Below are 57,671 nucleotides of genomic sequence, written 5' to 3' on the forward strand. Positions count from 1 at the left end.
TCGCCGACCGCATAGGCGCTCTCCGGGCCCTGCATCAGCGCGCTGACAATGTGCTGCTTGGCAGCGATCCCGCCGAAATGGTCCTTCTTGGCGGCCATCTCCGTCTCGTCGTTGAAGATCGGCGGATGGCAGGGATGAGTGACGAAATAGGTCAGGTCGGGGCGATCGGGAAGATGACCGGCAAAAGGCGCGGCAGCGTCGAGCACGACCACCATGGTGCCGGGCTTGAGCTTGTCGGCAATGCCGGCGGCAACCTTGCCGATCAGCGTATCGGGAACGGCGAGAATGACGACGTCGGCTCCGTCCAGAGCCGCATCCGGCGCGACGCTATCGAGGCCAAGGCCGGTCTTGAGGCGTTCCTGGCCGGCCGCACTCACCTCGACATGCCGGACCTCGAAACTCGACGTCTTGAGGTTGCTGGCCAGCCGGTAGCCCATCTTTCCGCCGGCGCCAAAGAGCGCGATCGTCGTCATCCAGATCTCCTCTCAAATTCGAGCGGCTTATAGACCTACTGGTATGATGAGTCAATCATCACTTGTGATGTGACGTGCTTTTGATTCATCTCCGACGTGACGCGTCCGATGAACAGAAAGCTGGAGCTATCCGCGAACGACAACCTCGCGCGGCCAGGGGCATACGCACGAGAAAGGAATTTTTTGTATACTCAATATTTTATGGTGATATTTGAATTTCTCACTTCAGTCCCGAGAGCGAGCGAGGTGGTGGATCGACTCACCCTGTCTCGCCAGCCGAAAAAGCGGGAGCGTCCAAGCGGGTCCACAGGCCGGCTTCTTCTCCTCGGCCGGTTCAGTGCGCCCTACCTTCCCGAGGCTCCAGCAATGCCCGGGCTGCCGCGACCATCTCCTGCGTGGACGGGAATTTCCCCAGCCCTGCCAATCCCTCGCTGCATTCGATATGGGTCCAGCGTACGAACCCATCGCTGTCGATGAGAAATTGGCCCTTGAGCTGAGGCCATTGCCGTTCCATGTCGGCATGGTCGATCGAATTCTCGACATAACCGTCGAGCCGCGCCAGCGTGTCGGCCGCCTGCCGCACAGGCAGAGGTTCGGGCAACTCTCCGGTGGGATTGACATGGAGCTCCGCCAAGGCGGCCATCAGATCCGGCGTGGGCATCGGCTTGGGAACGCCATAGGCGCGATGCGTCGAAAGTTCCGGATCGGTGGCAATGCGCAGACGGCTCGGGCGAAACTTGAAATAAAGGCGCGCATTTTCGAGTTCGGTGGCAACGATGCCGAGCGTCTCGACCCCCAATGCCTGCAATTGCGGGCCCGCGGCCGCCATCTGAGCGATCGACCTGCGGCAGAAGGGACACCAGAGCCCGACGAACAACGCAAGGAAGAGCGAGCTCTTGCCGCGATAATCGGCGAGCGACACCGTGCCCGATCCATCGAGAGCGGGCAGCGAAAAATCCGGCGCGCGTTCACCCGGGGCGATCGGCACCAGTATCGGCTGCATGCTCATGCGAAACCCCTTTCATCTCGAGGCAAAACCCATTGTCACGAAATGATTTTCGGCCTTCGCTCTTCATCTCGGTCCGGCCTGCCAATTCGAGGTGGTCCCGATCCAATCGCAAAACACGTCAGCACAGAAACGGCAAAACCATCAGGGCGTCGGGTTCGAGGCCGGCTTGCTGACAGACCTCCTCCGACTTGGCCAAGTATAGCGCCGCTTGGCCCTGGTTCCCAGCATCGAGATGGAGCGTGCCCAGACCGTCATAACAGGGAAACAGGAATTGCGGTTCACCCATCTGCTCGGCCAGGCGCAAGGCCTCCTCGTAGGACGCGAAGGCGAGCGCATGCTCGCCCCGGCACTGATAGATCTGGCCAAGGATGATCAGTGGCGCCGCCAGATGGTCGAGCAGGCCCAGCCGCCGGTCGAGATCGACCGCCATCTGCGCCGCCTTGACGCCTTCCGCCTCGCACCGATCCGTCAGGGCGCAATAGGCGACGGCGAGATTGGCATAGATGCGGGACTGGAAGCCCAGATCTCCCACCTTCTTTGCGGTTTCCAGGCCGCGCAGACAGGTCGCGATGCTGCGCTCGGGATCGAGGGTGCTGTAGAGCACGCCGAGATTGGTATAGCCGCGGCAGGCGGCCTGCAGCAGATGATGGTCCTCGGCCAACCGGACGCTGCGTTCGATCTGCTCTACGGCGACCGCCGACCGGCCGGTGCGTGCCAGCGCCACGCCCATCGTGTTGTAGGCCTGGGCGCGTATCGCCGCGAGGTCACGCATATGATCCGGTTCGGGATCGGCCTTGGTATCGCGATCGGCCTCGGCCAGCGCCCGTTCCGCCCAGGCGATCGCCCCGTCATTGTCGCCGGCGCGGAAGGCAAGCCGGCCGACCTCCTGGTACAACTGCGCGCGCTCGGGCAAATAGCCCTCCTCGCCGAGCAAAGCGAGGCCCCGCATGAAGCAGGCCCTGGCCCCGTCGCGATCGCCGGCCTCCCAATGCAGGCCGCCGATCTTGCGCTGGAGCCGGGCTGCCCCGGCCCGGTCGCCCGCGGCCTCGAGCGCCTCGCACACCGTCTCGTAGTGAACCGCCGCCTCGGTTCGCCGCTCGGTCAGCGCCAGGAGATCCGCCAGCCGTTCCCGCGTGGAACGGATGTCGCTCTCACCGCCCGGACAATCGGCCAGAGTACGAAGAGCCCGCTCATAGTGCCGGATCGCATCTTCGTTGGCATAGACGGCGCGGGCCCGGTCGCCGGCCGCCATGAGATAGTGTGCGCCCCTGGCCTTGTCGAAACTCAGGCTCCAGTGATGACCCAGCGCCTCGAGATCGCTCAAACGCTCGGGCCGGCTGCCGACCGCATGTTCGAGCGCGCGGCCGGCCCGTTCATGCAGCTCGGTCCGGCTGGACAGGAGCAGATTGTGATAGACGGCTTCGTGGACAAGGGCATGGGCAAAGCGGTGGCTCCCGCCCTCGCCGACCCGGCAGAGGAAACCGGCTTCGGCCAGACGGCGAAGCGCCGCGTCGACCGCAGCCGGCTCCGCGGCAATTTGGGTGAGAAGGTCCTGTTCGAACGCCATGCCGAGCACGGCCGCCGCATACAGCACGCGCCGCTCGGCGACGGCCAGCCCGTCGACACGCGAGAGCAGCAGCCCCTGCAGGGTCGGCGGCACATCCTCGGCGTCGAGCGGCGCCGTGCAGGCCCATTGACCGCCTTCCTTTTTCAGAATGCCCCTGGCCACGAGGCTTCGAACGATCTCTTCGACGAAGAGAGGATTGCCGCCCGCCCGCCCGGTGACGAAGGCCTGGATATCCGCGAGGGCGTCGCCATCGGCCTCACCGAAAAGAGAACCGAGGAAGGTCCGCGTCTCATCGGCGGAGAGCGGGGTGAGATGAAGGCTCGATTGCGAGGCGCAGGCGGGGCGCAACGACGGCCCGCCGGGGCGATGCGACAGCACGATCATCAAGCGCCGGTCGGCAAGATGATCGGCCACGTCGCACAGAAGATCCACCGAGGCCATGTCGGCCCAATGGAGGTCTTCGACGACGATGAGCAGATGCCCCTGATCGAGGCGCCGGGCGATCAGCATGCGCGCGGCAAGCGCGATCTGGCGCTTCACCTGTTCCGGCGCGAGGTCTCCCGACGGCACGCCCTCCACACCCAGCATGTAGTTCAGGACCGGTGCAACCGCATCCGCCACGTCGGCCTCGGCGCCGAGCGCCACGAGGCCTGCAGCCAGCTTCCGACTTGCCGTTTCGAGCGTATCGTCCCGGTGCACCCGATAGGCTTCGCGAAACAAGGCGGCGAAGAGACCATAGGCGGGTTCCCCGAGGGACGAGCAAACGGCCTGGCGGACGGCGCCGCCGGCAAGCTTTCCCTGCGTTTCGAGCATGCCGAGGAATTCGGCGATCAGCCGCGACTTGCCGGCGCCCGCTTCCCCCACGAGATCGACGACCTGCGCCGATCCGGTCTGCGCCCGGTCGAAGAGCGCGACGAGCCGCGCCAGTTCCTCGTCGCGGCCGACCATCCGGCTTTCCAAGCCGTGCGCGGCCAGCCCTCGTCCGGAAGCCGGCATGGCCAGCCGTCCGATCAGCCGATAGGCCGCGACCGGTGCCGCCTTGCCTCGCAAGATGAGGTCGGGCACGGGCTCGAAAGCGAAACGGTGGCGGGTCAACGCCTGGGTTGCCTCGGAGACCAGGATGGCACCCGAGGCCGCCGCCAGCAGGCGGGCCGTCGTATTGACGGTGTCGCCGGTCACCGCATAGCTGGCCCCCGCGGCCTGGCCGAGATGACCGGCCACGACCAGACCGGTATGGATGCCGATATGAAGGCTCACCGGCTGGCCAAGGCGCCCGGCCCAGTGCTCGTCGAGCCGGTTCGCCTCGGCCGTCATGTCCAGCGCCGCGCCGAGAGCCCGCTCCGGGTCGTCCTCATGGGCCAGCGGCGCGCCGAACACGGCCAGCACGGCATCGCCGATAAACTTCTCCACGAAACCCTGATAATGCGCCACCACATTTGCCAGCGTTTCGAACAGGGCGTTCTGGAAGGCTCGGACGTCCTCCGGGTCGAGGCGCTCGGAAAGAGCGGTGAAGCTGGAGACATCGGCGAAAAGCACCGTTACCTGCCGCCGGTCCGCCTCGGGACGATCGGGCGTCCCAGCCGATGCGATGCCATCGGCAAGCGATGCGGCGTCGGGCTCGGCGGCAGGCAGGCCGGGCGGGCGCGCCGTTCCGCAGCGCGGGCAGAAGGCAAAACCGGGCGCGCAGGCAAATCCGCATTTCGCACAAGGCGTCGGTTGCGCCCGCCCGCAATGCGGACAGAACGCGAAATCCGATGCCAATTCCAGACCGCAACCCGCACACGCCATGGAACGATCCGCCACCGGTGAAACGAGCTCCCCTGCCTTGATCCGAGAGGGCCCCTCGGGGGTCCGGCCGCAGATCCGGTGGATCGAGCGTCGTCAGGCGGAAGACAATGCGTCTTCCTGCTCCAAGGACAGGATTTTACTCACTTTTTTAGCTTTGGGCAGCCGGTATCATAGCCGCCCGCTAGGCTCTTTCTGCCCGACGACCATGCTTCCCATCGGAGCGAGCAGGCCCGGACGGCGAGGTTGGGACAAAGGCTGCCACTTCGTTCGGAAGAGGTAGGCTCATTTTTTTACGGATGCGCTATAAATTTGAGATGCTTCAATTCATGAGATAAATTCAATGTAATTGTTCTTTTACTTGAATTTGGACTTCGGACGGCGGCTAGAAAGCCTTGATCGAGTTATGTGCGCTGTCGGTACGAGGCCCCCGGTGAAGCGAGCATTCATGGCGAACACACCGCCCGGCAGGCCGGCCCGGAAATCCGCCGAAGCGGCAGCGGCCGGCAAAGGGCTGCCACCCCTGTTTTCCTACATCTGGCAGAACAGTCGTCGGCAGCAGGTCGTCATACTCATAGTCGTGCTTGCTTCCCTGCCCTTCTACTTTCTGTCGCTCGACCTGCCGCGCAGCATCGTCAATGACGCCATCCAGGGACGCGCCTTTCAGCACGGCGCCGCCGAAGCACCGCTTTTCGCCTTCAACCTCGCCTTGCCGTCCTTCCTGGGAGGCGGAACCCTGCACTATCCCGGCATGGAACTGTCCCGCATCGCCTATCTGATGGTGCTGAGTTCGGCGTTCATGCTGCTGGTGCTGGTCAACGGCGCCTTTCGCTATGTCATCAATATGCAGAAGGGCAAGCTGGGCGAAGGCCTGCTGCGCCGCCTGCGTCTCGATCTCTTCAACCTGCTGCTGCGCTTCCGGCCCGAGGCAGTCCGCAATGTCCGCTCGGCGGAAGTCGCCACCATCATCCGCGACGAGGTCGAACCCATCGGCGGCTTCGTCGGCGATGCCTATATCCAGCCCGCCTTCCTCGGCAGCCAGGCGCTCACCGCCCTCGCCTTCATCCTGCTGCAAAGCCCCCTTCTCGGCCTTCTCGCCGCGGCGATGGTGTTGGTGCAGGGCGCGGTCATCCCGCGTCTTCGGCGCGAGCAGCTCAGGCTCGGCCGCCAGCGCCAGGCGCGTTCACGCTCGCTGGCCGGCCATATCGGCGAGATTGTCGACGGGATAGGCGAGGTGAGCAATCACGGCACAGCCGCCTATGAACGCCAGAAGATCACCGGCATCCTCGATGACCTGTTCTGGATCCGCTATCGGCTCTACGGCCGGAAGTTCATGGTGAAATTCATCAATTCCGTGCTGGCGCAGGTGACGCCCTTTCTGTTCTACGCGCTGGGCGGCTATTTCGCGCTGCGTGGCTCGCTCGACATCGGCCAGCTCGTCGCGGTGATCGCCGCCTATCGCGACCTGCCGCCTCCCATCAAGGAACTGATCGACTGGGATCAGCAGCGCCAGGACGTCGAAGTCAAATATGAGCAGATCCTGGAACAGTTCTCTCTGGCGGAACTTCCCGAACCCGCCGGCGAAACGCCCCAACTGGCGGCCGGCGGCACCATCGCGATCGAGGCGCTCAGGGTGCGCGCCCCGAGCGGCGACGTCCTGCTCGACAATGCCAATCTGGTCCTGCCTCTCGGCGCGCACGTCATGCTCACCGGATCCCGGGGTGAAGGCTTCATCACCCTGGCCCAGGTGCTCGCGCGCCGCCTGACCGAATTCGACGGCACGGTCCGCCTTGCCGGCCAGGATATCGCCGCCTTTTCCCCGGGCTGGATCGGAGAGAACCTTGGATATCTCGGTCCCGATTTCATCATTTTCGGGCGCTCCATACGCGAGAACATCGTCTACAGCCTGCGCGGCCCGCGCGCCGGGCAGGGTTTGCCGTCCCCTGCCGATCCAGGCGGCGGCCGACCCGACCAGGCAATCCGCTCCGGCGGGGAAGCGGAAGCTGCAACCTCTTCCATCGACCTGCGCAGGGCCGGCGCAGCCCATGCTGGCGAACTCGACGACATCATCGTCGCCCTGCTGGGCGAGATTGGCCTGGCCGATGCCGTTTATGGCTTCGGCCTGTCTCGCACATTCAATGTGGAACCCGACCGGGATCTCGCCGAGCGCCTCGTCGACTGCCGCCGACGCCTCGTCCAGGAGCTCGAGGCAACTCATCTCGCCGATCTGATCGAACCATTCGATCCGGCCCGCTTCAACCGCTACGCCACCATCGGCGAGAATCTGTTCTTCGGTGTGCCGGTTGCCGAAGGTGCCATCGAGACGCTGATCGAGGACGCGGAAATTGCCGCGCTGCTCGCAGAAGGAGGGCTCGGAGACAGCCTGGTTGCCCTGGGGCTGAAAGTCGCCGCAACCATGGTGGAGATCTTTTCGCAGATCGCCAGCGATCACGCCGTGTTCGAGCGCTTCTCCTTCATCTCATCGAGTGACCTGCCGCGCTTTGCCGAGATAGCCTCTCGCGCCGGCAGCCGCGGCACCAGCGCACTCACCTATCCGGAACGCCGTTCCCTGCTGCTGCTGGCGCTCCACTATGTCGAAACCCGCCATCGGCTCGGGCTGCTCACCGCCCCCCTTGCCAATGAGGTCGTGCGGACGCGCGGGCGGATCATGGCGCTCGATCCGGCCCGGTTCGCCCGGCTGCTGGAGTTCTATGCTCCCGATCGGCTCTGCCCCGTCGCGCCGCTGCGCGACAATCTCCTGTTCGGGCGTATCGACCATGCCATGGCGCATGCCGAGGAACGGATCATGGTCGCATTGCGCAAGGTCGTGCGTGATTGCGGCCTCGAGCGGATCATCTACCAACTCGGCCTGGACCAGGAGGCCGGGCCCGGCGGGCGGCTGCTGCCGGCAACCCATCGATGTGCCCTCGCCCTCGCCCGCTGCCTGATCAAGCGCCCCAGAATTCTCATCCTCGACCAGCTCGACCTGATGTTTGCCGAAGGCCAGCGTGCCACCATCCTGGAGGTGGTGCGCCGGCACATGGCGGGACGCACCCTTGTCGTCGCCATGCGCGATACCACCTCCCGAGACCTGTTCGATATCGTGGTGACCACCCGCGGCAACCGCATTGAATCGGTGTCGAAACCCTCCGCGCCTTCGGACGCACAGGAAGCGGCAGCGCAGACGCCGGTCGAGGAACTGGCCGAGATCCAGGCCCTGCGCGACGTGCCGATGTTCGCGGCCCTCGATACCCCGCGGCTGAAATTGATCGCCTTCACCTGCGAACGCATCTCTTTCGAACAGGACGAGATCCTGTTCCGTCAGGGGGACATCGCCGATGCAGCCTATGTCATTCTCTCGGGGACCGCCGATGCCTTCATGGAACTCCCCGGCGAGAGACTGCATCTTTCGACCACCGGACGCCATTCCATCATCGGGGAGATGGGCCTGATCAGCGGAGCGCCGCGCTCGGCCACCGTCGTGGCCACCACCGACGTCACGGTTCTGAAGATTGCGAAGGACATCTTCCTCAATCTCATCGCCGAATTGCCCGCGGTTGCGCTCGTGGTGATGCGTGACCAGGTAAAACGGCTGAGCCTTGCCGAAGAACGTCTGACCCGTATGCTGCAAGGCCAGTCGACGCCGTCCTGAATGACTCCTGAGAACGCCGACGTCCTTGTCGACAGGCGCGAACTTTGCAGGTTTATAGCGCGCTTCCGGTGGGGCGATCTCCGGATCGATCGTCTTGGAACACGGGATCTGCCCGCAGGAAGATGCCGATCTAGAGAACGGCACATCATGTTTCGCGCGCGTCTCGCCTCAAGTGCGTGCCGGGCTACTCCATACAGTTCCGCGACCCACATCAAACAGCGCGGCAGACCGGTGAGCTGCGGATTTGCTTCAGCTGTTTTTCGGTCAGCGCCAAGGGCGTCGGCCCGTTGCTCGATGTTGCGAACATCAGGTTGCGCGTGCTGCCCGAATGCACCGGCGAGAAGGAGCTGGTCAACATCACGTGGCCGATCTCGTGGGCCGGATCCCAGCGCGAGCAATCATGCGTGACCGCGCAGGCCGGCTTGCCGGTTGCATGGCCGCCGCAGCCCAGCACGTTGTTCTCCTGGAACCTGTTGACGAAGAACAGCTTCACATCGTTGTTGGGGACGGGTGTTCCAAGCGCGTGGAGTTCCGCGAACTCACCTGAATCCATCTGCCAGGTGCAGTTCTGCCCCACGACGTTGAAGCGGTTTTCTTCCTCCTGCGTCAGGCCGAGCGACTCGCCGGAGGCGAAGAAGATCTCGATGCCATATTGGGCATAAACGGCCTGGGCGCTGGAGAGGATGCGCTCGAACGGTACGTCGCTTAGGGCCAGCGAACGGAAATGCACCCGCACGCGATGCTTGAACCCGCCGATCTGCTTGTCGATCTCCCGGATCGTCGCCTGGCCCAGCTTGCCATCCTCGACGAGGGGTGGGTTGCGCCGCTGGAACGCCTTCACCACCGACTCCGTTTCGATGCCGTAGACACCATCGGGGCTGTAATCCTGGCTCTGGGTCGAGATCGGCATGGCAAAGCCGAGATCGACGAGGGCCATCTGCAGGAGATGGACATGGCGACCTGACATGCCGCGCAGCAGGACATCGTTGCCGGCCTCGATGCGCTGCAAAGAGGGCTCATTCTTGAAACGAACAGATGTCAAAGCCATGATGGCTCTCCTTCTCGCAGTCCTCGGGCGGATGTTGTCGAATAATTCCAGGTACTATCCAGATCTTCGGCATGGAAGATCAGGACCATCCGTGCGGCTCTTCCTCGCTCGGACGCCTGAAAATGTATCTGAACGTGTCGACCGGTTTCACGTTGCTTCTGGCTGCCCAGCCGATGCCATACGCTTTTTCCGGTCCCTGAACGATCGAATAGGCCTTCGGCTCCTTCGAATAGTGGACTTCCTCGCCGCCATACCAGCCCCATTCGACCAGCTGGATATTCGCGGTCGAACCGCTGACGGTGCAGGAATCGATCAGAGCGATATGCTCATAGGGTGCAGCTGTACAATGGGTGACGACCACATCGCCCTGCTGGATGTCTTCGATCCTGGTCCGGCGCCGGGCGGTCGAGGCATAGGCATCGATGGAGGCCGAGGGATTGCCGCCATAATAGTTGCCGACCAGCCCGTTGCAGTCGAGCGTGATGAAATCCGTTGCATAGGCCTGGGCCGTCGCCCGGGCGCAAGGCTGTCCCGCGAGGTCCTTGCCCGTGCCGATGCGGCCGATCGCATAAGCCAGCCGGAGCGTGTCGATGATCTCGTCGGGGCTGCCCTTGCCGACGAAGGCCTGGATGAAGGTGGTGGCGTAGAAGTCCTCGGTCGGCTGGATCAGGCCGAGCGGCTGCTGGTCGAAGAAGAACTTGGCCCCGCATGGCGTATTGGCATTGCCGTGATGGGCCATCCGAAGCGCCGCTGTGAAGGCCGCATGCTCACGCTGCATCACCTGGCCGGTTCCGGCCTTGCCGTTTCGGAAATCCCAGCCCGAGCCATACATGGTGATGCCGGCTGAGATGAGCTCATTGTTGAGCGGACTGTAGAACTTCAGATAGGTGTATCGATCCAGATACTCTTTCGGCGTCACGATCCCCTCCATTTCGCACAGCCCATTGAAGAATACGGCATATCCGAGCCGTCCTGGTTACGCTCCCCCGTCGATATTTGTTATTCTATACTCAAGCTGTTGACGGGATATCCCTCAAAGACGGGAGGCAACACACCCAGTCGACAGGATTTCGTCTTATCCTTCAGCAAAGGCGACAAACGCCGGACTCGTGCACGAAATCGCGCGAAGCATGGCGCTCATTCAGGGAGGCGTGGGCAATGGCGGCCCGACCGAGATCTGATAGCTTGGGCGATAAGGCAGCTCTTGCTGGGCGATGATATTGAGCTCGGCACCATTAGGCCCCTCGTCGGGATATTTCTCACCTTCCAGGAAGAGATAGAAGAAGCTCTTGGGCGGCTTGCCGGGATCGGTCACCACATCCTCGTTGGACGCCACGCGCTTGGTGTAAGCTCGCACCACGACACCCCAGTCATTGGCGATCTTCTTGAGGAAGTCGCTGGCATTACCGACCCGGCAGGTGAGCAGGACCATCCTGTATGGTTTGATGGCTTTGAAATGCGCGCCGATCTCCTGATAGATCTTCCAACGTGCCAGGCGGTCGGAGCTTGGATTGTTGGCGATGTCGTAATCCATGTCGGATTTCTGGCCGGCAAAGCGAGGACGGTCATAGAACACGTTGACGGTGTGGGGGCTTTCCGCACCGTTGAGGCCGACCAGTTTGAACGTGCCGCCGGGAGCGATCTCGCACATGCCGTCGACCGTGCTGCCATCCAGGGCCGTGCCATGTCCGACGCTGATGATGACCGTGCCATCCGCGCCCGCCTTGCTGATCGCACTCTTGAGGATGTCCCGCGTCTGCGCCATGGACTGGCCTGCCGTCATCTTCACGAGGGCACGAGCCTGCGGTTGGTGTGCGACATAGGATTTTGCCCAGCCGAACCAGGGATTTTCCGTGGTGGTGACGATGACGTCCATGATGATGATGCCAGCAAAGGGAAGGATGGGGATCTCGCCGCAGAGGCGAGTGCGTCAAAGCATCGAAGGCGTGGGAAAGTTCTGCCGGGCCAGCATTTCAGTATCGAGGCTCTTGATCGTCATCTTGCCGACGATATTGTCCGGACTGCTTTGATAGGCTCGGTTGATGATCTGCCGCGATGTCTTGTAGCGTAACACGGCGGCAGCCGTGGAAGCGCCATAGACGCCGTCGATGTAGTCCCTGCCGTCGATCTGGTTGAAGCCGAGCTTGACCAGCGCCTCCTGCACAAGCCGGACGTGGTGGCCGGTCGTGCCGGCGGTGAGATGCGCCTGATCATTGACGAGGCAAGCCTCCAGCTCCGGTACGCCCGCAAAAAGCCGACAATGCAACGCCATTAAAATCCTCCATTGCTGACGTGAACGCCTGATCCGTGCATGCTCGCCGCGTGATCAGGCCACATCGTACGCAAACTCCCCGTTTTCCACCCCAACCTTCGCCTCCCCGATCTGCTCCCCGGCGATCGCTTTCGCCAGGATGCGCTGAGACAGCGCCGGCAGCAGCGTGTTGGTGACGATGTTGTCGACCATGCGCCCGCCGGAATCGGGGTCGTTGCACTGGGACACGATCTTCTCGACCACCGCATCGTCATAGCTGAAGCGGGCGCCATGATTGTCGCGGATGCGCTTGCCGATGCGATCGAGCTGGAGGCGCACGATGGCGCCCAGCATCTCGCCGGACAGCGGATAATAAGGGATGGTGACGATGCGTCCGAGCAGGGCCGGCGGAAAGACATCGAGCAGATGCGGCTTGAGATCCACCGCCAGCGCTTCCGGATCGGGCTTCTGCGAGCCGTTCCCTGCGGCGGCCATGATCATGTCGGTGCCGGCATTGGTGGTGAGGATGATCAGCGTATTCCTGAAATCGATGCGCCGACCCGAGCCGTCCTCCATCACGCCCTTGTCGAAGACCTGGAAGAAGATCTCGTGCACGTCGGGATGGGCTTTCTCCACCTCGTCGAGCAGGACGACGGAATAGGGCCGCCGGCGCACGGCCTCGGTGAGCCGGCCGCCTTCGCCATAGCCGACATAGCCGGGAGGCGCCCCTTTCAGGGTGGAGACCGTATGCGCCTCCTGGAATTCCGACATGTTGATGGTGATCATGTTCTGCTCACCGCCATAGAGCGCCTCGGCGAGCGCCAGCGCCGTCTCCGTCTTGCCGACGCCGGAGGGGCCGGCGAGCATGAAGACGCCGATGGGCTTGTCGGGATTGTCGAGCTTGGCCCGGTTGGTCTGGATGCGCCGGGCGATCATCTTCAGGCCGTGATCCTGGCCGACCACGCGCCTGGCCAGGATGTCGCCGAGATTGAGGATGGTCTCGACCTCGTCCTTGACCATGCGCCCAACCGGAATACCGGTCCAGTCCGAGACCACCGAGGCCACGGGCTGCTCGTCGACATAGGGATAGACCATGCGCTTTTCGGGATCGATGGCGGCAAGGTCGGCCATGATCCGGGTGAGCTTTTCGCGGGCGGCTTCGGCCCCCTCGCCCCCTTCGGCGATGTCCCGGCGCGCGGCCATCAGTTCGGCCACGATGGCCTTCTCTTCGCCCCAGGCCTTCTCCAGCGCCGCCAGCTTGTCCCTGGCTGCCGCGATGGTTTCCGTCACCTCGCCAATGCGCTTCTCGTCGGCATTGCCGACATCGCGTTCACGCTCCAGGGCCTTCAGCTCACGCTCGCTCGCCTCGATCGCGACGCGCACATCCTCGACCGCGGCGGGCGTGGCGTTCTGCGACACCGCCACGCGGGCGGCGGCGGTGTCGAGCAGGCTGACCGCCTTGTCCGGCAGCTGGCGCGAAGGGATGTAGCGGCTCGACAGCTTGACGGCGGCGACCACGGCGGCTTCCGAAATATGGACGTTGTGGTGTTTCTCCATCGGCCCAAGCAGGCCGCGCATCATGTTGCAGCACTGCTCGATGCCGGGTTCGCCGACGTTGATCGGCTGGAAGCGGCGGGTCAGCGCCGGGTCCTTCTCGATATGCTGGCGATATTCCGACCAGGTCGTGGCGGCGATCGTCCTGAGCGTGCCCCGGGCCAGAGCGGGCTTGAGCAGATTGGCGGCGTCCCCGGTGCCGGCCGCGCCGCCGGCGCCGATCAGCGTGTGCGCCTCGTCGATGAACAGGATGATCGGCGTCACCGAGGCCTGGACCTGGTCGATCACCGAGCGCAGGCGCTGCTCGAACTCGCCTTTCATCGAGGCGCCGGCCTGCATCAGGCCGATGTCGAGCGCGTAGAGCTTGTTGCCCTTGAGTGGCGGCGGCACGTCACCGGCCGCGATGCGCTGCGCAAAGCCTTCGACCACCGCCGTCTTGCCGACGCCGGCCTCGCCGGTGAGGATGGGATTGTTCTGGCGCCGGCGCATCAGCACGTCGACGACCTGGCGGATCTCCTCGTCGCGGCCGACGATGGGATCCATCGTGCCGCTGGCGGCGCGCTCGGTGAGGTCGACGGCGTAGCGGTCGAGCGCGCTGGTGCCCTTGGCGGCGGTGCCCGCATCGCCGCCCGCGCCCTTGGCGACCGGACCGGAGCCATCCATCGGGCGCATGTTCTCTTCGGCCGACTGCTGCCAGATCTTGCGATGCTCGTTGGTGAGCCGCTCGACGTCGATCAGGCGGAACTGCTTGGAGAGGCCATTGAGCGTGCGCGCCAGACGCGGTTCCTTCAGGATCGCGGTGAGCACATGGCCGGTGCGCACCTGCGTTTCGCCGAACATCAGCGTGGCGTAGTTCCAGCCCTGGCTGAGGGCATCGAAAATGTCGTCGGAGAAACCCGGCAGCTCGGTCTTGTTCATGGCAAAGCCGGCCGTGACGGCGCTGAGATCGGCCAAGAGCCGGCCGGCGTCGAGCTTGAAATGGGCCACCGTCAAGGCGAGATCGCTGCGGTCGGCCTGCAGCACCGCCTGCAGCCAATGGGCCAGTTCCAGGTTGCGGTTGCCCGCGCCCTGCGCCAGGCGGAAGGCCTGCATGAAGCTGTCATAGCCGAGCGGATTGAGCTTGCCGGTGAGGACTTCGAGGCTGACATCGGCCATGGCAACTACCCTTTGCTCGGTTTGCGGCGCCGCTCAGCGCGGATCTCGGCGGGATGGAAATGGCAGTCCCAGCGCATGCGATCGACCGTGGCGTCGGCCGCACCCTTCCTGCCCATCCAGCAGGTCCATCCCAGGCGGCCGAAACCGCCGAGCTGGGCCGGCTTGGTCTTGCTTTCCGCCAGGCCGAATTCGACGTCGTAGATGAAGGTCTCGCCGAGATAGAAGCGGATGATGTCGGCCAGCGGTTCGAAATGAACGCCGTCGGGCAGGAAGGTCTCCAGCTCGTCGAGATCGGCGACTTCGAGCCTGATGCGGAACTTGTCCTTCAGGCTGTAGGCCGAGCGGCCGATGATGCTGTCGACGCCGAGCGCACAGCTGCCCGCCGCCAGCACCGCCTGTTCGCGCTCCTCCAGCGGCAGCCAGACACCGACGAATTCCTGTACCTCGACCTTGACGTCGAACAGCCAGCCGAGCATGCCCTCGATGCGCGAAGCGCTCTTGACCGCCGGCGCCATCAGGCCGGCCAGGGCAAGCTTAGAGAAATCGTGAAGCTGGCCGCGCCCGCGCATGGCCGGCGTGCCGATGCCGATCATGGCGCCGAGATAGGTGAGAAACTGGTTTTCGTTCGGCCGGTCGGCCTGTACGGCCGGCCGGGCATTGGCCCAGGCCCGGAAGAACAGTTGCTGGAAGCGGTTGTTGAAGATGTCGAGAAAACGCGCGAAGGCCACGTCGCGCATATTGGCCCAATGGGTCGCTTCATAGCTGGTGTGCAGCGGCAGGGCGCCCTGCGGTCCCAGCAGGCCGAGGAAACGGCTCTCGACCTCGGCAGGCCGTCCCTCGGATGCGGCAATGTGGCCGACATTGGTATCGGTAAAATCGATGTGGGGCTGCTGGCCCAGTCTCGCCACGGCCTCGGCCGAGGAAGCGCTCTCGCCGATACGCGGCTTGGCGCCGGCCAGATGCTCGAGGCGGCGCAGAAGGTCGAGGAAGTCGTAACTTCCCGGCTTTCGAACAAAGTGCGCTGTCTCCGAATCGCGCTTCTTTTCCAGCTCCTCGTCTTGACGCACTTTCTTAGCCGAAAAGTCTGTCAACTCTTCCGGAGAGCGCTCCTGCGGCATGTCGGGAGGCGTACTCATAGCTGCTGCCGCCGCCCGAGTTGCGCCGGCCAGCGCATGATCTCGCCGCGTTCGGTCGAGCGGATCACGGTCTCGACCACGTTGTTGAGGCCGACGAACTCGGTGAGGAAGCGGTCGAGGATGGCACCGAGCAGAAAGATGCCGCTGCCTTCGAAGTGCTTCTCGTCGAGTGTCACCGTGACTTCCAGCCCGCGCACCACGCCCGCGCCGGTGCGTTGGCGGATTCGCCGGGTGATCGGCCTGCTGTCGACGGCGATGACGCCCTGGATGCGCCGTTCGATGGCGGCGCTGCCGCGCGTGGCGAAAAGCGAGAGCATTTCGCGCAGCGAGGCCGCCGAATCCCGCGTGCCATAGCCGGAGAGCCCGAGATGATTGAGGCTCAGCATGCTGATCAGCCGCCAGGCCGAAGTGCCGCCTGCGCCATGCCGGCCGCGTGCTTCCGGATCGGTGGCGATGGAATCGCGCGGCAGGGTCGGCCCGACCACGCAATCCACCCTCAGCGTGGTCCGGTCTTCGAGAATGAAATCGGCGCCCCCCTGCCCGACCGGCAGATGCTCGGTGAGGTGGCGGTTCGAACACAGCGCCCGCAGGCTGAGCTCGGCGACGTGGAGGCCATCCGCCCTGTCGCGGTGGTTGGTGAGCGTGACGAACATGTCGCTGCCGACATACTGCGTCGGCTGCGCATTGCGCCGTTCCTCCTGCGAGCGACGGCGCGGCAGGCGCCGCACGGTATAGAACATCGTCTCGGTGGCGGAGACCCCGAGCGGCGGCGCGGCATAGAGCGGATAGACCTCCACCTTGTCGCCGCTGCCGGTGACATGGGCATGCATCCTGATCAGGCGGTGGGCCTCGAAATCGAGATGGCGCGAGCGGTCGGTGACGACGTGATATTCGTGCTCGTTGTCCTTCACCGGCACGCGCGCCAGCTGCATCTCGAAGAGATTGGAGGCAGCGGCGGCGTAGAGGGCGAAGCTGTCGGCCCTGACGACCGATTGCAGCCGGCTGTCCCCCTGGCTGAAGGCGATGACGATGTCGCAGCGATTGGTCCTGATCGCCGATAAAATGGTTTTTAGACTGTTTAGTCTGAAACCGAGGAACTTTGCCGGCAGCACGAAATATTCGCGCAGGAGATCGAATCCCCTGAATACCCGCCGATCGGACGGAAACAGCGGTTCATCGGGCGCAAAGCCGATCTGGGTAAGGCAGGCCTTGGGCAACGGCACGATGACGGGATCGCCGGCTTCGTCGAGATAGCGAAAATAGATGCCGGTGGTAGCGCCGAAGAGCTGCTCGTAAAGCCTGACCGCATCGCCCTCCTGACCGATGATGTGAAAGACCAGCTCATCGGTCCGGCAATTGGCAAACCAGCAATCGGGCCGCTGCGCCACCTGTTTGTCGGCAGGCTCGGTGAGGCGGTCGGCGGCGGAGCGCCGCAGCAGGGAAAGCCTCAGGCCCGCCTGGCTGGCCGGGCCGGCCTCGATGCCCAGGGCCTGCAACGTTGCCGGCCCGCTCAGATATTCGGCCTGGCCAAGCTCGAAAGGCCACAAGGTGACCTCGCTGGCGAGGCGGTATTTGCAGGCGATGCGGCGTTCACGCTCGACGAAGCGCGCATCGGCATAAGAGCCGGCGGCGATCCTCACGCCATCCTTGAGATTGGGATCGCCATAGGGCGGCTCCACCCGCAGCAGCGCCGCCGAAGGCACCGGCGCCAGATAATCGGGCACGAGCTGGTCGAGCAGATTGTCGGTGAACTCGGCATATTCATGCTTGAGCTTGAGCTGCACGCGGGAGGCCAGATAGGCGGTGCCTTCGAGCAGCCCCGCGATCATCGGATCCGTGTTGTTCTCCAAGAGCCCGCCCAGGCGCTCGGCGACACCGGGAAACTCGGCTGCGAACTGCTTGGCTTCCTCCTTGAGAATGCCAAGTTCACGATTGTAGAGTTCGAGGAATTCACGGTTCATGGCGTCACAATCTGAAGACTCTGATCTTGCCGCTTTCGACCTCGACGTCCGCCACGAACTCTATCGGAATATCGGTGGGCGTCGACACCATTTCGGCGCTGATATGGAACCTAAGCTGCCCGGAAGCGCTGTCGTCGAGCGGCTCGCCCGATATGGCCACCGTGCCCGGCACCAGCCGGCAGTCATACAGTTCCAGCCTCTGCTTGAGCAGAAGCGCAACCCGCCGCGCCGCCTCCGGACTTGCGACGATCGCGGTCAGATCTGGCAGGCCGAAATTGAGGATCGAGGCCGCCACGGCGTCGAAGCCGTCGAGATCCTCGATCGCCGCCAGTTCCACGGTGTTGAGCAAGGAGGCAAGGTCCTCGCCCAGTTCCGAGCGCAGCACGGTCTCGCCGACCGCCGAGCGCGGCGAGGTGCGCCGGCCGGCAATCACGCGTTCGCCGGCATCGTTGCGATTGTCGATGGGCTTGGCGGCATCGCGCAGCCGAAAGGCCTCCCGGAAGGCATGCATGATGGGAGGTACGAAACGATCGCTCTTGACGGCCCGGAAACGGCTCACTTGGTCTTCCGCATGCGAAGGCGTCTTGCGATGGAACGGCAACCGCCGGAATCGCAAAGACGCGCCGAAACAAGGAACTGGAGCAAACACGCCTTCAATCATGAGCGCGCTTGCCCCGGGTCCGGCGATGAAGAGGCAGTCCCTGCCGGGGCGGACGGCCGCCATATTTGCGCAGCCGTCCGCCCTCGAAAGGCGAGGAATTACTGATCCTTGCCGGTGGCGACGTTGTAGGTGAACTCGATCGAACCGCCGTCGGCGGCACCGGTCTTGTCCTGAGGCTGATACTCGTGGTTGATCTTCTCATAGGTGACCGAGAAGCTCTCCATCGCGCCGCCGTCGGAGCCGCCGCTCGTCTGATAGCTGGTGATGAAGCAGTTGGTCAGGGTGATGGTGATGTAGGTGAGCTTGTCTTCGCCCGCCGCCTTGCGCACGACGAGCTTGACCTCGTCGATGTGATTGCCGAAGGCGCAATATTTGAAGATGTTGGCGGAGGCTTTGTCCACGGTCTTGGTGCAATGCAGGTCCTGCAGGACCGACTTGCCCTTGCCGCCGCCGGTGCCGCTGCCGAACGTCGAGGAGTTCGAGCCGCCGATGCTCCAGCTCAAAAGCTCCATATAGCCGTCGAGGCTGTCCTGCTGGGTTTCGCCCTCGATGCCGTTGATCTGAAGTAATGCGTCTGATTGGGCCATTTTACTCTCCTGTGATGTGAGCGGATCCACCTTTTCCAGAAGGCATCCGTCGGATTGAATTGGCCAAGCGGGATCGTTCGCTCGCCGGAGCGTTCAGGCAGTCCCGCTTGGATGTCGTGTTACTTCTGGCTATTGGGCAGTCTCGAGACGAGACTGATGCCGATATCCATTCCTTCCAGCTGGTAGTGCGGCCTCAGATAGAACCTGGCGGCGTAGTAGCCGGGGTTCTCTTCGTCGGGGAACACCTCGACCTTGGCCGCGGCCAGCGGTTTCTTGGCCTTGATCGCCTCGGTCGAGTTCTTGGGATCGCCGTCGACATAGCGATTGATCCAGGTCTGCAGCCATTTCTGCAGCTGATCCTGTTCCATCGTGGCGCCGATCTTGTCTCGCACCATGCATTTGAGATAATGCGCAAAGCGCGAGACTGCGAACATATAGGGCAGCCGGGCCGAGAGGTTTTCGGAGGCCGTCGCCTCGTCCGTATCCATCTTCCTGGGCTTGTACAGCGACTGGGCACCGATGAAGGCTGCCTTGTCGGTATTCTTGCGATGGATCAGCGGCAGCACGCCCGACTTCGACAATTCCGCCTCGCGCCGATCGCTGATGGCGATTTCGGTGGGGCATTTGAGGTCGATGCCGCCATCGTCGGTGGGGAATGTGTGCGTGGGCAGGTTGACGACCTCGCCGCCCGACTGAACGCCGCGGATGCGTACCGTCCAGCCATATTCCTTGAAGGCGCGGTTGATGTTGACCGCCATGGCGTAGGCCGCGTTCATCCAGGCATATTTCCGGCCCTGATGGCCGTCCGTATCCTCTTCGAAGGCGAACTCCTCCACCGGTTCCGACTTGGCGCCATAGGGCTGGCGCGAGAGAACGCGGGGCATGCACAGTCCGACATAGCGTGAATCGGGCTGTTCGCGCAGCGAACGGAAGGCGGCGTAATCGGGCGTATCGAAGATCTTGCCGATATCGCGCGGATTGGAGAGCTCGTTCCAGCTATCCATGCCGAACAAGGCCGGGTTGGCGGCCGCGAAGAAGGGCGCATGCGCCGCAGCCGCGACCTTGCTGATGTCGCGCAGCAGCTGCACGTCGGGCGGCGAGTGGTCGAAATAATAGTCGCCCACCAGGGCACCGTAGGGGTCGCCGCCCAGCTGCCCATATTCGGCCTCGTAGAGCTTCTTGAAGATCGGGCTCTGGTCCCAGCGAGCACCGGGATAGACCTTGAACTCGCGAAAGAGCTCTTCCTTCGACACGTTCATGAAGCGGATCTTCAGCGTGGTGTCGGTTTCGGAATTGAAGACGAGATAATTGAGGCCGCGCCAGGCACTTTCCAATTTCTGGAACTCGGGCGCGTGGATGACCTCGTTGAGCTGGATCGAGAGTTGCTCGTCGAGCTTGGCGATCATCGAGTCGAGGGTATCGAGGACGTCTTCCTTGACCAGCGAGGTATCGTCGAGGGCCTGGCGGACCAGGGTGGCGACGGCATTCTCGACCTCGGTGGCAGCACTGTCATTGCGCGGCTTGAAGCTCTTGCGCAACAGGCTGGAGAAGGTCTCCAGGTCGCGGGTTTCGGTTGCGGGAACGGTCTGGGGGGTAGCGGCTGTTTCGGCCATGTGGCTGAACTCCTGGCTTGATCTGCTGGCTTGATCTGCTGGCGGGAGCCGCCGTCAGGCCTCTTCAGGCTTGGCCTGCTCGCTATTGTCCTTGAGCAGCCGCATGAGCTCGGGGTCCTTGAGAAGGGCCTTGATCTGATCCTCGGCCGCGACCTTGCCGTCCATGTAGCGCTGCAGATTGGCGAGCTGCTCACGGGCCTTCAGCAATTTCGCCAGCGCCGGTATGTTGCGGACGACCTGCGCCGGGTTGAAGTCGCTCATTTTCTCGAAGCTGAGCTTGACCGACATCTTCTCGTCGCCCTTGGCGTCGCCGAGCCGATTGGTGACCTTGAAGCTGACGCCAGGCTTGATGGCCTTCATGCGGTCATCGAAATTGTCCATGTCGATGTCGAGATATTTGCGCTCGGCGATCGGCGCTTTCTCGACCTCGGAAGCATTGCCGGACAGATCCGACATGACCGCCATGACAAACGGAATCTCGACGAGTTTTTCCGCATTGTAGGGATCTTCATACTGGATCTGAACGCGCGGCGGGCGATTGCGCTTGATGAACTTCTGTCCGCTGTCGGCCATGATTTTGTCTCTCTCCTCGACGCTGCAGTCGGAGTTCCCGCCCATCGAAGAAAACCGGCGGAAAAGTTCCCAACCATCGCGCTTGAATTCATTGAAGTTGGTGAGCGCCGGCCCAACGGGCGGGTGTCATCCCCCTTGTGATACGCATCTTGCGCCAAACCCCTTCCCCCGTAATCCCCTATTTGGGGGGCCGGCACCGAGCCCCCTTCGTCGAGTACTGTGGTCGATGGCACAGACCGGCTCTTTCGAAGCAAAACCGGCCGTATTGCGGGAATTTCGGGAAACGAGACTGGCCATTGCCAGTCTAAACAAGCCAAGTGATTCCGGCGTGACATCGTGCGGGGAACTGCCCCTGCAAGCGGCCTCGATCCACCCGGCACCGGCCCGATGAGATCGAGAGCCGGCAATATCTTGTGCGAAGACTTCCCCCTGCCCGCCTCCTTGTGAATGTTACGACGATCGGAGAAGCGCGCGGCGATGACTATGCCTGTTGGGGGAGTATCTTCTCTTAACTCAGTATAGAACGCAAGATTGATTCCAGGCCCAAGATGAGCTGCGCGAAGACGGTTTCGATATCTCCGCCCGCGGGCCGTTCGTCAGATTTTCAGTGCCACTTAGCGCGGCATGTTGATCACGCCCATGCTCGACGCTTCGAAGACGGCTTCTGCCCGCGAATTCACTTCGAGCTTCTGATAGATGTTCTTGACATAGGTCGCCACGGTGCTGCGGCCGATCTTGAGGATGTCGCCGATTTCGACGAAGGTGAAACCACGCGCCAAGAGTTTGAGCACTTCGAGTTCGCGTTTCGACAGCAATTCGAGGCCTTTCTTGTCCGCTTCCTGCTCGCGCGGCTGAAACTCCTTGAGCAGTTGCCGGGCGATGACCGGGCTGATCGGCGAGCCCCCGCGCCGAACCTCACGGATACTTTCGGCAAAACTGTCGAAACGCTCATCCTTCAGAAGATAGCCGCGAGCACCAGCCTTGATGCTCTCCAATACCTTGTCCTGGTCAGCGAAAATCGTGATGACCATGATGTCGACGTCGGTATATTTCTGAGCCGCATAACGGATGAGGCCGATGCCCGAGCCATCAGGCAGGCCGAGATCGCATAACAGCACGTCGAACCCGCCCTTGTCGATCAGGGTTTTTCCCGTGGCGGTGTTCGGCGCATTGGCGACCACCGAGATGTCGGGCGCCGCTTCCAGCGCCACTGTGATGCGTTCCAGGGCCGCGGGATCGTCCTCGACGACCGCGACGCGAATGAGGGGCTGGGGCGCTGGCGTGGGGGTCGTTTCTGTCATCGTAGGATATCGTCCGGTTCGACGTTGTCTTCACGGCAAAACGGCCGTCGATCGAGCGGGGACCTCGCCCGTGACAGCCGGCACCCGTTCGCGTGCACTGTTCGCGCCAGCTTGCCAAGACCCGCCTTTAGCGTCAATCTTGCCACAAAAGCCCCACACCCGCCACGTCCCCGGGACTAGATCCGGTCCTGCCGGCCCAGGCGAGGCTTGATCCTGCCATTACTGCCTGCCCTTCGCGGTCCTCGCTTAGGCTTTTGGAAACCGAGCATGGACGCGTCCCAGCAAAGAACCTTCGATACGATCGTGGCCCGCTGCAAGGACCTGATCCCGCCGATCGATATCGCCAGGCACATCAAGGCAGGCACGCGGCAGGTGGCGAACAACACGCTTGACGGCATCACGTTCGAGGCGGTGGATCCGGACGATCTCATCGCCGAACTGGGAGGGCGCATGAAGCTGCCGGGCGCCGGCAAGACGCCCGCACCCGGCTCCTTCTCCATCGATACCACGCGCAGCCCGCGTCCGGCCAACGCTTCGATGATCAGCATGAAGGAAGACCCGCAGCATTGGGCCCTCAAGGCGTCGTTCGGCGCCACCGTCGGCGAGGGCTTTCGCGAGCAATGGCGCCCGCCGCCGCCCTCATTGAGAATAGCGCCGCCGCTGCCTCGTCATGGCAGCGATCGCGTCTCCCTCGCTTTCGGCGAGACCGGCAAGCGCCTGACCTTCACCGCCCTTCATGCCGCGGTCTCCAGGAACAAGTGCAACATCCATATCGACGAGCGCGGCTTCGTGGTGGCCATGCCCGAAGGTGCTCTGGTCACGCCCACCTTCTGGGGACATATCGCCAATGAATTGCTGCTCAAGACCCTATTCCGGGACTGGCTCGACGGGCTGGTCGGCGACAACGTCGTCGGGGCGCTCGTGGTCGAAGCGGTCAATCGCATCTCCCTGCGCTTTTCCGATGCCGAGAACGGCTTTGCCGGCCTGACCGAGCGGGTGAACCGCATTTCCGGCATCGGCGACGTCAGGGACATCGGCAAGGCATTGCTGCCGATCGGCGTGTCGGCGGACCTGGTTCGCCTCAGAAACTCGACCATTCAGGCCAATTATTATTGGCACGACGGCCAGCAGACGCTCACGCTCAGCTGGGGCGGCACCTTCGACAAGTTCGGCTCGAAATAGGAAATGCGGCGGGTTCCGGCTGGCTCCCCCTGTTTGTAGGATGTGCCACGAGGGCGCCCCGGCCTATGATCGGCTCGCACGCTTGGTGCAGAGTGACAAAACTGCCGCAGTCGGACAAAGTACGCAACGAGCTCGCGCGTCCGATGCCCGGATACACGGAACGGGATTTGCCTGATGGGACAACCTGCCTCACGTCTGGGCGACATGCATGTCTGCCCGCTGGTGAATGTGCTGGTGCCGCATGTCGGTGGTCCGATCGTGATGGCGTCGATGAACGTCGTCACCGGCGGCCAGCCGCAGGCACGCGTGGGCGACATCTGCATCTGCGTCGGCCCGCCCGACGTGATCGCGCTGGGGTCGACCACCGTCTATGTCAACGGCCAGATGGCGGCACGTATCGGGGATCTCACCGCCCATGGCGGCACCATTGTGGGTATGTGGCCGACCGTGCTCATCGGCGGATAGGCTTTCAGACCGGACATTCTGTTGCACTAAGTGCAGGAGCGAAGAGCCCGCCTGTAATCGAATTGGGTCTCGATACGAGAATGGCAAAACACAACGAGAAACCAATTCGCCGACATCGCCAATATCATTGACGACGCTTCATCATCTTAGCAATTCAACTCTAGAGTTTACTTGAGGTTGACATGGCAAGTGACGTCGAACCGATCAATCCAGGGCAGGCGTCAGCTGCGGGACGCCTTTGCAATTTTACGACCGGACAATCCCGGCTCCTATCGAGCCATATCGCGTGGCTGGACGCGACGGTGATCCCGCTCTTGCGCAACGCGGCCAATCCGTGGGTCGATGTGTTCGGATATGCCAGCCGGAGCGGCGACGCTCAATTCAACAAGCGGCTTTCGGACCAACGCTGCCAGGCCGTCGTCGACCATATCAAGGCTGCTGTATCAGGCGTCTCGTTCCCGCAGCAATTCGGTTACGGTGAAAGCCAGAGCGGCGGCCGCGACAACGACAATGACGGCTACTGGCGGGCGGTGGAGCTTTACGTCTACGCCACCGGCCGTCCGCCGGCACCTGCTCCGACGCCGCCACCCGCGCCCAACTTCGTCTGCGGCCCTGATGTGACGACCCAGGTCCGGGAGACCTGGAGCCGGATCCAGGTCGAGTTCCGGGCCCGGTCGCGCCGCGACAAGATCTCGCTCTGCAACGAGATCCTCCTGCCGGTCAAGGATCCGGCCGGCCTGGTCAAGGAGGTGACGGATTCATTGCTGGGCGGCAAGGTGCCGGATCTCAATGCCCTGCTCGCCAAGGTGCGCGCCCATGCGAAGATCGACGGATGGGATGTCATTCCGCTTTATCAGGGCGCATCCGAGTGGCTGCGAACACCACCCATTTTCGATCCGGCCCTCAACGGCCCGATGGCGACGCCGTCGTCGTCCGACTATGCCAATCCCGACCCTTTCGCGGCCGGGCACGAGGACGAGGCCACCTGTTCGAATACCGTGCAAGTCGCCGGCCAATGCTGGCTGAACGGCAGCGTCAACTATGGAACCTACGGCATCATGGTCCGGCTGTGCAGCGAATTTGCCGCCTCGGACATCTTCATACCGAATACCCTCAGCAAGAATCCCTTCGACCACCCGCTCAAGTTCAACCCGGTCGTCCGGGCCATCTATTCGCTGCTTTGGGCGACCATGCTGATCAAGGCCTATAAGAAGTTCGGCAACAATCCTGAAGGTGCGATCATTCCGGTTGCCTGGACGAAGGCCACCTTCGAGGGCGGCCCCGCCGCCACGCCCGGCCTGACCGGCAATCGTCCCAAATGCCAGTTTAGCGCCGGGCCGGATGGCAGCATCGTCACCTGGGACTATGTCTGGGAGCCGCTCAAGCCGCGCGACGCAGCCAAGCTTCCCAAATGACGGTGCCCCGGCAAGTTGCGCGCTTGTCTGTTTGCTTCGATGACATGTTGCGGCTTGCGTCGACAATTGTGGATTGCTCAATCCATAATCCTGGCTCGACTTGGCGAACCGTCACTGGTCGCGAAGCTTGAGATAACCCGCCACCGTGGTGACGTCGCGCGCATTCGCGATCTCCTTCAGGAAAGGCGTGATGAAATCATCTGCCTCGAAAGCATCCTGCGCGTTGATGCTGATCAGCGGCCGCGGTGAGGCCACGGCGAACACCAGCATGGGAAAGAAAGGCGGCCGAGCCTCGCCCTCGACCCTGGCCGGCGCCGACAGGCTCAGACCGGCCTCGATCTCCCCCGCCTTCATGGTGATGCAGGAGGCGCAGAGCCGATTGATGTTCTGAATCCCACCCTTGTGGTCCATCACGAACAGATAGATGTTGCGCTCTCCCGCTCCGGTCACGGAAACGGTAAGCGGATCACCCGGCGTACCCTTGTCCGCATCACCGCCGCGGATTTCGGACTTGCTCAAGACGATCTTCAAGGGCGGCGCGCCTGCAACCGACATGCGGCGCAAGGCGCCGACGAAACCGCATTGCTGGTCGGAAACCGCTTCGAGCCTCACTGTCGGCGCAAAGTTCGCCTTGAGCTTGAAGGCATTGGCGAAGCTTTCCTCCGCCGCCGCGGTGCCGAGGGCCGTGACGGTTGCGGAACTGGCCGTTACATCGTCCGCCGTCGCAGAAAAGCAGCTATCCGCTCCAAAACCAGCGACGAAATCCCTGAGCACAGCAGGCGTGGGTGACGTCACAGCCGCCAATTTGGTGCCTTCAACCGCGGCTTTCGCCTTTGCAGCCAGATCATCAGGACAATCGGCTCCGCATTGATCGAGGAACCGCTTGAGTGCGGTAGCATTCTTGCCGGCAGCCGTGAGCTGCGCCGCGAGGCGATCATGCCGCACGGCCAATTCTTTCGCGGCATCGATGCGGGCCCGGGCTTGCTGGGCGAGATCGCCGGGGCAGTCCGCACCGCACTGGTCGAGGAAATTTTGCAGGGCGGTTCTATCCTGCCCGGCATTTGCAAGCTGGTTTGCCAGGTCGGCACGGCGCTTGGCCTGCACCTCCTGGGTGTTGATGCTGCCCCTCGCCTGGCGGGCCAGATCGTCGGGGCAGTCCGCGCCGCACTGCTCGAGGAAGCTTTTCAGCGCAGCCACGTTCTGGCCGGCGCTCGCAAGCTGGTTTGCCAGGTCCGTACGGCGCTTGGCCTGCGCCTCCTGGGCGCTGATGCTACCCCTCGCCTGGCGGGCCAGATCGTCGGGGCAGTCCGCGCCGCACTGCTCGAGGAAGCGCTTCAGCGCAGCCACGTCCCGACCGGCACTCGCAAGCTGGTTTGCCAGGTCCGTACGGCGCTTGGCCTGGGCCTCCTGGGTGCTGATGCTGTCTTTCGCTTGGCGGGCGAGATCGTCGGGGCAGTCCGCGCCGCACTGCTCAAGGAAACTCCTCAGCGCGGCCACGTCCTGGCCGGCGCTCGCAAGCTGATTGGCCAGGCGGTCATGGCGCTCGGCCTCCTGTCTGGCAATGGTTTCCTGGTTGTTGCCATTCGGCGGCTTATCGTCTGGCGGCTTGTCGTCTGATTGCCTGCCAACGGGCGTGCCGTTGCCCGAGAACAAACTCCCATCCGAATAGATCCAGCCGCCAAGGGCGCCAAGGCCGATGACTGCGGCAGCAGTAATGCCGAAGATCGTATTGCGCAGGGCATGTGACGGTTTGGCCGCCGTGGCTTCGGCTGGTTTGACGCCGACGGCCTTGGGCTTCTCGGTCTTCGGCTTGGGGGTTGCCTGATTATCCGGCCAATCGCGGATGGCAGCCATGTCCTCGGGGCGCCCCGCCGGATCGGGCGCCAGCATCGCCGCGAGCACAGCGTGAAACTGCCGGGGAACGCCGCCGAGATCGGGCACGCTCCGGCGTTTTTCGATGATGTCGAGCTGTGAGCCGGTCATGTCGAGCGGGCGGCCGCGCATCGCCGCCGCCATCACCAGAGCCAGGCTGTAGATATCGGATTTGGGCGTGACCTCGCCGCCGTAAAGGCCGAGCTGCTCGGGCGAGACGAAATTGTATTTTCCGGCAAAACTGCCGCCCAGCAAGGTTTCGCCACCGACATTGGCAGACCGGGCAATGCCGAAATCGATGATCTTGGCATTCTGGACCAGGCCACCCGGCAGGATGACATTGTCGGGCGACATGTCGCGATGAATGACGCCGGCAAGATGCGCCCGGTGCAAGCCGTCGGCCAGCCGGCGCAACAGCGGCATGAACTCTGCAGCAGTGAGCGGTGCGTTCTTCACATGGGCCGCCAGCGAGGGCCCATCCACATATTCCATCGCCAGATAGGGCCGCGACAGCACCGGATCGATCGAGAATACGTAATAGCGGACGATGGCCTCGTGGTAGAGGTGGTTGAGGATACGGGCTTCTTTGCGGAACAGCCCGAGAATGGTCTCGTCCTCGGCATATTCCGGCAGCACGATCTTGATCGCCACCGGATCACCGGTCTGGATGTTGTGGCCCTTATACACTTCTCCCATGCCGCCGATGCCGAGAAGGGCATCGATGCGGTAGGTCTGATTGAGTTCGGCGCCGACGCTCACGGCCGAGCCGCGGATCGCGATCCGGGTTCGTTCATCGTTCAAGGATGGTTCCATCGGCGCCATTATCGCATCACAAGCGTTGTCGCGCCTTTGTCGACGACATTGACGATGACAACAGAGATGTTGTCCTTGCCGCCGCGCGCCAAGGCAAGTTCGAGAAGTTCATGGCTCGCCTGGGTCGCGCTCAGTCTGCTGCTCACGGCGAGGATTTCCTCATCCTTGACGTGTCCGGTCAGGCCATCGCTGCACAGGACGAAACAATCCCCCGACTTTATCACACCGGTGGCTTGCTCGAGCTCGAAATCATCGATGGCTCCCACGGCGCGGGTCACGACATTGCGGCGTGGCCAACTCGCCGCTTCATCCTGGCTGATGATGCCGCGATCCACCAGTTCCTGCACTTCGGTATGGTCATGCGAGAGCTGCTCGATGCGCTCGTCACGCACCAGATAACAACGGGAGTCGCCGGCCCACAAGCAACAATAATTGCCGTCAACGGTCAGCAGCGCCACGACCGTCGAGCCGACGATATGCTCGGGCCGGCCCTGGGAGCGGGCCAGCAATTCAGTGTTGACGATGCCGATCTCGCGCCGGAACGCCTCGGAGAATTCCACCAAGGAGGTGGTCTTGCCGAGACCTCGCGCGGCATCGCCGATCATCGCGCTGGCGAGATTGCCGTCGCGGTGGCCGCCCATCCCGTCAGCCACCATCCATATGCCACGCGCGCCATCGGTAAAGATGCAGTCCTCATTGAAGCGGCGCACATGACCCGGATGGGTCAGCGCCGCGGTTTCGAATTTCAGATGCTCACCGGATGCCCAAGGGTCCATCAAACAGCCTCCCCTGTCATCAGGAACGAAAAGAACTGGGCGCCGGGCTTGCCCTCGGCCACCACGAGCCTGGCCGGATGCCCGCCTTGCCCGCCCTGCGTCCACCAATAGCTGCGGCCGCCATTGCGGGCATCGCCATCCGCCATGTCGAGCGAACGGAAAGCATCGGCAACCGGCAGGTCCTCGCCGGGCCAGAGCAGCAGGCTCCCCTCGCGCTGCGGCGGCGCCAGGCGCGATGCGAGGGGCGGAAACGGGATTTGCGCCAGCTGGTGGGCCGGCTCGCGCTCGAACTGATCGTCGAGCATATGGAGCAGGAATTGCTCGCAACCCTCATGCCACTGGTCGAGCCCACGAGAGGGCGGCGGTTCCAGATAGGTGTCCGCCGGCTCGCAGGCGCACACCGTCAGCGGAAAATAGCGCCCCACCCCGTCGACCGAGGCCATCAGCGCACCGGTCACCGCCGAGCCGAAGACCCGCCTGCCGCACCAGAAACGCCAGATCGGAAAGCTCAGATAGATCTCCTGCCAGCGCTCGCCGAGCGCGTGCCGGCTGGCTGCAACCGCGCTCTGGAGCCACTCCTCCCATTGGTCGAGGAAGGGCCGCGGCATGTTGTAGGCCACGAAATCCCGCTTGGAGGGCAGCTTTCCGAACATGCCGCACATTGTCATCATGATGGCCGACAAAGAGTTACAGATCCGACGGACAGGCGAATTTGAGTTGCGACAGGATGGTGAAGGGATTGTCGAGCGTATCGAAGGTCAACTGATAGGTGACTTCGCGGCCGCCGACGACGAAACGCGCCGTCGCCTTGTTGCCGGATTGGCGCATGTCCCCCTTCTGCAGCAGGCGATAAAGGGCCCAGGCCCCGGTGAAGCGCAATGAGGGAGACGTGCCATCGCTTTCGGGCATGGTGATCGAGGCGGTGCCGTCAGGGGAGCGCCCCGGCCATTCGAAATCCCCGCGCGAGACCACGCCGAACGGACTGTCGAGCTTGGTGCCGTTGACCTCGAAGCTCACCGAGGCTGTCTTCTGGCTCATCGACTGCGTCACCAATGCGAATTTCACATTGGGCGAGGTGCCGCGGCCGCTGAAGAAAGCCTCCTTGATGCGTGCGGCGTTCTGGAACTGATGCAGCGTTTCGGGCGAGAGCGCCTGGCTGAACTTCGAATTCTGCTTCCAGCCCCAGGCCGCGCCGGAGGTATCCACCAGTCCCGCCAGCTTTTCGCGGAAGAAGGTGTCGAAGACGCCGTTCGGTCCGAACAGGCGGCCGAACTCGCCGATCGGCACCTCCTGCTTGCCGTTGGGCGAGAAGGGATATTTGTTGCCGACGATGTTGAGGCATTCGCGGGTGACCGAGCCTTTCAGGTCGCCCTTGAGGTCGGCCACCTTGTCGCCGATGATCTTCTGCTCGAATTCCGCCATGGCATCGCGGAACATGGTGTCGAAGGGCGTCTCGAGCCGCGACGAGCTGGTGGCGATGGAGCCGAGGAAGGTCTGCATGTTCTGGCGGGCCTGCACGGCGCGCTCGAAGTCCTGCTCGTCGATCAGGCTCTGATAGAGGCCCTTCAGCTGCTCGACCAGAAGGTCGATCTGGCTCTTGTCGCCGTTCTTGCGGACAAGATCGTGATAGCGGCGGAAATGTTCCTGGATGATGGCGCCGGGCACGAAGGGCGCTTCGACATTGCCGCCGCGGCCAGAAGCTTTCTTGGCGGCATCGAGCCCGATTGCAGCCATGTCGTCGAGCCTGCTGCCGACGGCTTTGGTCACGGCCTTGGTGGCGGCCTTCGCCGCCGCATCCTTGAGCTTGCCGGCAACCTCGCCATCAGCGCCCTGCCGTGCTTCCGTCAGCCTGGTCTGCGCCGAGATCGACTCGAACAGGAGTTTGATCGGCGAAGCGGCGCCCGTGGCGGCCCGCAGCGTGGCATAGCCGGGCTTGTCCGCGGCGAAACTGTTGAGCTTCAGTTTTCCGAGCGCCGCGGTCCAGGCCTTGATGAATTCCTGGTCGTAGATGCGGTAGAGATCGGGGCCGAGATTGGCATATTGCTCGTCGATGGCCTGCGTGCTGCCCGCCTCGCCCAGAACCCAGCGCTCGTTCTGCAACAACGTGATCACCGACTTCATCTTGTCGAGGAACAAGGCGTAGAAGCCGTCATAGGTGAACAGCGACTGGACGCCGACGCTCTCGACGGGCGAACCGTCATTGGTGCCGAAGACGACGGCGGCATCGGGACCGGCATTGCCCGCCACGGTCCAGTCCCTGACGCTCTGGTCATGCGCGGCCGACTTGATGATGGCAAAGGCCCGCTCGGCCAGCGACAGCCGCGTCAATGCCACCTGGCTCGCCTTGACGAGATCGCCATTGAGGGCGATAGGACGCGGCGTGCCCTCGATGCCCAGCATGGCGTCGAGATGGCGGCTCAGGCTGTCGCGCACGGCCTTGTTGGGTTCGCCCGGATAGAGGTTCTCCCAATCCCCGCGCATCCAGCCCTCGATCAGGGCGGTGTCCACCGGAATGGCAGGATCGCCACCCAGCATCATATAGACCTTGAGCGGTTCGTAGAGCTGCTCGGGCTGATCCTGCAAATCGGCGAGCCGCTTTTCGAGATGGAAGAGGATGCGTGGGCGCAACAGCCGGTCCAGCCCGTCGCGATAGGCCGCGACGCTTGCCGTGCCGATGCGCTTGTGCTGCCCCAGCCCCAATGTCTCGCTGATCTGCGGCTCGGTCTCGAGCTTGTCATAGCCCCAGGGAAAGTCGCGCAACCTGTCGAGTGGACCGATGACCTTGGGGAACTCGGCATCATCGACCGGATCCTCCTTGAGCAGGCTCGCCGTATCGTTCGCATAGGCGGCGGTGGCGGCATCGGTGCGGTCGATCAGGGCCTTGTTGCCGTAATAGCTGGTCAGCCAGCCGCCAAGCGCGGCCAGCGTCACGCCGGCGACGAGCACATAGCCCGAGGTCTGCAGCAGGAATTTGCGGCGCACCGCGGCGGCATTGGTGGAAACCCAGCCGGCCTCGCCGAACACCACCTTGGTGAGCAGATGTTCGAGGAAGAAGCTCTTGGCTTTTCCCGAATAAGCGAGGCTGGCGCCGGCCTGCAGGCCGAGATCGCGCGACAGCGAGCCCAGCAGCTGGTCGATTGGCGTGCCTTCCTGGGTGCCGGAGGTGAAATAGAAGCCCCGCAGCGCGGCGCTGGTCTGGTAGCGCGTCGGCTCGAAGATCTGGTTGAGGAAGCGGGTGATGACGGGTTTGAGCGCCGCGAGCTGGGACGGCAGGCCGGTGAGCCGCACGCGCGAAATGGGGTCCGGCTCTTCCTGCAGGCGATCGGGCAATTCGGCGCTCAGCCGCGAGACCAGAAGGTCGATCTCCGGTCCGACGTCACCGACCCGGTTCTCCTTCTTGTTCCTGGTCTGGAAGGTGGCGCCCCAGACGGCCTTGCGTTCCTCGGGGTCGAGATTGCCGAAATATTCCATGAAGCCGGCGATGAGGTCGGCCTTGGTGAAGACGACATAGACCGGGAAGTCCACCTGCAGGCGATTGTTGAGTTCGGCCAGGCGTTTGCGGATGGCGACGGCATGGGCGCCGAGTTCGGCCTCCTTCATCGACAGGAGGTCGCCGATCGAGATGGCCACCAGCACGCCGTTGATGGGCTGGCGCTCGCGGTGGCGCTTGAGAAGATCGAGGAAGGCGAGCCAGCTCTTGCGGTCGGATTCGGTATCGGAATCCTGTGTGGTATAGCGCCCGGCGGTGTCGATGAAGACGGCATCCTCGGTGAACCACCAATCGCAATAGCGCGTGCCGCCACTGCCAGCGATCGGCCCGGTATGGGCGGCCAGAGGGAATTTCAGGCCGCAATTCATCAACGCGGTGGTCTTGCCGGCGCCAGGCGGCCCCACGATGAGGTACCAGGGCAGTTCGTAAAGGAAGTCGCCCTTGGTGCGGCGCGAGCCCTTGAGCGTGAGCAGGGCATCCCGCATCTTCTCGGCCAGGACGCCGGCGTCGGAGCCGTCATCCTCGGGTTCCCGCACCGCGATATTCTCGGCGAGCGCCCGCGCCGATTGCCCATGCCTGTAGATGCGATAGGCCAGCCAGCAGAAATAGATCGCCAGCAACAGGCCGATCAGCGCCAGCCGCAGCCACGGACTGTCGAACGGCTCGATGCCGCCGACGGCGACCAGCGGCAGCACCAGCCAGATCACCGCGCACAGCGCGACCACGGCCAGGAAGCTGACAATGAAAATGATCCAGCGCTTCATCACATATCCTCGCGCGGGATGAACACTTCGACACGCCGGTTCTTGGCCTTGCCCTCGGCCGTGTTGCTGAGGTCGATCGGTGCGGTGTCGGCCAACCCCGAGGTGGTCAGGCGCTCGGGATCGGCAATGCCGGCGACGAGGATCTTCTCGACGGCCTTGGCCCGCTGCTCGGAAAGCTGCTGGTTATCCTTGTAGCGCACCGTGGCGCGAACCGGCGTGTTGTCGGTATGGCCGACGATGCGGATCTTGCCGGGTTCCTTGTCGAGCGCCGCGGCGATATGGCCAATGACCGGCACGGCGTCCGGGCGCAGGGTGGTGCTGCCCCTGTCGAACAGGGAATCGTTCAGGAGCCTCACTACGATATCCTTGCCGGAATAGTCGGCCGAAGCCTTCTTGGCGGCGATGTCGTCCTTCAGGCGTTCGCGGATGCGCTCGAGCTGGGTGGTGACCTTGATCGGTGGCGGTGGGGGCGGCGGTGCGGGCACGGTGCGGTAGATATGGATGTCGCCGGTCGGATGCAGCGCGAGCAGGCCGGCGCTCGCCGTGTCGGAGAAGCCGCCGAGCAGCCAGCGGAACACCAGGAAGCTCAGGAGAAGCACCCCGACGGCGACGGAAGTGATCGCCCATAAAGGCACGGTCCGCCGCACATAGGCGGCGGCGATATCCTGGCCCCGCCAATGCGGCGAGATGTGATCCGTCACCCGTGCCTCGCGGGCGCGCAGGGTTTCATAGAGGTCGCGGCGGATCTGCTGATGCGGAACGTCGCCGCCGGCGACACGGTATTTGCCCTCGAAGCCGAGCGACATGCAGGCATGCATCAGCCCGAGCAGGTTGTGATTGATCTGCGGGTGCTGCCGCAGCTTGGCCAGTTCGTCGAAAAAGCCGACGCCGCTGTCGCGCACCTGAAAATAGCGGCTCAGCATGCTGTATTGCGTCCACAGATTGCGGTCCGAACTCGGCAGGTTCTGCACGATGTCGTCAGCGGTGGCACAGACCGCATATTTGGCGGTGCGCACCTGGGGTTCGGGAATGCCGCGGGCATTGAGCTCGGCCTCGAAGGCCTCGATGCCCTGCGCCACCGTGCTCATCATCGGCGCGACCTGGGGAACCTGCCTGGCGATGCGGATATTGGCGAGCACGAGCAGCAAGGGCATGGCCGCTTCGAGGATGGGATTGGGGCCGCCGGTCTTGTCGCTGACGCCGAGCGCCTCGAGATCGACCGTGGCGGGACCGAGCGGCAAGGGCGGCTGGGCTCGCGGCGTCTCGGCCAGAGCGGCCTGATAGGGCTGCGGCGCTGCCGAGCCTGCCGCCACGCGCGGCCCGCCCCAGATATCCTGCGCGGGCGCGGGAGTGCCGCCCGGATAGGGCGCGCCCTGGCCGTCACGCCGGCCGCCCGGATTGGGCTTGATCACCGTCTTGTCGGAGTCGGGGTTAGACCCGAACGGGCCCTTGCCGTTCGTCATGTGCCCACGTCCTATTTCACGTCTTCCTTGACGACCCACAGATTGAGCTCAAGCCCGGGCCAGTCGCCGGAAAAATGCATGCCGATGCCGCTCGCGGTGCTGAATTCCGGCCAGAGCGGCGACATGCGGTCGAGCGCGAAATAGACGTGGCTGGTGATCGCCCGGATCTGCGCCGGCGGCGTCGGCAGATGAATGAGCCCGATGCCCGGAAGGTGGGCATGCACGATCTCGTTCATGCGCGTATTGGGGCCGACCTTGAACAGAGCCGGGAACTGCGTCTGCAACTCGGTGAGCGAGCGCTGCGCCGCCACTTCGAGCACGAAGGTCGAGGCCCGGAACAAATTGCGGTCGGTCACCGTCGCCAGGAAGGCGTTGGTGGCCTTCTCCACGATCTCGAGCCGGATGGCACGACTGATGTCGACGCTGAGGAAACGCTGAATGTCGGCCAGGACGGGGGCAAAGGTGGTGCCAGGATTGTCGTGGTCATAGGCCGGATAGTCGTTGGCACGCCGTTCGCGGGTGGAATAGGTCGCCAGTTCTCCGGCCAGGCGCAGCAATTCAACATAGAGCCGCTCGGGATGGGTATATTTCGAACGGCGCATGTGCCGAAGCGCCGGGATTTCGCGGTTGAGCATCTGCAGCACGAAATAGTCGACGCTCTGCATGCCGCCGCTGGAGCGCGGGTCCGAGGCAAAGCGCGCCAGTTCGTCGAGCTTGGTCTCGACCCAGCCGATCACGCGATCGAGCCAGCCGGTGACGGCGGCATGGGCGGCGACCACCAGCACGGGCGGGGCAAAGCGCTCGTCGAAGACGACGGTCTTGTCGTTGACCTCGATGATCCGGGCGCAGAGCATGCAAACGAAGCCCGGTTTCGGTGTCCGCCGGATCTCGTAGCTGAAGCGCGGCACCGCGATATCGATCTCTTCCTCGATCTGCAGAGCCGAGGACGCATCGATCAGCGTCTCCGATTGCACCACATAGCGGCTGCCGCTTTCCGACTCCGGCTCGTCGACCTCGCGGCTGTTGGGTTGGGCCATGGGCATGCACAGCCAGACGAACAGCCCGGCGGCATTTTCAGGCACCATGGCGGGCGGCGGCGGCGGGCAATCGCCCGGAAAACGAAACGGCGTGCCGTCCGGCAGGATACCGGCGGCCCGGCGCAGGCCGAACTTGCTTTGCTGCGCCAGGTCGCGATCGATCTCGATCTCGCTGAAACCCCACGGATAGGGGGTGATCTGGCCGGTGCGGCCCTCGAGCAGATGTTCGAGATAGCGATCGCCCTGCTGCAAGTGATGCGGCCGGAGGAACAGACCTTCCGACCAAGCGACTTTGCTATACCAGGACATCGATCAGCCGCCCGAAGGATTTGGTTGTTTGATTGTCAGGCTCGGCAATGCTGTCGCAAGGCCTCGCCAAAAAAACGTTCGGCCGTTGCGCGAGCAAATTCTCTCGGCTTCCTATGAACTGTGCCATATGACCTGAGGAAGTCAAGCGATCCACCGGCTTACATCGACCCTACCTGCGTAGTCTAGAACAGGCGTTCGACTGTCGCCTCCCCCATTGTGAGGTAGACAGGAAGAGGTGCGGCAGCTACGAAATTTGTATTCGCGTGGTACAATCGGTCCGTGCTCTGGAAGCTGTTTCCTCAACATCTATGGTTGCGAAGGTTCGGCTTCGCCACGGTGCCGCTTGGCCTGATTTTGGCCCATGGTGGCCAGGCTGAAGCAGCTTTCCGGGTGTGTAATCAGTCGGTCACCCTGTACAACGTTGCCATCGGCGCCGAAATTGACAAGAAATTCGCCACCGAGGGCTGGTGGACATTGCCGGGCAATACTTGCGTCACGCCGATCAAGGAAGACCTGACCGACCTCAAGCTTAGATATGTTTATATCTATGCGACGACTGCAACGGGTGACAGCGCATTCGAGGGAAACTGGGACATGTGCGTCGACACCAAGCGCTTCAAAATCGAAAAAGTGCAGGACCAGCCCTGGGATTGCTGGGTGCGCGGCCTCGTGCAGGCCAAGTTCAAGGAGGTCGACACCGGCGATACCGGCTCGTGGACGGTCTTCATCCGTCCCGACGACAAACCCTAACCTCATCAACGCCCTTGCCATGGACGAGAAGACAGTCATAGCCGGGCAACCATCCTCCGATCCCGCGGATCCTTCCCGGCCGGCCATGGCGAAGCCGCAGTCCGAGCCTGGAGAAGAAGACAGCAACGCCACCATCATCGCGCCGGCCAAGCCGGCCGCGCGAATTGCCAGGAAAGCCGCCAAGCCGGCAATGGCCGGTGCCGGCGCGGCCGGAAGTGCTTCCAAGGAGAGCGCCAAACCTGCTCCGCCCGCCGCCCGCCCCGCAGGCCCGCTGGTCTATCTCACCATGGCCGCGGCCCTCGTCTTTCTCGGCCTCGGCTCGGCCGTGACCACGATCTATCTGCTCGCGCCCGATCGAAGCCGGCAACAGGTCGTGGTGACGGACAGCGATCTGCAGGCCAGCCTCGTTCCGGTGCAGGGCGAGGACAATGAAGCGGAAGACGAGGCCCTGATCCGGGCGGCGATCAAGCCGCGCATCATCGATCTCAGCGGAGATCCGGTGATCGTGCCGCAGCTCGCCGATGCTCCACGCCAGTTGATCAAGCTGGCAAGCGATACGCAGCGCAAGGCGGCGGGCAGCCTCGGCATCAAGAGCGAGGTGTTCCGTCTCAAGGACGTGCTCGACCTGCCCACGCCGCAGTCGCAGGTCGCGGTGCTGGGTTCCCAGGAGGACATCGCCATCGCGCAGGAGGCGCCGGCTGCGAGCGGCACGACGGACAATGGACCCAGCATCGACGCGAGCACCGGCTCCTCCTCGATCGCGGCTTCGAGCACCAGCACCGGCGACCGGGTCGCGGATTTTGCCGAGAAGGCCAAGGCGCGCATCCGCCTTGCGGACGCGCTCAACAATCTCGGCCTCGATACCCAGCGGGCAAACGCAGCCGGTGAGGCCTTCACCACCTTTTATAACCGCCCGATGCTGGAGGCCGATGACCGCTATGTGGTGCGCGCGGTCGCCGTGGACGGCGACCCCAACCGCATGCAGCCGGTGCAGATGTCCGTCTATGCCAAGACCGAGCTCGTCGGCTCCATCGCACTCAACGATGTCGGCACCTTTGTGCGCTCCGAGGACCCCTGGTATCGTCGCGATCCCTTCGCCGCACCGCTGGCGCCGGTACAGGTCGATCCGGAGAACCAGCCGCGCCTGCTCGATGCGATCTATCTCACGGCCCTGCGCAACCGGCTGCCGGCCCCGGTGATCGGAGAAGCGATCATGCTGCTGTCACGGGCCCAGGACCTGGAACAGAAGGTGCAGCCGGGCGATACGATTTCGCTGATCTACTCGCCGGCGCCCCGGGATTCCAAGCAGGGCCTCGGCCGCATCGTCTTCGTCAGCATCGGGCGTACCACCGGCAATCTCGATTGCTATGTGATGCAGCCGCAGGCCGGCGCCCCCTTCGAATGCGTGTCGTCGGCGGGGCAAGGCAGCCTGCCCGACGGCGGCGGCATGGTCACGCCCGTCAACGGCGTGATCGTCGCCAGGTTCGGCCCCCAGGGCACGGACAGCGCCGCCACCCAGATGAATTACGGTATCGACTGGACGGCTCCCGTGGGTTCGCCCGTGGTCGCCGCCTATCCGGGCAAGGTTACCGCGATCGGGGAGGAAAGCGGCTTCGGCACGGTGGTGCGCCTCTCCCATGACGACGGCAAGACGTCTATGTATGGCTATCTCGCGCGGGCGGCGACCGGGCTTGCCGTCGGCAGCAGCGTCCAGGCCGGCGAAGCCATCGGCTATGTCGGCACGCCGGCCTCCAGCCGCGAGCCGCGCCTGCATTTCGAGGTTCGCAACAATGGCGTGCCGGTCGACCCGGTCGCCGACAGCCAGGTGAACACGGCCGCCCCTGCGCCCGCGACCACAGGCGGCGCCAACGGCGCCGTCGACCAGTTCGTCGGCCGCATCATCACCATCGAAAGCGGCAACAAGTGCAATGCGGCCAATCCGCTCTCCACGGCGGTCGGGCTCGGCCAGTTCATCGAGTCGACCTGGATGACCACCATCCGCTTGCATCGCCCGGATCTCCTGGTCGGCCGCAGCCGCCAGGAAGTGCTGGCGATGCGCACCAATTGCGACCTCGCGCGGGCGATGACGACAGCCCATACCCGCGACAATGCCGCGGTGATCCGGCAGGCTGGCCATGCCGTCACGCCCGGCAACCTCTATCTGGCGCATTTCCTCGGCTCGGGCGGCGCGGTCAAGGCGCTCCGAGGCCCGCAGAACAGCCTGATCTCCGACGTGTTCGGCGCCGCCCATGTACGGGCCAACCCCTTCGAGCAGGGCAAGACGCTGAGCTTCCTGATCGCCTGGGCAGCCAAGAAGATGGGTGCGGCGGTGGCAGGCACTTCGACACCATCGCAGGATACGGGCACCACCACGGCCAATAACGAACCGCTGGCGAAATTCGCCAGCGATCCGGCCTTTGCCGCTCTCAAGAGCTCCGTGTTGTCGCTGCTACAGTGAGGATCGCGGCGATGCATCCCAAAGCGTTTCACGATTTGATGGATTCGGCCGTAGTCGCAAAGATGCGTCGAAACACCCAACCACAATGATCGTGCATTCTTTCAGCAGACCCCTCGATTCAAACTCCCGGCAAGCCGCTCTACGGCGTCACCTCCACGGCAATCTCGGTCTTATCCGGGGAGCGAAGAGAACCGGTGAAAATGGTCTGCAACCCGAGGTGATCTGTGCCTGTGAAGCCCGGATTTGGCTGATATTTGACTGCCGTCATCGGTATCATCCGTTCGTTGCATTTGTAGAGATGACTTGTCTTCGGATAAGCGGGATGGTCCCTCACCTGAACAACAGTAGCAACGCCATTCGACGGAGGCGTGGTAATCTTGATAGAGGGCGGCAGATCATACATGATGCAATCATTGGCAACCTGGTAGGCGCTATACACCGTAAGCGACTGATCTTTTTTCGTATGACGCGTGACGGATGGGCCCACTCTCAAACCTTTCTCAAGGGGTTTATTATCAACACAGCTCCCCAAGACGCACACAAACCCTAACGGGAATAGAATATAAGCCGCCCTCATGACTTTCCTGACCCTTGCTGACACTCCGGCCAATCAACGACGAGGAGAATACAAATGCAAGCTCGAATTCACATGACATAACTCTGCGCGTCGTGATTAATATTTGGATTATATCTATAATTCAGAATTATATTATTTACCTGCATATCAAATACATTAAATATATTTTTAGTATTTAGCGGCTTTTTGAAGTAAAAATGTAACAATTATTTTAAGATTTTTTCTATTGTTGATTAAAATTACGACTCTAAAATATGCTTAAAATATTTATTACTTCTCTAACCCCACCTCCGTAAATCCGGCGATACGAATATTGAGACGAGCATTAGTATCGATCGGTCAAGCGACTACATCCCAGCGCTCGTCGCCACTATCGGAGCCCGCGAAAAGGGCAATCCTGTGCATAGGAGCGCGGGGGGCGCTTCGGCATGCTTGATCTTCCAGCTGACCGCGGGCCGTTGTTCTTCAATCCTGTCTGAGTACATCATGGGTTGCGCCGTCGCAGGCTAGTCGCTCACATTAAAAGCAAAAGAGCCCCTGCATCCAGCATGCCTTGCTCTACGAATGCCGGTTGCGGTTCGAAGCGCTCAGCTTGTCATAGTGCTCGGCATAGAGCTCCAGGAAGGCGCCGAGCATGCCATGTTCACGCCGGCCGACCCTGGCCGCCCAGCGCTCGGCATAGAGCTCCCAATAATTGCCCTTGCCGGAAAACAGGGATTTCCTGGCGTCCGCCGCAGTCTTGATGGCATCGGGCGACAATTCGTCGAAGAGTTCGGTCAGCGCCGCCTGCATCGAGGCCAGGAACGCGACCTGGTGCATCTTGAGATCGCCGAAGGCATTCTCGAGCGCGGCCTTGCCGTCGAGATAGCCTCGCGTCCGCGGGCCGAGCATCACCCGCAGGGCCTCCTCGGGGGTCGGCATGAATTTCAGCGGATTGTTGTCCTCGGCGCTGATCATGGTGCGGTTGCCGGCGCGCGACAGCGCCTTGGCCTCGGCCCTTGCCCGCAGCAGGGCCATCACATGCAGGCAGGCGATATTGAGGAGCCGTCCGGCATCCTCCGCCAGATCGCCGGCATCGACGCCGCCGAGGACGTTTTCGGGAATGCCGGCGCCGGCTGCAAAGCGGCGAATGAACTCGGCCGCGCCGCCATCGCCCGGCGGCGGCCCCGGGGTGCTCTTCGCCACGGCAGGCCTCGGTGCCTCGGCCGCTTCCCGGGGCGCGGCCACACTCGGGGGTGATTCCTCCGCCACCGGTTCGGCCTCGGCGGGCTCAATCCGGTGGACGGGTGCGATCGGCTCGGGATCCTCGCTTTCCCACAGTGCGGCGGCCGGTGTCGGCGCCGGAATGGCCGGTCTCGGCTTGCGGATCGGTTCCGGTTCATCGAGAAGGGGCGGCACATAGGCGGCCTGGTGCAGAAAATCCGGCCCGCGGTCGGCTTCCCTCAGCCGCGGCAACAATTGGCTCGCATCGATGGGGGGCGGCGCTTCGTGCGGGCTGTCCCAGATGTCCGCGGCTGCCAGCGACGGGCTCGGACCGGGGGATTGCACCGGCTGGGCCGGCTGGACCGGTGCCTGCGGCAGCTTGATCGACACCGCCAGCACATAGTCGCCCACAGCCAGCCTGTCGCCATCGGCGAGACGATAAGGGCTTTGCAGGCGCTTGCTCGAGCCGTTGAGAAAGGTGCCGTTCGTCGAGGTATCCGTCAGCCAATAGGCGCCGTCGTAGAAACGCACTTCGCAATGCTTGCCGGAGATCACCCGGTTGCGGTCGGGCAGGGTCCAATCGAGATGCTGGTCGCGCCCGAAATCGAAGCCGCGCTTGTCGATCGCGAACTCCAACGGCCCGCCATCGGGCAGGCGATCAAAGTTCTCGATCTTGAGTGTCAGCATGGCAGTTGCAAAGTCCCGTCACGTCGTGGGCATACGATAAACTAAAGCGTTTCCCGAAAAAATTGATAGGCCTTTCGACTAGAAAACACGTCAGAACAGAGGGTTACAGCAAGATGTCGTGAAATCGCACTTTGCCTCGATCAGGAACCGCCACGGCGCAGCAGCGCCACGGCATCGCCGACCAAGTCCTCCATGCCATCGACCTGCTTGGCCAAGGGCAGGCCGGCGACCAACAGCGTCAAGCCGACATTCACGGCATGGCCGGTCAAATGCGCGGGCGGCGGCACCGGATGTTCGGGATTGGGCGAGAGGCTGCCCCCGCTCCAGCCCACCGCCAGCGCGGCCCAGGCGAAGGCGCCCTTCTCGGGATCGTCCATGCCGGCGTCGAGGGCGGCCCGGCGCGTGGTTTCCATGGGTTTTTTCAACCAGTCCTCGACCAGGCGAAGCAGGTTGGCCTCCGCCCCGCTCGGCGGCTGCGGCCGCCGGCGCAGCGCCAGGCTCAGCCATTGCACGGCCTCGCGGCGCGGCAGCACGAAGGCGCAGAACGCCATGGCCTTGCGCGCGCCGCCCTGCGCCAGCAGGGCATCGATGAATGCGAAAGGCTCAAGGTCGAGATTATATCCGGAAAACTCGCCATCGAGGTTCGGAAAGGCTTCGATCACCTGCCGGGCCGTCGAGAACCGAAGATACTTCATCTCGTCTCCTGCGACCGTACGAATACGTTCTTTCGACGCCCGGTCATGCTCCATATCGCATCATTGCATGCTGCGATGTGTGCTCGGTCACAACTTGCAAACAAATTGCGACGGGATGACACGAGCGAGCCAATAAGACGGGCTCGTTCTTCGCGCTAACTCTTTGTTTAAACGTATTTTTGCAATTTCCAGCGCTTTCGTCCAACCAAAAATGCTCCGCAGCATCGCAATCGATGCCCGGAAATCCACTGCGTTGCTGCTGATGCATGCGGTCGCCTGTCCGCCCGGCCGGGGGAAACAGGCCTAATTGATGAAAACCAGGGCGCCCTGGACCGTCAGGGGGGCCGCGGCACTGACCTGGCCAAGCCCGTTCGACTTCAGGCTCATCACGGCATCCGATTCCAATGTGATGAAGGTGGATTTGAGCTGGATGCCCACGGGGGTCATGGTGAAGGTGCTGTTCCCGACGATAAACTCGATCTTCTGATGGGCCTTCACCGTCCAGGTCGACATGATGGTTTCGTTGCGGCTGTTGCCGATCTTCACCTCGACATTCTGGCCGATCTCGCGCCGCTCGTCGTTCTCGACCTTGCCCTCGAGATCGTTCTGGGCATGGAAGCGGATCAGCTCGTTGCCGGCAGTGTCGTCCATGATCAGCTCGTTATAGCCCGATCCGTCGAGCGTCTGCGTCTTGGTGCCGGAGACCGCATTGAGCTTGTCCTTCACATAGGGCGCGACATTCTCGGCATTGTAGACGCTGCCCGTCACGAGAGGGTGGTCCGGATCACCCTCGATATAGTTGACCACGACTTCCATGCCGATGCGCGGGATCTTGACGTCGCCCCAGCCGTTTCCAGCCCAGTTCTGGGCGATCCGCACATAGCGCGACTGGCTCTTGTCGCGGTCCCAGAAGAACTGCACCTCGATGCGGCACTGGTCGTCCACGTCGCTGACCACCACGGCGGTCTGCGGCCCGTGGATGACGGGCTTGGCCGTCACGGCCGGAGCCCGGAATGCGATATCGAGCGGCTGAAACTCGTAGCTGCCGGAATAGCCTTCCTCACCGGAAGCGTCCGTCGAGCGATAGGCCTGGCCACGGAAGAGATGATGGGCCCGCACGATCAGATATTTGGTCCCCTTGCTGGCGGGGGGATTGCCGTCGAGCGTCATGGTGAAGCCCGGGCAGCAGGTGACGGCGTCGCCGCCGGCGATCACGCGTTTGTCGATGGCCTGCTCGGCCTCGAGCCTGACATTGGCAAGCGTGGTGCCGTCGCCCTTCTCCGTGTAGCGGCCGGGATAGTCGTAGAGTTCGAGGTCGCCATGCTGATATCTGGCGCTGGCCGCCTTTTCCGCCATCAGGTCGGTGCTCGGCTTGTGATAGTCGTAATCGTCGAGCGTGACCTTGCCGGAGCGCAGGCGCCTGCCCTCGGCCCATTCGTTCAGCCTGTCCTTCGCGGTGATATTGTCGAGGCCGACGGCTGCAAATTCGAGCGCCGCACCGCCGAGCTTGGGCTCATGGGCCGCACTCGCATCCGCCATGACAAGCTTATGATCGGACTCGTTATGCTCGAAATAATAATAGATTCCGTATTCCTCCATCAGCCTTGAAATGAAGGCAAAGTCGCTTTCGCGATACTGCACGCAATATTCCAGCTGCGGATAGCTTTCCGTCAGGCGTTGCTCGAACTGGATGAAGCCACGATTGTTCAGCACCTGGCTGATGATCTCGGGCACGGTCATGTGGCTGTAGATCTTGCAATTGGTGGTCCTGGTCAGCAGCCACAGCCAGGGGCGGAGCACCAGGCGGTAATAGCGCAGGTCCTGGTCCCTGCCGATCCATTGTGTCTCCACCAGCACGCCGTTGAAACTGCGCTTGACCCCTTCGTGATGGGACTGGATTTCCAGACGGCATTTGGTGCCGAGGATCTTGTCGAAATCCACCTGATTGTCGTCGCTGACCACTTCGAGGCGATATTCGAAAAGCTCGCTGAGGCCCTCCGACCCTTCAAAACGGGTGACGACGAGCTTGTCCTTGCCAAGGCTGCTCGTGAAAGAACCCATTCGTGTGTCTTGACCGAATATTTGTGCCACAGCCTGCCCTCGCTCCATCACGTCGGCCAATCAAGGCTAGCTCTGTTCAAGTTCAGCGTCTATGGCATTGACGTCTTGTCGCTTCCCACATTTAGGGGGTCCCAGTCATAGTTCTCGCATCTGGGACTGGCGGGTTTCGACATTCTTGCTATTCTTGTCTGAGGGTCGGTCGCTCTCATGATTTAGACGCCTCGCTCAGTTGACGGGTGACTTGGGCGGCCGAGGCCGGAGCAAAGCGCGTTGGGCGTATCGTCGGTTATGGTTCGAGGACGGTGCGATGAGCCCGGTTGCGGAAGATCTGAGGCAGTTGGGACATCTGCTTGCCACCGATACATTGGCCGTCATCGCGGCAATCGCTCTGATGAGCTGGCTGCTGCGTCGGCGCGAAGGCGTGCTGGCCTGGCTCTGCTGCGCGGGTATCGCCTGGTGCGTGTTCAACCTCGCCGGCCTGACCGGCATCGGAGCCCGGCTCCCCGATCTTCCGGCCAGCCGGATCGCCCTGCTCTACCCCGTGCTCTTCACCACGCTCGGCCTGGCAGCGAGCCTTGTCGGCGCGAGCCTTCCCCGCGGCCTGGTGGTCGCGACGGCCCTCGCCTGTCTCGGCCTCGGCGTGGCCGCGATCCCGTTTCATGGCTGGGAGCTCACACGGATCGCGGGTCTTGCGAGCATCGGCGTATCGCTGCTCATGCTGGGCTTTTTCGCGACGAGGGCGGAGACGCAGATCGGCGCGGCTGAGAGACTGGCTCTGGCGGCCCTCAATGCGCTCGGACTCGGCGCTCTCGGCGTCGACCTCTATGCCGGAACGATCTGGCCCGGCAAAAGCGTGCAGTTCTCGCCCTATGTCGGCGTGATCGTGCTGGGCTTCAGCGGCTTCGTCATAATGCGGCATATCCTGGCCAATGCCGAGGCGCGGGAAAGGCTCAACCAGGCGCTGGGCCAGCGCATCGAGACCACCAAGGCCAACCTGCTGGCGAGCGAAAGCGCCAGGCATGCCCTCGAAATCGCCCATGCCGTGAAACTTGAGCGGGAACGCCTGATGCGGGAAATCCATGACGGCATCGGCTCGAGCCTGGTGGCGGCCCTGGCTTCCGCCGAACGCCAGGGCAAGGAGAGCACGACGGCCGTGGTCGCCCTCAAGGGCGCCCTGACCGATCTGCGCGTTGCGGTCGACTCGCTCGAGCCGGTGGAGGGCAATGTCGCCACCCTCCTCGCCAGTCTGCGCTATCGCTACGAGCCCGAACTGCGAAAATCGGGAATCGCCGTCAAATGGATGGTCGAGGACGTGCCCGAACTCGACTGGCTCGATGCACCGAGCGCCCTGCATGTGCTGCGGATCCTGCAGGAATCGGTCAGCAACACCATGGGCCATAGCAGGGGGACGCAGCTCACCTTCCAATGCAAGATGGCGCTGCTTCAGGGAAGGCCGGGCCTTCGCATCGAGATTGCCGACAATGGCAGCGGTTTCGACATGGATGCACCGGCCATAGGCCGCGGCCGCCGGAACATGATGCAGCGCGCCGAAGCCCTCGGCGCGAGGCTGGAAGTGCTGAGCAAACGGGGCGAAGGCACCGCCACCATCCTCTGGCTGCCGCTGGTGCGCAAGCAAGGACTGATTCTGGAGGAGGGCCAGGCAGCGGAACGCTAGGTCAGCCGGTACTCTCGCATGACGAAATAAAGGATCGCTCGATCCAAAACCTGGTGCCGAAGCGACCATGGTCGCCGGCGGCGACCGACGCAGCATTTCCGCGGCCTCCCCCATATGGGGGGTTGCGGGTAAAGACGCAGAACCTCATCATTTCCAAAAGCGCTTGCGATTTGAAGGAACCGCTTCAAATCGCAAAGACACGTCGGACCGAAGAGTTAGAGTAAGAATGCGGTCCGGATAAATCGCACTTTGCTCCAGTGGCACCCCAACAGGCAGGCCAAGATGGCAGTCTATGCCGGCATCGAGAAAGAGATTTCAGCCGACGCTCCCTGCGGACCGGATCCCGATACCGATTCCGATGCCCAGAATTTTCTTACCGTCGCCGAGGGCCAATTGCCGGCGAGCTATCGCAGTTTCAACAGGAAGTCGTTTGAGTCCAAGCAGACCCTTGCGGATCTGCGCGCCCATCTGGAGAAATCGCGCGATCTCCGCTATCTCATCCTGGCGGCGAAATATCACATTCTGTCGGACGATCTGCCCGGTTTCGTGGATGCCATAGCAGCGACAAACGCCCTGCTTCTTGCGCAATGGGATTATTGCCATCCGACCGAGACGGCCGGCGGCGCGGAACTGAGGTCCGCCTTCCTCAAATCGCTCGATGACCTGCCGACGGTGGTCCTGCCGCTGCAGAGCGCCACCCTGATCAACGACAAACGCCTCGGCGCCCTGTCGATGCGCTCGGTTCTGGTCGGGGAAGGCAAACTCCCCCCTCGCGAGGGAGAGACGGCCGTCGACTCCTCGAGCATCAAAGACGCCTTTGTGCGTTTCGAGCCGCTTCAGCATCTTGTCGATCTGACGGCCCATCTTGAAACCATCCTTGCCAGCCTCGACAGCCTGCGCCAGCTTTTCATCGACAAGGCGGGGCATGAGGCGGCGCCGCAATTCGAGCAATTGCCGGATCTGGTGCGCACCATCCGCGCCTATGTCGGCGCTATCGTCGCCACGCGGGAACCGGGCCTGGCATCGGCGCAGCCCGCCGAGGCCGATGAGGTGCGGGAAACCGCCGCCGCCCCTTCAGCATCCGCCCCTCTCGCACCCTCGGATGTCGCCTCGGTGAAGGAGGCTTCCAACGCCCTGGCGGCGGTCTTGATCTATTATGCAGGCAAGGAACCGTCGAGCCCGGCCAGGCTCCTCCTCAAACAGGCGCATCAACTCGTCGGCAAATCCTTCGTCGAAGTCATGAAGATATTGGCGCCCGGACTGGTCGATAAAGCGAAGATCCAGATCAGCGGTACCATGCCCTTTGCCCTGAACTTCGCCCAGCTTTCGGCGCTGGCGGTCGAGGAAGGCAAGCCGGACGAGACGGAGGCAGAGGCCCGTACCTATTCTGTGGCGACACGTGGCGAGGCCACAGCGCTGATGCGTCAGATCGAGATTTTCTACAACAACATCGAGCCTTCAAGCCCGATCCCCATGCTGATCGAGAAGGCGAGATCCCTGGTAGCCAAGGATTTCAACGCTCTTCTCAGCGAGATCTCACGCAAAGACGAGAAGTAGGATGACAAATCCTGAATCAACCAGGATGTCGCATCGATGCGTGGAAACAAGACATTCGAGGAGCTAAGTAAGGTATTCTTATTTTCTCTTCTATTCTTTCGGAATAGACCGATATCACCATTTCGAGAGTAGCAGTAAATTGCTTCGAAAGCTGATATCATAGGATCAATATAGTATAGGAGGCGTCGGTGGAGATGCTGACCTCAAAACGAACCCCGGGCATGCGTCCTTGCCTCGCCTGGAAAACTCGTCTGCCAGTTGCTGCACTTGCGGCCGTCATGCTTGCCTTGCCGGCGGGCGTGAAGGCGGCAGAGCGGCGCGTGGCCTTCGTGGTTGGAAACAGCCACTACACGGTCGTTCCGCAGCTCAACAATCCGGACAAGGATGCACAGGCCGTCGCAGCCGCCCTGAAGCGCGAAGGCTTCGAGGTGGTGTCGGCGCTCGATCTCGACCGTAATGAGTTCGACAAGGCCCTGCAGCGCTTCATCCGCTCGCTGCCGGGCGCCGAGCTCAGCGTGTTCTACTATTCCGGCCACGGCATCCAGGTGGGCGGCGACAACCGCATCATTCCCATCGATGCAAAGCTGAAGGATCCCGCCGATCTGGAGGTGGAGACGATCAACGTCAAGACGATCTTCGCCTATATGCAGCAGAACTCCAAGGCACAGCTGATCTATCTGGATTCGTGCCGCAACAATCCTTTCCAGTCCCGTTCTTTCCTGGTCGGGCCCGAAAAGCAGATGGCGGTCGCCGGTGTCGGCCTTGCGCCCCAGTCCAGCCCGCCGAGCAGCCTCATCGCCTATTCGACCCAACCCGGGGCGGTCGCGGAGGACGGCACGGGCGATAATTCGCCGTTCACGGCCTCCATGGTCAAATATTCCTTCACGCTGGGTGTCGATGTGCAACGCGCACTCGACAAGGTAACTGCCGACGTGTGGGAGGCAACCAACAAGCGTCAGCGCCCGTGGTCGGTCGGCACGCTGACCCAACCGATCTACCTGGCCAAGCCGGTCATTCGCATTGCCGCGGCGGCGCCCATCCAGATCGCAAGGAACGTCACCGTGAAGATCGGCCCGGCGCCCAAGCAGGGGGCGGATACGCTCACCGTGCAGGAGGCCCCGATACAGGTCGCCGCGCTGCTTGGAGAAACCTTCAACAAGCCTCGCCGCGTTCCGATCGGCGTCGGCCAGGTCGCGATGCTGGACGATCTTCCGCTGGTGCGTGCCGCGACGGGGGCGCAGATCCAGATCACCTCGGCACCGAGTTTCGGCACGATGTATCTCAATGGAGCACCTCTGGCCGAGGGGGACGTCGTCGACCAGAACGCTGTCCGGTCCATCACTTTTGAACCTTCGATCGGCTCGGAGGGTAAGGTGCAGAGCGTGCAGCTCAAGGTCGACCAGCCCGGAGGCGAGGGCCAGGTCGTCACCGGCAAGATCGAGTCCTTCGTGCCGATTTGCGACGACAAGGCGGGCGAGCCGCTCGATCCTCAAGGCGTCACCGCCGGCAAGTTGCCGAACGAGATCGATGCCAAGGCCGCCATCGCCGCCTGTGGCGAGGCTGTCGCCAAATTTCCGAATGTCGCGCGTTACAAATATGAACTCGGCCGCGCCAAGCTGGCCGACAAGGACGTCGCGGGCGCCATCGAGCTCTTCAATGCAGCCGCCGACGCAAGCTATACACGTGCCTACTATGAGCTCGGCTATCTGGCCGAGCGCGGCCTAGGCCGCTCGCAGGACCTGGTCGAAGCCAACAGGTTGTTCAAAATGGGCGCCGACCGGGGCGATCCCTATGCCATGCTCGCCTATGGCCGCAACCTTACGCTCGGCCGCGGCGTTCCCAAATCCGTCGAAGAGGGCGTCAAGCTGCTCAACCGGGCCGTGGAACTCGGGCATACCTATGCCATGAATGCGGTCGGCGCCATGTATTATTACGGCCAGAGCCTGCCGGCCAATCCCAAGCGCGGCGTCAAATTCTACGAAGCCGCACTGGCGCGGAACGACATCTATGCGATGCGCAATATGGGCATCGCCTATCTCGACGGCAAAGGCGTGGCGCGCAAGCCGGCCATGGCGATGGAACTGTTCAAGCAGGCCTCCGAAGGCGGCCATCCCAGCGCGCCCACCAATATCGGCGCCATGTATTTCAAGGGCAATGGCGTCAAGAAGGATCTGGCGAGCGCCATAAGCTGGTACGAGATCGGCGCCGAACGCGGCGACTTCTACGCGGCATCCAATCTGGGCTGGATCTATTCCAAGGGCCCGGCGGCGCAGCGCGATCTGGAAAAGGCCGCCTGGTATTCGAGCCTCGCCGTCGCACTCGACGCTTACGGCGAACACAAGGAAGAAATTGGAAATCTTCGGGCTTTGCCGCTGGCCGAGAAGCAGAAGGTCATCGACAAGCTCAATGCCGAATTGGGCAGCGATGCGGCAGCCCCGACTTCGGATGTCGACGACGCGGTCGTGTTGCTCGCCCGCAAGGCCTGGCAGAAGCGCAACCCTCGTCTCGACCTGTTCTGACAGCGCCGCCGCACCGACAGGCACGGCCCTCTCCACGGCATCGAACCTGGCTTTTCGCCAGGTTCGATGCGGCCGCCAGCATTACGCGCCGCGACCGAGCAGGGGTGCGGACCTTTGATAATCCGCCAGCATCGTCATCTTCACATCGATGCGATCATAGTCGACCATGAAGTAGCCGCTGTCGGTCAGGATAACCGCATCGGGATGGGTCTCGAGAAGATCCTGGGCCATGACTCCGACATAGACCGGACCGCCCCAGACATAACGGAAGCGATAGATCGTGAGGCCGCTGGGAGACTGGCCGATGGCCCGGATATCGGTCTTGAGCCGGCGATCCGACCAGCCACCGCCGCCGCCACTCGAGCCGCCGCCACCATTTCCGCCACCACCGCCACCGCCCCCGCCGCCGCCGTTACTGCCGCCAGGCATCCTGTCGTCCGCATCCGGCTCCACGATCACACGCCTGCGATGGGACATCGGCTTGTAATGAGGCCGGGTGGACCTCATCTTGCGGCGCGGCGGTTCCGGTTCGTCCACATAGACGGGCTCGTCGGGGTAACCTGACGCGCAGCTGGCAAGCACGACAGCCAGCCCGCTTCCCAGGACCCCAAAAAGCAGGCCCCGCCGAACTTCAAATTTGCTCGTCATCGGTATCTCCTAAAATCTGGCGACTTACACCGCGCCGATATGGATCCTAGCAAGTACGGCGGATTTGGGCGTGACACCCCGCACACAAGAGCAGACCAAACGGGATGCAAGTCGCCTCTAAACTGACCAAATGGTCAGCAAAACAAACACCGAGACGACGGCCTCGGCATAAATATAGAACAAAACCTGTTCCTGACATAGATATACTCGATCCCTGCAAGGCGGCTGCGGGCCTGAAATGTGAGTCAACTTCCGCCTGCCGCGTTCATCAAACACAGCTTCAATCGCAAGAAGTCGTTTTGAGGCATATCGTGGTCGAACCGCGCTCTTTTTGTGAGAGTGCGGATCTCAGGGCAAGACTCGCATCTCCCCGATTTTATTCCCGGATTTGATCGAGCGGATTTCGCGGGGATCGATGGCGCCTGATCCAGTCGGCAAACGGAAATACCAGCGACGTTCAAGCTTGACCTGTCATACCGACGGTGTTGATGCTTGACGGATCAAGCACCGTCATTGCGCGTAGCGAAGCAATCCAGGAATTACGGCGACCATGTTTCTCAGCCCTGGATTGCTTCGCTACGCCCGCAATGACGCGTGAGCCGGATATAGCTGCCGTCGGTATCTTTCCCGGCTCCGCCGCAGGCGGCGGAAAGAAGATCCAGGCGCCAAAGCCCGTGTCGTTCAGACACTGGATCCCCTTCCCTCGGGAGAAGCCGCGCTCTGCCCTAGGATGGACGCCCCTGCAGGATGCCGATCGCCCTGTTGAGCTGGGTATCGTCTTTTTCATTCGCCGGCACATAGGCCGAGGAGCCGCCTTCTTCGGCCTTGTCGGCACCCGGATTGGCCAGATGGCCCTTGAGGCCGGATTCACCCTTGGTCTCATCGGTTCCCTTGAGATCGTCGGGCACGTTCTCCTGCACCACGACCTCGGGCTCGATGCCCCTGGCCTGGATCGAGCGTCCCGACGGGGTGTAGTAGCGCGCCGTGGTCAGACGCAGCGCGCCGTCACCTTGCAGCGGGATGATGGTCTGCACCGAGCCCTTGCCGAAGGAGCGCGTTCCCAGGATGGTGGCGCGCTTGTGGTCCTGCAGCGCGCCGGCAACGATCTCCGAGGCCGAGGCCGAGCCGCCATTGACCAGCACGACGATCGGTTTGCCCTGGGTGAGATCGGGTCCATCCGCAGCAAAGCGCTGTACATCGTCGGCATTTCTTCCGCGTGTCGAAACGACCTCCCCACGCCCGAGGAAAGCACCGGAAACAGAAACGGCCTGGTCGAGCAAACCGCCTGGATTGTTGCGCAGGTCGATCACATAGCCCTTGATCTTGTCCTGCCCGATCTTCCTGCTCAGCCTGTCGATACTTTTCTTCAGGCCATCGAAAGTCTGCTCGGTGAACTGGGTGATGCGGATATAGCCGATGTCCCCGGCAAGCTCTTCATCTCTCACCGAAGCAACCTTGACGATGTCGCGCACGAGCTTGACCTCGAAAGGCACTCCCTTACCCGCCCTCAGTACTCTCAACGTGATTGGCGTATTGACCGGTCCGCGCATCTTGTCGACGGCCTGCTGCATGCTCATGCCCTGCACCGCCTCGCCATCCAGCGCGGTGATCACGTCACCTGCCAATATGCCAGCCTTGGAGGCCGGCGAGTCGTCGATCGGCGATACGATCTTCAGGGCGTTGTCCTCCATGGTGACCTCGATACCGAGCCCGCCGAACTCGCCCTTGGTCTGCACCTGCATGTCCTGGAAGCTCTTGGCGTCCATATAGCTCGAATGGGGATCGAGCGAAGCCAGCATGCCGTTGATGGCTCCTTCCACCAGTTTGCCGTCCTCGGGCGGCTCGACATAGTCGGAGCGCACCCGCTCGAACACCTCCCCGAACAGGTTGAGCTGCTTGTAACTGTCGGCCAGCGAGGCCTGAGCTCGATCGACAAGAAGAAGATGGGGTTGCGTCAGGGCGACAGTGCCGAGCACGCCAAGAGCGGCTCCCGTGGATATGAGGGCGAAATTACGCATCAGGGTCTCATCTGTTGGAGGCCAAATTCGAGTTTGAACGCACTCGATGCGCCTTCCATCCCCTCGCCCACATCGCCCCAGGGAAGGCAGACGAACTGATACCGCGATTATGGCTGCATTTTGTTGCTCATTCTTCGCCATTCAAATCAGGTTCACGCGGGCGCCCCCCTCGAATCGACTGCGGCGCCGGCGCCTCCATCGCAAATCGGGTCATGGCTATGGCTTTTTTCCTCGAAAAGCATTTTGATCGATCCGCAAGGTCTCGGTGAGGTTCAAGGCAGTGTCGCGTATCTGGAAGGACGGTTCGAAGCCGAGACGCGGCAGCATCCCTCGCGCAATATGCATAATTATCCTGACTTTGCTCATGGCCGTGTCGCCGACACCGCCGATCGTCCCCGCCTCGGCCGGTCAGCAAAGCCACCAAATACGGGCCGTAACGCCCTGCGTGGCGTTGACCTTCGACGACGGACCCGACATGACACTGACCCCTCTTCTCCTCGACATTCTGGCCCGCGAGAAAGTCCACGCGACATTCTTCGTGGTTGGCAAACGGCTGGCTTATTCACCCGGCCTGGTACGGCGCGAATTTCTCGAAGGTCATGAGATCGGCAACCACACTTTCGACCACCGGGCGCTCACCGAGCTGACAGATGGAGAAGCCATCGCCGAGGTGGAACTGACGGATGAGGCCGTCGTGGCGGAGACAGGCCATCGGCCCGATGTTTTTCGACCTCCCTGGGGCAGGATCGATGCGCGCATCGAGGCTGCGTTGCGCGGCGCCGGCCTCTGGCGCCGAATGGCGCTCTGGAATTTCGATTCCTTCGATTGGCTCGACGACGAAGCGCCCCTGACCAGGTTGATCGGTGCCGGCGCTCCGGCGGGAGCCGTGATCCTGATGCATGATATCCACGCGAGCACCATCGAGGCTGTGCCGGACGTCATCCATACCCTCAAGATGCGGGGCTTTCGGTTCGCGACAGTGGGACAGCTGCAGGCTTGCCGGCATGGGACGGAACCCGGCATCGTATCGACGGCTCCCCTTGCTTCACCCGCGCCTTCCCCTGCCCGGTCGCATGGCAGCTTCGCCCATGCCCTGGATGCGATTGCCCCCTTGAAGGAATATATCGCTCACCGGCTCGGCTCCTGACACGCGCTCGGCAGCAGGTGATATCAATGCCCGAGAACCTGAGCTCAAATTCGGCTAAAGCGTTTTTCAGAAAAGTTGACAGACTTTTCGATTAAGAAAACGCGTTAAAACAAACGGTATAGCAAAGTGCAATTCATAGAAATCGCACTTTGCTCTCTCGGCCAACGTTGCCGATTGCCGCCTTAAACGCCTGCTGCCAGCAATATTTGAATGCCGACGACTCCATTGCGGCGAACACGCTATCTTAGCTGCAACACAAACAAAAAAAGCCCGGCACATGGCCGGGCTTGTCCGTATTAACTCTCAGAACTTGTAGTTAATCTTACCAATAACGGTATGTTCCGTTTCCTTAAACTTGATGGCTGAAGGATTGATAACAGGATTGGCGTTCTCATTCTTATCGCCGAAGTCATAATACTTCCACTCGACGCCAGCGGTAATATGGTCCGTAATGGCATATTCAGCGCCGAGACCAACGGTCCAACCGGTGCGAGTGCTGTCGCCCCACGAGACTGAAATAGGAGAAGTCTCGCGATTCTTGTACTGGGTGAATGCAACACCACCCGTGCCATAGATCAGCAGCCGATCAAAAGCATAACCAACTCTTCCGCGGATCGACGCAAGCCAATCTTGCTTTGTCTCGCATCTGGCCGCGGTGCCGGCGCAACTGCCATCACCCTTTACGGTCGAGCCGCTGAAATCGCCTTCGAGGCCAACCACAAACTGGTTGATCTGATAGTTGTAGCCCGCCTGAGCGCCGTAAATAAAACCACTTCCATTCGTGTTAAACGACGGGAAGGAGGTCACTCCAGCAACGGGACTCCATTTGCTGTCGTTCCACGCGCCACCGGCGTTCAGACCGACATAAAAGCCCGTCCACGAATACGGCGCATAAGCAGGCGCGACAGGCTCAACGGCTTGAGGTGCCAAATCAGCGGCGAAGGAAGCGCCGGACAGCAACGTAAGAACGGAGGCAGCGAGCAAAAGGCGTTTCACGATCATTCTCCAGGAAATTATATTTAGATCTCTATCAGAAGCTTTGCAAAAATGCTGTGGCGACTCCGCAACAGTCGAAAAAATTGTTCTGTACTATCTATAGACCTCCCCCTGCAATGTAATATTTTAAAAATACCTCGATTTTTATTGTAAAAATAAATATTTATTAAATTTATCTGGAATAAATTTCCAACATTGATGTTAAATTTCGAATAATTCTTGTATAATACATTTGCACATGAAATCTTGCGGCTTGAACCAGCGTCCAATATCACGCTGCCTCACTGAGAGACGAGACCGTGAGCTCGTTTCTCTATAGCTGAGTAAAAGATAATCCCAATCGTTCTCCCTCGACCGGAAGAAGACAGCGATTTGGTATCTTCTAAAGCGAGCCTTGTTTCATCCGCGAGCAAGGTCCGATGCCAACTGAGCAGCCGGACTTGAACCTGACGCCATAGGCGTATTGGCCAAAGACAAGGTAGTCGATCGCGAAAGCGGCGTGCGGCGCGCAGCATCAAGCCGATGATGGCCTCAAGGCAGGAACCAGATCAGCCGTGCCGCGTCATAGGGACAGGTACTTTGTCCAGGTCCCGGAGTGAGGCCGATGTTCAGGCTGTTTCTTGCCCTCGCACTTATGCTCGCCTGCGGCGCGACGCAGGCGGCCAAGCTCGACATCGATAGCGTCAACCAGGCGCAATTCAGCCAGGACAGGGCGAAGGATGCCGACCCGATGTTGATCAAGGCGCAGATCCTGCTCGATCGTGCCCGCTTCTCGCCTGGCCTGATCGATGGCCGCCTTTCGGATAATTTCACCAAGGCTGTCGCGGCCTTCCAGGCGGCGAACGGACTGCCATCCGATGGCACGCTCACGAAGGAAACCTGGGACAAGCTCACCGCGACCAGCATCGCCCCGGTCCTGACGACATATGAGGTGACGCTCAGGGATGTGCGCAGTCGTTTCACCAGACGAATTCCGGCACGCATGGAAAGGATGGCCCATCTCAGGCGGCTCGGCTATCGCAACCTTCGAGAGAAGCTGGCGGAGCGTTTTCATGTCGGCCAACGGTTGCTGACGATGCTCAACCCTCGCGCCCGGTTCAGAAAGGCCGGCGTAAACCTGGTGGTGCCCGATGTGGCCCGGAGCGGCCCGCCGCCGGCCGTCGCGAATATCGAAGTCGATAAGAATTCTCGCCAGCTACGCGTGCTCGATCCGTCAGGCAAATGGCTCGCTGTCTATCCCGCCTCGATCGGCAGCGAGGAGAAGCCGGCGCCGAGCGGCACGGCGGAGGTCAAGCATGTGGTGCACAATCCCACCTATCACTACAATCCGAAATTCGCCTTCAAAGGGATCAGGACCAAGCGGCCCTTCACCATTGCGGCCGGGCCGAACAATCCGGTGGGATCGGTCTGGATCGATCTTTCCATCGAAAGCTATGGCATCCACGGCACGCCCGACCCTGGCAAGATCGGTACGACCTTCTCGCATGGCTGCATCCGCATGACCAACTGGGATGCGGAGGACCTCGCCTCCATGGTCAAGCCGGGCACGAAGATCGACTTCAAGGGCGATGCGGCGCAAAGCGAGAACGCGCGTTCCCCTTGAAGGCCCGCACTCTCCTGCATGGCGTTTGCAGCCCGTGCGGCGTTCAGCTCTCCTATTCACCCAGATCCTTCTCAGCCAGCTCTCTGAAGGCGTCCGGGACGGAACGCTTTCGATCGAGCGCCGCCGTCGCATATCCCACCGCGTCGCGTCCGAAGCGCCGGCGTATGGCATCCATGGCGCGATCGGCTGACTGGCGCGCGGCTCCCCGATGGGCGCCGGGCCGCCGCTTCTCGTCGGGAAGGCCGAGCGGAAGATCGAGCTGGATCTCCCGCTCTTTATGCAAATGGGAAACGGAAACCGCCACCAGCGTGATGATGGTTTCTCGCGGGTGATCGGCAAGCGCGGTGCGCACCAGCCTGGTGGCAATTTCTGCCAGCACAATCGTCGCTGCGACCGGCACCCCGAGCGTTACCGACCGCGTGATGGCACGCATGTCGGCAAACCGGACACGCACGGTCACGGTCCAGCCTGCCAAGGCCTTGGCGCGAAGGCGCGAGGCGATACGATCGGCAAGCCGAAGCACGGCCGGCACGAACACGCCTTCGATGGCAGGTTGCCGCCCCAGCGCGGATTGCGCGCCGGCGGATCGGGCCTTGTGCTGCGTGCGGATCTGGCGGGGATCCCGGTTCCAGGCAAGCGAGCGGAGCTTTTCCCCGGCGGCACGGCCCACAAGCTGCTCGATCGAGTGACCTGGCGTCTCGGCGAGCTGGCCGATGGTGAGAATGCCGCGGTCCTTAGCCTGGCCTCGGTCACCGGCCCGACGCCCCACATCAGGCCAACGGGGAGGTCATGAAGAAAGTCGAGCTCATGCGCAGGATCGACGACGACGAGCCCATCCGGCTTGGCGACCTGGGAGGCGATCTTGGCGAGATGCTTTGTCCGTGCGACACCGATGGAGATCGGCAGACCCAACTCGCTTCGCACACGCCCTCGAATGGTTGCAGCGATATCCGCCGGCGTCCCGAACAGGTGGGTACAGCCGGCGACATCGGCGAAAGCCTCATCGATCGAGATGCGCTCCACCAGCGGCGTAAAGTCACCCAGGATGGCGATCGCGGCATCGCCAAGACGCTGATATTCCTCGAAGTGCCCGCCAACGAAGAGGAGCTGCGGACAAAGTTCGCGTGCCTTGCGGCCCGACATGCCGCCTCGCACCCCAAAAGCC

Annotated in this window: 39 protein-coding genes and 1 pseudogene (2 of these 40 only partly in view); 11 read left to right on the forward strand and 29 right to left on the reverse strand. The window is 62.5% G+C overall.

The genetic code is table 11. The features are described 5' to 3' along the window. The 3 genes from J8I29_RS14025 to J8I29_RS14035 form a co-directional block, all read right to left on the reverse strand. Positions 1-473 carry the 5' portion of a phosphogluconate dehydrogenase C-terminal domain-containing protein gene (locus J8I29_RS14025; protein WP_209432108.1) on the reverse strand. It extends 355 nt beyond the left edge of the window, so the window shows 473 of its 828 coding nt (coding positions 1-473); it begins with the start codon at positions 471-473; its stop codon lies beyond the left edge, outside the window. 334 nt (positions 474-807) lie between these two features. After that, a complete protein-coding gene (locus J8I29_RS14030) occupies positions 808-1,482 on the reverse strand; it encodes a redoxin domain-containing protein (protein WP_209432109.1) in 675 nt (224 codons plus the stop codon). A 118-nt stretch (positions 1,483-1,600) separates the two neighbouring features. Continuing rightward, positions 1,601-4,585 carry an adenylate/guanylate cyclase domain-containing protein gene (locus J8I29_RS14035; RefSeq protein ID WP_209432110.1) on the reverse strand — a complete coding sequence of 995 codons (2,985 nt, stop codon included), beginning with the start codon at positions 4,583-4,585 and terminating at the stop codon, positions 1,601-1,603. Between the two features lie 697 nt (positions 4,586-5,282). On the opposite strand from J8I29_RS14035, the gene J8I29_RS14040 reads away from it, so the two are divergent. After that, positions 5,283-8,486, forward strand: a complete 3,204-nt coding sequence (locus J8I29_RS14040) for a cyclic nucleotide-binding domain-containing protein (protein WP_209432111.1) — start codon at positions 5,283-5,285, stop codon at positions 8,484-8,486. Positions 8,487-8,697: 211 nt separating this feature from the next. On the opposite strand, the gene J8I29_RS14045 is transcribed toward J8I29_RS14040, so the two are convergent. From J8I29_RS14045 to J8I29_RS14100, 12 genes are all read right to left on the reverse strand, one after another. Next, positions 8,698-9,534, reverse strand: a complete 837-nt coding sequence (locus J8I29_RS14045; RefSeq protein ID WP_105860536.1) for a peptidoglycan-binding protein — start codon at positions 9,532-9,534, stop codon at positions 8,698-8,700. 79 nt (positions 9,535-9,613) lie between these two features. After that, positions 9,614-10,453, reverse strand: a complete 840-nt coding sequence (locus tag J8I29_RS14050; RefSeq protein WP_209432112.1) for a hypothetical protein — start codon at positions 10,451-10,453, stop codon at positions 9,614-9,616. Positions 10,454-10,675: 222 nt separating this feature from the next. Continuing rightward, positions 10,676-11,410 (reverse strand): hypothetical protein, encoded by a 735-nt coding sequence (locus J8I29_RS14055; RefSeq protein WP_105860538.1) that lies wholly within the window; start codon positions 11,408-11,410, stop codon positions 10,676-10,678. Positions 11,411-11,464: 54 nt separating this feature from the next. After that, entirely contained in the window at positions 11,465-11,806 is a 342-nt protein-coding gene (locus tag J8I29_RS14060; RefSeq protein WP_209432113.1) for a peptidoglycan-binding domain-containing protein, read from the reverse strand. A gap of 54 nt (positions 11,807-11,860) precedes the next feature. Beyond that, the gene (gene tssH / locus J8I29_RS14065) at positions 11,861-14,494 is read right to left on the reverse strand and encodes a type VI secretion system ATPase TssH (RefSeq protein WP_209432114.1); all 2,634 of its coding nucleotides are present in this window, start codon (positions 14,492-14,494) and stop codon (positions 11,861-11,863) included. 5 nt (positions 14,495-14,499) lie between these two features. Next, positions 14,500-15,630, reverse strand: a complete 1,131-nt coding sequence (gene tssG / locus J8I29_RS14070; RefSeq protein WP_209432115.1) for a type VI secretion system baseplate subunit TssG — start codon at positions 15,628-15,630, stop codon at positions 14,500-14,502. Beyond that, complete coding sequence (tssF, locus tag J8I29_RS14075; RefSeq protein ID WP_209432116.1) at positions 15,627-17,591, reverse strand: type VI secretion system baseplate subunit TssF; 1,965 nt, start codon at positions 17,589-17,591, stop codon at positions 15,627-15,629. The genes tssG and tssF overlap by 4 nt, the downstream gene beginning before the upstream one ends. 4 nt (positions 17,592-17,595) lie before the next feature. Further along, the gene (locus J8I29_RS14080; RefSeq protein WP_181160997.1) at positions 17,596-18,150 is read right to left on the reverse strand and encodes a GPW/gp25 family protein; all 555 of its coding nucleotides are present in this window, start codon (positions 18,148-18,150) and stop codon (positions 17,596-17,598) included. Positions 18,151-18,350: 200 nt separating this feature from the next. Beyond that, positions 18,351-18,839: a type VI secretion system tube protein Hcp gene (locus tag J8I29_RS14085; protein WP_105860544.1), complete on the reverse strand. Its 489-nt coding sequence runs from the start codon at positions 18,837-18,839 to the stop codon at positions 18,351-18,353. Between the two features lie 119 nt (positions 18,840-18,958). Further along, complete coding sequence (gene tssC, locus J8I29_RS14090; protein ID WP_105860545.1) at positions 18,959-20,452, reverse strand: type VI secretion system contractile sheath large subunit; 1,494 nt, start codon at positions 20,450-20,452, stop codon at positions 18,959-18,961. Positions 20,453-20,506: 54 nt separating this feature from the next. Further along, entirely contained in the window at positions 20,507-21,025 is a 519-nt protein-coding gene (gene tssB / locus J8I29_RS14095) for a type VI secretion system contractile sheath small subunit (RefSeq protein ID WP_209432117.1), read from the reverse strand. 614 nt (positions 21,026-21,639) lie between these two features. Then, a complete protein-coding gene (locus J8I29_RS14100; protein WP_209432118.1) occupies positions 21,640-22,326 on the reverse strand; it encodes a response regulator transcription factor in 687 nt (228 codons plus the stop codon). A 267-nt stretch (positions 22,327-22,593) separates the two neighbouring features. Between J8I29_RS14100 and J8I29_RS14105 the strand changes: the two genes are divergently transcribed. The 3 genes from J8I29_RS14105 to J8I29_RS14115 all read left to right on the forward strand — a co-directional run bounded on the left by J8I29_RS14105 (position 22,594) and on the right by J8I29_RS14115 (position 25,388). Continuing rightward, positions 22,594-23,508: a hypothetical protein gene (locus J8I29_RS14105; protein ID WP_105860547.1), complete on the forward strand. Its 915-nt coding sequence runs from the start codon at positions 22,594-22,596 to the stop codon at positions 23,506-23,508. Positions 23,509-23,682: 174 nt separating this feature from the next. Continuing rightward, on the forward strand, positions 23,683-23,973 hold the full coding sequence (locus J8I29_RS14110; RefSeq protein WP_105860548.1) for a PAAR domain-containing protein: 291 nt from the start codon (positions 23,683-23,685) through the stop codon (positions 23,971-23,973). 302 nt (positions 23,974-24,275) lie between these two features. Continuing rightward, entirely contained in the window at positions 24,276-25,388 is a 1,113-nt protein-coding gene (locus J8I29_RS14115) for a hypothetical protein (protein ID WP_209432119.1), read from the forward strand. Between the two features lie 111 nt (positions 25,389-25,499). Here the strand turns inward: J8I29_RS14115 and J8I29_RS14120 are convergent, their stop codons facing one another. The 6 genes from J8I29_RS14120 to tssK are packed head-to-tail and all read right to left on the reverse strand — an operon-like array spanning position 25,500 to position 35,912. Next, positions 25,500-28,061 (reverse strand): serine/threonine-protein kinase, encoded by a 2,562-nt coding sequence (locus tag J8I29_RS14120; protein ID WP_245196982.1) that lies wholly within the window; start codon positions 28,059-28,061, stop codon positions 25,500-25,502. A 20-nt stretch (positions 28,062-28,081) separates the two neighbouring features. Continuing rightward, on the reverse strand, positions 28,082-28,849 hold the full coding sequence (locus J8I29_RS14125) for a protein phosphatase 2C domain-containing protein (protein ID WP_209432121.1): 768 nt from the start codon (positions 28,847-28,849) through the stop codon (positions 28,082-28,084). Beyond that, positions 28,849-29,502 (reverse strand): type VI secretion system-associated protein TagF, encoded by a 654-nt coding sequence (tagF, locus tag J8I29_RS14130; protein ID WP_209432122.1) that lies wholly within the window; start codon positions 29,500-29,502, stop codon positions 28,849-28,851. Before tagF ends, J8I29_RS14125 begins: the two co-directional genes overlap by 1 nt. Before the next feature lie 34 nt (positions 29,503-29,536). Continuing rightward, positions 29,537-33,103 (reverse strand): type VI secretion system membrane subunit TssM, encoded by a 3,567-nt coding sequence (gene tssM / locus J8I29_RS14135; protein WP_209432123.1) that lies wholly within the window; start codon positions 33,101-33,103, stop codon positions 29,537-29,539. Then, the gene (icmH, locus tag J8I29_RS14140) at positions 33,103-34,566 is read right to left on the reverse strand and encodes a type IVB secretion system protein IcmH/DotU (RefSeq protein ID WP_209432124.1); all 1,464 of its coding nucleotides are present in this window, start codon (positions 34,564-34,566) and stop codon (positions 33,103-33,105) included. Before icmH ends, tssM begins: the two co-directional genes overlap by 1 nt. A gap of 11 nt (positions 34,567-34,577) precedes the next feature. Next, positions 34,578-35,912, reverse strand: coding sequence for a type VI secretion system baseplate subunit TssK (tssK, locus tag J8I29_RS14145; protein WP_105860554.1), 1,335 nt, complete (start codon positions 35,910-35,912; stop codon positions 34,578-34,580). A 279-nt stretch (positions 35,913-36,191) separates the two neighbouring features. On the opposite strand from tssK, the gene J8I29_RS14150 reads away from it, so the two are divergent. Together J8I29_RS14150 and J8I29_RS14155 are read left to right on the forward strand one after the other, a co-directional pair. Further along, the gene (locus tag J8I29_RS14150) at positions 36,192-36,662 is read left to right on the forward strand and encodes a DUF1036 domain-containing protein (RefSeq protein WP_348536016.1); all 471 of its coding nucleotides are present in this window, start codon (positions 36,192-36,194) and stop codon (positions 36,660-36,662) included. An 85-nt stretch (positions 36,663-36,747) separates the two neighbouring features. Then, a complete protein-coding gene (locus J8I29_RS14155; protein ID WP_209432125.1) occupies positions 36,748-39,120 on the forward strand; it encodes a M23 family metallopeptidase in 2,373 nt (790 codons plus the stop codon). A 139-nt stretch (positions 39,121-39,259) separates the two neighbouring features. Here the strand turns inward: J8I29_RS14155 and J8I29_RS14160 are convergent, their stop codons facing one another. From J8I29_RS14160 to tssI, 4 genes are all read right to left on the reverse strand, one after another. Further along, positions 39,260-39,523, reverse strand: coding sequence for a hypothetical protein (locus tag J8I29_RS14160; RefSeq protein WP_209432126.1), 264 nt, complete (start codon positions 39,521-39,523; stop codon positions 39,260-39,262). A 732-nt stretch (positions 39,524-40,255) separates the two neighbouring features. Next, positions 40,256-41,587 (reverse strand): type VI secretion system-associated FHA domain protein TagH, encoded by a 1,332-nt coding sequence (tagH, locus tag J8I29_RS14165; protein WP_209432127.1) that lies wholly within the window; start codon positions 41,585-41,587, stop codon positions 40,256-40,258. Between the two features lie 140 nt (positions 41,588-41,727). Further along, positions 41,728-42,282 carry a hypothetical protein gene (locus tag J8I29_RS14170; protein WP_209432128.1) on the reverse strand — a complete coding sequence of 185 codons (555 nt, stop codon included), beginning with the start codon at positions 42,280-42,282 and terminating at the stop codon, positions 41,728-41,730. Positions 42,283-42,585: 303 nt separating this feature from the next. Continuing rightward, positions 42,586-44,343, reverse strand: a complete 1,758-nt coding sequence (gene tssI, locus J8I29_RS14175; protein WP_209432129.1) for a type VI secretion system tip protein TssI/VgrG — start codon at positions 44,341-44,343, stop codon at positions 42,586-42,588. Between the two features lie 307 nt (positions 44,344-44,650). Between tssI and J8I29_RS14180 the strand changes: the two genes are divergently transcribed. The 3 genes from J8I29_RS14180 (at position 44,651) to J8I29_RS14190 (ending at position 50,094) form a co-directional block, all read left to right on the forward strand. Beyond that, on the forward strand, positions 44,651-46,018 hold the full coding sequence (locus J8I29_RS14180) for a hypothetical protein (protein ID WP_209432130.1): 1,368 nt from the start codon (positions 44,651-44,653) through the stop codon (positions 46,016-46,018). 282 nt (positions 46,019-46,300) lie between these two features. Further along, entirely contained in the window at positions 46,301-47,575 is a 1,275-nt protein-coding gene (locus J8I29_RS14185) for a type VI secretion system ImpA family N-terminal domain-containing protein (protein WP_209432131.1), read from the forward strand. Between the two features lie 278 nt (positions 47,576-47,853). Further along, a complete protein-coding gene (locus tag J8I29_RS14190; RefSeq protein WP_209432132.1) occupies positions 47,854-50,094 on the forward strand; it encodes a caspase family protein in 2,241 nt (746 codons plus the stop codon). A gap of 81 nt (positions 50,095-50,175) precedes the next feature. On the opposite strand, the gene J8I29_RS14195 is transcribed toward J8I29_RS14190, so the two are convergent. Continuing rightward, positions 50,176-50,742, reverse strand: a complete 567-nt coding sequence (locus J8I29_RS14195; protein WP_209432133.1) for a tail fiber domain-containing protein — start codon at positions 50,740-50,742, stop codon at positions 50,176-50,178. Between the two features lie 725 nt (positions 50,743-51,467). Then, on the reverse strand, positions 51,468-52,760 hold the full coding sequence (locus J8I29_RS14200; RefSeq protein WP_209432134.1) for a S41 family peptidase: 1,293 nt from the start codon (positions 52,758-52,760) through the stop codon (positions 51,468-51,470). Between the two features lie 364 nt (positions 52,761-53,124). Between J8I29_RS14200 and J8I29_RS14205 the strand changes: the two genes are divergently transcribed. Continuing rightward, positions 53,125-53,907 carry a polysaccharide deacetylase family protein gene (locus tag J8I29_RS14205; RefSeq protein ID WP_209432135.1) on the forward strand — a complete coding sequence of 261 codons (783 nt, stop codon included), beginning with the start codon at positions 53,125-53,127 and terminating at the stop codon, positions 53,905-53,907. A gap of 303 nt (positions 53,908-54,210) precedes the next feature. Here J8I29_RS14205 and J8I29_RS14210 read toward each other — a convergent pair whose 3' ends face one another. Next, the gene (locus J8I29_RS14210; RefSeq protein ID WP_348536017.1) at positions 54,211-54,903 is read right to left on the reverse strand and encodes an outer membrane protein; all 693 of its coding nucleotides are present in this window, start codon (positions 54,901-54,903) and stop codon (positions 54,211-54,213) included. A gap of 604 nt (positions 54,904-55,507) precedes the next feature. Between J8I29_RS14210 and J8I29_RS14215 the strand changes: the two genes are divergently transcribed. Further along, entirely contained in the window at positions 55,508-56,506 is a 999-nt protein-coding gene (locus tag J8I29_RS14215) for a L,D-transpeptidase (RefSeq protein ID WP_209432137.1), read from the forward strand. A gap of 52 nt (positions 56,507-56,558) precedes the next feature. Here J8I29_RS14215 and dinB read toward each other — a convergent pair. Then, a pseudogene (gene dinB, locus J8I29_RS30440) lies at positions 56,559-57,671 on the reverse strand (DNA polymerase IV) (it continues 140 nt past the right edge of the window).

The organism is Labrys sp. LIt4 (assembly GCF_017813775.1).
GTDB classification, from domain to species: Bacteria; Pseudomonadota; Alphaproteobacteria; order Rhizobiales; family Labraceae; genus Labrys; species Labrys okinawensis_A.

Excerpts from the sequence above, each read along its gene's own strand:
- J8I29_RS14030 (WP_209432109.1), bottom strand. The coding sequence starts at position 1,482 with ATGAGCATGCAGCCGATACTGGTGCCGATCGCCCCGGGTGAACGCGCG.
- J8I29_RS14040 (WP_209432111.1), top strand. The coding sequence starts at position 5,283 with ATGGCGAACACACCGCCCGGCAGGCCGGCCCGGAAATCCGCCGAAGCG.
- J8I29_RS14045 (WP_105860536.1), bottom strand. The coding sequence starts at position 9,534 with ATGGCTTTGACATCTGTTCGTTTCAAGAATGAGCCCTCTTTGCAGCGC.
- J8I29_RS14055 (WP_105860538.1), bottom strand. The coding sequence starts at position 11,410 with ATGGACGTCATCGTCACCACCACGGAAAATCCCTGGTTCGGCTGGGCA.
- J8I29_RS14060 (WP_209432113.1), bottom strand. The coding sequence starts at position 11,806 with ATGGCGTTGCATTGTCGGCTTTTTGCGGGCGTACCGGAGCTGGAGGCT.
- tssH (WP_209432114.1), bottom strand. The coding sequence starts at position 14,494 with ATGGCCGATGTCAGCCTCGAAGTCCTCACCGGCAAGCTCAATCCGCTC.
- tssG (WP_209432115.1), bottom strand. The coding sequence starts at position 15,630 with ATGAGTACGCCTCCCGACATGCCGCAGGAGCGCTCTCCGGAAGAGTTG.
- tssF (WP_209432116.1), bottom strand. The coding sequence starts at position 17,591 with ATGAACCGTGAATTCCTCGAACTCTACAATCGTGAACTTGGCATTCTC.
- J8I29_RS14085 (WP_105860544.1), bottom strand. The coding sequence starts at position 18,839 with ATGGCCCAATCAGACGCATTACTTCAGATCAACGGCATCGAGGGCGAA.
- tssC (WP_105860545.1), bottom strand. The coding sequence starts at position 20,452 with ATGGCCGAAACAGCCGCTACCCCCCAGACCGTTCCCGCAACCGAAACC.
- tssB (WP_209432117.1), bottom strand. The coding sequence starts at position 21,025 with ATGGCCGACAGCGGACAGAAGTTCATCAAGCGCAATCGCCCGCCGCGC.
- J8I29_RS14100 (WP_209432118.1), bottom strand. The coding sequence starts at position 22,326 with ATGACAGAAACGACCCCCACGCCAGCGCCCCAGCCCCTCATTCGCGTC.
- J8I29_RS14105 (WP_105860547.1), top strand. The coding sequence starts at position 22,594 with ATGGACGCGTCCCAGCAAAGAACCTTCGATACGATCGTGGCCCGCTGC.
- J8I29_RS14110 (WP_105860548.1), top strand. The coding sequence starts at position 23,683 with ATGGGACAACCTGCCTCACGTCTGGGCGACATGCATGTCTGCCCGCTG.
- J8I29_RS14125 (WP_209432121.1), bottom strand. The coding sequence starts at position 28,849 with ATGGACCCTTGGGCATCCGGTGAGCATCTGAAATTCGAAACCGCGGCG.
- tagF (WP_209432122.1), bottom strand. The coding sequence starts at position 29,502 with ATGTTCGGAAAGCTGCCCTCCAAGCGGGATTTCGTGGCCTACAACATG.
- tssM (WP_209432123.1), bottom strand. The coding sequence starts at position 33,103 with ATGAAGCGCTGGATCATTTTCATTGTCAGCTTCCTGGCCGTGGTCGCG.
- icmH (WP_209432124.1), bottom strand. The coding sequence starts at position 34,566 with ATGACGAACGGCAAGGGCCCGTTCGGGTCTAACCCCGACTCCGACAAG.
- tssK (WP_105860554.1), bottom strand. The coding sequence starts at position 35,912 with ATGTCCTGGTATAGCAAAGTCGCTTGGTCGGAAGGTCTGTTCCTCCGG.
- J8I29_RS14155 (WP_209432125.1), top strand. The coding sequence starts at position 36,748 with ATGGCGAAGCCGCAGTCCGAGCCTGGAGAAGAAGACAGCAACGCCACC.
- J8I29_RS14160 (WP_209432126.1), bottom strand. The coding sequence starts at position 39,523 with ATGTATGATCTGCCGCCCTCTATCAAGATTACCACGCCTCCGTCGAAT.
- tagH (WP_209432127.1), bottom strand. The coding sequence starts at position 41,587 with ATGCTGACACTCAAGATCGAGAACTTTGATCGCCTGCCCGATGGCGGG.
- J8I29_RS14170 (WP_209432128.1), bottom strand. The coding sequence starts at position 42,282 with ATGAAGTATCTTCGGTTCTCGACGGCCCGGCAGGTGATCGAAGCCTTT.
- tssI (WP_209432129.1), bottom strand. The coding sequence starts at position 44,343 with ATGGGTTCTTTCACGAGCAGCCTTGGCAAGGACAAGCTCGTCGTCACC.
- J8I29_RS14180 (WP_209432130.1), top strand. The coding sequence starts at position 44,651 with ATGAGCCCGGTTGCGGAAGATCTGAGGCAGTTGGGACATCTGCTTGCC.
- J8I29_RS14185 (WP_209432131.1), top strand. The coding sequence starts at position 46,301 with ATGGCAGTCTATGCCGGCATCGAGAAAGAGATTTCAGCCGACGCTCCC.
- J8I29_RS14190 (WP_209432132.1), top strand. The coding sequence starts at position 47,854 with ATGCTTGCCTTGCCGGCGGGCGTGAAGGCGGCAGAGCGGCGCGTGGCC.
- J8I29_RS14195 (WP_209432133.1), bottom strand. The coding sequence starts at position 50,742 with ATGACGAGCAAATTTGAAGTTCGGCGGGGCCTGCTTTTTGGGGTCCTG.
- J8I29_RS14200 (WP_209432134.1), bottom strand. The coding sequence starts at position 52,760 with ATGCGTAATTTCGCCCTCATATCCACGGGAGCCGCTCTTGGCGTGCTC.
- J8I29_RS14205 (WP_209432135.1), top strand. The coding sequence starts at position 53,125 with ATGGCCGTGTCGCCGACACCGCCGATCGTCCCCGCCTCGGCCGGTCAG.
- J8I29_RS14215 (WP_209432137.1), top strand. The coding sequence starts at position 55,508 with ATGTTCAGGCTGTTTCTTGCCCTCGCACTTATGCTCGCCTGCGGCGCG.